We start from the raw sequence: 57,671 nt of genomic DNA on the forward strand, positions 1-57,671 counted from the left end.
TCCGGGCGGCCAAGTTCTTTGAGCCATCCAGCGGCGACAAGCTCACAGCCATACCCAGAACCCCTGGGTCCGCCGATCTTACGAATGACCGGCATGGAACCACGCTTGGAAGGTAGGACAAGCTGAGGAGGGTATCCGTGTCGCCGGCCTCGCAGCGGCCCGGATTCTTCTCGTCCAGGGCCGCGCAGTCGTCCGCGGTGACCGCCGGGGGGGCTGCCCGCCCAGGACCTGGCGTTCGAGGGTGGCACGGGGGCCGGAGCCGGGGTGGCGGCTGATGAGGCGGATCGGGACGTCGTTGCCCTTGACCTGATGCCAGTTGGTGGTCTGCCCGGCAGCATCGTGGGCGGGGTGCGCGGCGGGACGATCAAGAGGGCGGAGTACTCCCCGTTCGCCTCGCGGCCGGTCCAGGTGCTGCTCGCCGTGCTGGTGCTGGTGCTGGTGCTGGTGGGCACGGTCCAGTCGCTCCTCACGTTCACCAGGGGCGACGCCCACACCGCACCGCTGGACTGCGCCAAGGGGACGCTCACGCTCTCCGGCTCCACCGCGTTCGCGCCGGTACTGCGGGAGGCGGCGAAGAAGTACGAGAAGACGTCCTGGAGTTTGCCTGGGACGCGTTCCCGCTCGGGCCCCGCGCGGGAACGGACAGCGGCTCGGTCCTGACGGGCGCGGCGGCGGGCGCGGACGTGGAGTCGGAGGACGGCTGGCACGTGTGGGCCGGGTGCCCGGCTCCGTCAGCTGCGCGTGCTGCCGCACCTGTTCGGGACGCTCCTGCAGATGCCTGTCGTTTTCCAGATGTCAGTCGTTTTCCGCCTCCAGGGTGCGGGGCGGGCGGTAGGTCCACGTGCGATCCGCGTCAGTGATCTTTCGCAGGACGCGTGCGGGTGTTCCGGCGACGACGACCATCGGCGGCACGTTGGCCGTCACGACGCTTCCCGCGCCGATGACCGATCCTTGTCCGATGGTGATGCCCGGCAGGATGATCGCGCCGGCGCCGATCCACACGTCGTCCTCGATACGTACCGGCGCGGAGAACTGGCTGCCGTCCTGGCGCAGTTCCGGGTGGACGGGATGGCCGGTCGTGGTGATCGTCACATGAGGCGCGAACATGACCCGGTCGCCGATAAAGACGTCCGTGTCATCGACGAGGGTGAGCCCGAAGTTCACGTAGACGTCGTCGCCGAGGTGGACATGGTTGCCGTAGGCGACCTGCAGCGGCGGTTCTATCCAGACCCGGTCCCCCAGCGCGCCGAACAGCTTGCGGAGAATGTTCTGACGGGTCTCCGGGTCGCGCGCGCCGGTACGGTTGAACTCGTCCGCCAGTTCCTTGCCGCGGACGCGTTCCTCTTCCAAGCGATCGAGGCCGGGCGCGCTGTCGGTGTAGAGCTCATGCGCCGCCATCCGACGACGCACCTCTCGTTCGCTGTCGTTCAGGGTCACAGGTCCTCCGTGGGCAATGCGGCCCTCCAGTGTGAGCCGCCACGTGCCAGGCGGCAAGGCCCCGACCTGCGGGGCTGCCGGTTGATCTGAGGCTGCGGGCGCCGGCCGCTGCTAGTTCCGTACTTCGCGGCTGACTGAATCGGCTGGTTCGGGGCCTACGGGAGTGTCTGTTGGAGCCGTGGCCGCGTTGGTGGGGTGTGAGGAAGTCTTCCCGGTCCCCGCGGCCACGGACGATGCGTCCGCGCATGGAATGCGTGGTCAGCGCCGTGGTGGAGAAGCGTCTGGGCGCTCTGCCTGTGGCTGCCGAGTTCCTGCGCCGGCTGGATCTGGCCGGGACCGTCGACCGGTTGTGCCCAGGCCATGACATTGCTCACCTGACGCACGGCCAGGTCATCGAGACGCTGGTGGCCAACCGGCTGACCGCGCCCGCCCCGCTGTGGCGGGTGGACGACTGGGCGCGTGAGTGGGCGGTGGAGGAGGTCTTCGGCATCGAGCCGGAGCTGCTCAACGACGACCGGCTGGGCCGGGCCCTGAACGCCATCGCCGGGCACCTGACGGAGCTCACCGACAGCATCGGGGCCCGCGCGATCGGCGAGTTCGGCATCGATGTGTCGACATGCCACTGGGACATGACCTCCATGTCCCTGCATGGCGCCTACCCGGCCGACGACCAGGACGAGGACTATCCCCAGGTCAGGCACGGGCATCCCAAGGACCGCCGATACGATCTCAAGCAGATCCAAACCGGCCTCGCGGTGACCGGCGGCGGCGGTATCCCGCTGCTGTCCCGCGTCATCGACGGCGGGGCTGCGGAGATCTCCCAGATCACCGGCACGATGAAGGCCCTGCGCGATAGCCGGGCCGAAGGAGTTCCTGCTGATCGCGGACTCCAAGCTCGTCTTGCACCACAACGTCACCGCCCTGATCAAGGCCGGGACGCGCTTGATCGCCCCGGCCCCGGCCTCCATGGTCGACGACGCGGTCTATGCCGCCCTCGACCTGGATGCGGCTGCCGTCGTGGACTACACCCCCGCCCGGGACGAGAACACCCCGGCAGAGCGGCGCGAGACCTACCGCGTGCTGGAGGACACCCACGTCCTGTCCGGACCACGCAAGCGCGACCCGCAGGTGGAAGTGCGCCGGATCCTGGTGCCACTCCACCGGCAACGCCAGAGGTCAGCAGCGGGCCCGGGACAAACGCCTGGCCAAGGCCCGAGAAGAGCTCGACAAGCTGCAGCGCGGGGCCAGCGGCCGCTACTACAGCACCGTCCAGAAGATCGCCGCCCGCATCGGCGTGATTGCCAGAACCCGCCGCGTCACCGGCTGCCTGCGTACCTCCATCACCACCGACGACACCGGACGTCCTGCCCTCGACTGGCACTTCGACCGGGACGTCCTCCAGGCCGAAGCGGCCGTCGACGGCTGGTACACGCTGCTGACCACCCTCACCCCCGAACAGGCCGACGCCGCCGAGGTACTACGACGCCACAAGGGACAGGGCACCGTCGAGCGCCGCTACGGCGACTTCAAAGGCCCCCTGGCCGTCACCCCCGTCTTCGTGCAGGACAACAAGAGGATCGCCGCACTGGTGACGGTGATCTGCCTGGCCCTGCTCGTGTTCTGCCTGATCGAGCGCCAGGTCCGCCGGGCCCTCGGAGGCGACCAGAAGATGCCCGGGCTCGATCCCAGCAACCAGCAGACCCGGCCCACCGGCCGGATGATCCTCTACCACCTCTCCGGCCTGCGGCTACGCGTCGGCAGCGCCACCGACCCACCCACGATCGTCATCAGCCGCGGCGTCCAGCTCCATCTCCTCGATCTCCTCGGCCTGGAACCGACGCATCCCCGCTGGCCAGAGACCTGAACGAGCTACCCGCGAAGTACGGAGCTAGCGGGGTGGCTCGGCGGTACTGCCGGGGAGTGCGGTAATCCGCTGCCGGTGGCGATGGCGGCGGAGGCGGCGTTCCGTCTCGTCGGTCGAGCACCTGAGTCGAACTCGCGCAAGGTGACACATACCTGATTGCGCGTCACGCATGCCTGTAGCGGGCGGCCAGGCCACGGATCGAGCAGTTCCCCAGGGCAAACTCGGCGCGCAGGGCAGCCCAGGTGTCCAGCGCAGCAGCCAGCAGCGCCTACCGGCAGTACGGCTCATGCCAGTCAGGATCTGGGGCAGTATCGAGATACGCTGGACACCTGGGCCTGATCCTCTCCTACTCGCAATACTCGAAGCCGCGTTGGACGTGACAGCTGGCGATCCGGTAGCCGTTGCCTTCGAGGAGATCGACCTCGACCTCTGCGGCTCCGCCCGGCACGTCGGCCGTGAGCGGGATCGTCTTGGAGACGGCCCCGTTGCACACCGCAGTCGTGGACCGGTTGTCCAGTGTGGACCCGCTCGAGGCGAACGCCCAGGCCGCGCCCCGTCGACATCCGGTGCTCAGGCCCCGCAGCACGCCGTTGACGGTGACGGACCGGTTGTAGAACTCGATCGTGCCCTTGAAGTAGGTGGCGCCGACTGTGAGGTTGAACGAGGCTCGGTCGTCGGCGGCCGCGCCGGGCGCGCCGGCCAGCGTCAGTCCTGCGACGGCCGTGAGGGCGGCTGCGAATACGGTCATTCTGGATGCTGTCCGTCGGATGCGTGGACGCAAGGCAACTCCTCCAGTCGTGAGAACGCTGTCGCCGGAGACTTCCCCTCGGTGCGAGATGGCACTCCTGGCCGGACACCGAGGCCCGCACAGCCTCCTGGGTCAACAGCGAAGACCACCGCAAGCTCTACGTGGCCCTCACCCGAGCCAAGACCGTCACCGTCCACGGAGACGCACCGTAGCGCTGCACGAGCCCGAGGACCTTCTGACATTGAATACGTGATCGAGTACGACGACTGGCGCCTGCACGTCATCTTGGAGAGCCATGGCCTGACTCCTCCGAAGGCCCCTGAGGCGATCCCGGCCTCGGTGCGGGCCATAGCGCCCTGCTACGGGCCATGGCCCGGACCGGGATGCTGGAGGAGTTCGGCACAGCCACGCGGTGCGCCTGGCTCAGGCCGACCCTGACGCCGTGCTCGCACTCGCCTCCTCGATCGAAGTCCGAGGCCGGAGGAGCCAGTGAGCGCCGCCGCCCACGTGGACGAACTGGGCATACATATCGTGGGACTTGAAAGTGCGTGTCCCTGGATGCCCTGCCGCTCAGTGGTCAGGCTATCGGTCCGTCCCTACCCCGCTCGGCGTCGGTGCGGGCCGGGCTGTTCAGAGAAGGCGCAGGACGCCGACGACCTTGCCGAGGATCCGTGCCTCGTCGCCGGCGATCGGCTCGTACGACGGATTGCGCGGCATGAGCCACACCCGCCCGTCCTGTCGGCGCAGCACCTTGACAGTGGCCTCGTCGTCCAGGAGCGCGGCGACGATGTCACCGTGGTCGGCGCTGTCCTGCCGTTTCACGGTGACGATGTCGCCGTCGCAGATCGCCGCGTCGATCATGCTGTCGCCGGACACGGTCAGGGCGAACAGGTCCCCGTCACCCACGACCTGGCGGGGCAGGGAGTAGACGTCCTCGACCATCTCCTCGGCGAGCAGGGGTGCGCCAGCGGCGATCCGTCCGACGAGCGGTACGTCGACCGGCGCCGCGCTCCGGCCGCCCAGGTCGGGTGCCCACGAGGGCCGGACCTGGTAGGCGCGGGGACGGTGCGGGTCGCGGTAGAGGACGCCCTTGCGCTCCAAGGCCATCAGTTGGTGGGCGACTGAAGACGTGCTGGCGAGCTTCACGGCCTGGCCGATCTCCCGCATCGACGGCGGGTAGCCCTGCCGGTCGACCGACTCCCTGATGTAGCGGACGATGGCCAACTGGCGGCTCGTCAGCTCCCCCTCGGCGGTCCGAGGGCCTGGGGGACGGCCCTGGCGTGCGGGCGCGCTGTTCTCCATCCCGGGCACCTCCGTACAAGATCTCGCAGGTCGCGACCTTAACCCGCGATCTCCCTCAAATGGAACACCCTTTCGGCTCCCGGGGAACGGAGAGGGTATAGGCCGCGTGATCTAGGAATGGGTCGGAGGTCCTCCCAATCGTCCGCGTCCGACCGGTCGGTTGGGGAAGGCTGTTGAGGGCCCGTCATGGACCCGGATTTTCGCACAATGCAAGTCTCAGAAGGGGGTCCGTCCCGCTTTTGAGTGAGAACGGGTTCTGCGAACGAATCTGGGATCGGCGGGGGTCCGGCGGCCCGCTTCTGACCTTGCTCGCGCAAAGGACCGTTTGTGAGAGTGGCGGGTTGAGGGGGATCGCCGGGCGCGACGGACGGTGTCGCGGCCACCCGTTCGAGCTTCGCACTCCGATCCGCACGTCAGTGACGTCGTCGTGAGGGCCGCCGAGCGCCTGGCTCCCTCTGCTGCGGGCTCAGAGGTCTGCGTATCGGGCGCGGCTCGGGGGCCGGGCACCCTGGACGCCGCGGCGGCGAGGGCGAGGTGGGAGTTCATGTCCAGCTCGAACCGGCCGTAGGGGTTCACGTGGGTCCAGAACAGCGGGGACAGGGCCCGCCGGTCGGCGTCGGTGAGTCGCTTCTGCCACTTCTCCTCGCTCAGGATGGCCTGGAGGGGCAGGGTGTTGACGTGCACCAACGCCGACTGGAGCAGGTGCAGGGCGAGCATGGACACCTCCTGGCTCTCCTTGTCGGAGCCGGTCAGGTCGCCGTCCTTGCCGTAGAACAGGTCGTGGTTGGCGGAGTTCCAGTTCTCCACGACCTGGAGGCCGTCGTTGATCTCGCGCCGCAGGTCCGCGTCGGCGAGGTAGTCGCAGATGAACGCCGTACGCACCGCGCGGCCCAGTTCCTCGCCAGCTCATCGACGCCTGGAAACTCATCCGGCCGCCCCAGCCCGACCTGATCGACCGCAAGACCGGGCAGAAGCGGCAGCACCTGTTTTGCCACCGCGGCCAGCTCGTCGGCAAGGAGTACCTCAACCACAACATCCTCCCTGCTCTCTGCCGCAAGTCGGCGTCCCGCAGACCGACTCCCGCAGCGCGCTGACCAGTCACAGGGCCCGCGCCACGATTGCGACCCAACTCCTCAACACCCGCGAGCCATTAACCCTCAACGATCTGCAGCAATGGCTCGGCCACAAGCACCCCGCCAGCACCCGCTACTACGCCGCGATCCTGCAGCGCACCCTCACCGCCGCCTACAGGAAGGCCGACTACTTCGCCCGCAACGTCCGCACCATCCAGGTCCTCATCGACCGCGAGTCCATCCTCACCGGAGCCGCCGCAGGCGGCGAACAGCCCTGGAAGTACTACGACCTGGGCGAGGGCTACTGCAGCTACGACTTCTTCGCCAAGTGCCCCCACCGGCTGGCCTGCGCACGCTGCCCGTTCTACCTCCCCAAGCAGTCCACCCGCGGACAGCTCCTGGCCATGAGAGACGGCATCGACCAGATGCTCGAACAACTCGACCTCACCGACGACGAACGCGAAGCCCTCGAAGGCGACCTCGAAGCCCTCATGGCCCTCGCAGAGCGTCTCGCCGACACACCCACTCCTACCGGTCCGACGCCGAAGGAACTGGGCACCGAACGCGCCTTCATCGCTCTGACCGAGCTGCAAGCCGCCCAACGGCCCGGATTGACCGTCACCACGCGCTCATTGCAACGCGCGTTCCAAAGCACCCTGATGATCGGAAACCCACTGATACGCCCTCTGAACTTCTCTCACCACCCCGGCATCACGAAGCCGGACCATGGCGACGTCACCCGCATCGGCCTCGGTCTCGATGCCCCGCCAGCACCGGTCCTGCCACCACAAGACCGTGGACACAAGTCGTTGCCGCTCCGACAACTGGTAGCTGTCAGCAATCAGCCTCATGCGCCGGGCCGCATCCCCGACGTCGGCCACCGCCGGGCCGAGACCGAGGTATTGCCAGCAAACATGAGCGATGTCATGGATCCGGGCGCCCGGCGCCGCCAGGTCCCAGTCGATGAAGGCCGCCGGCCGAAGCGAGCCACTGACCAGCCGATAGACCGTGTTCTTGGGCGATAGGTCGTTGTGACATACGACCTCGTGCTCTCCAACCAGTGCAGTGCCGGCCGTCAGCTCGTGGAACTCGCGCACCAGCCGGGCGACCGCCACCAGGCTCTCGTCCGACGACACGGCAGCAGGTTGTCGCGGCTCCCACGCCACATGCCCATCAAGGTAACTGAGCATTTCGCGACCCTTGTCGTCCACGCCGAGATACCGCGGAGCTCCGCTCCAGCCACCGGCTTCGAGCAACCTCAGCAGATCACCCACGAACCCCGTCCGAGCAGAGGCTGGACGACGCACCGTGTCCCCGACACGAACGACGGCATTGACGAAACCTCCCGGCAAGGACGACTCAGGCATCCCTCCACCCTGCCCGATTGCTGCCTCAAATTCTCAATAACTTGTCGGTACGCAGGAGCGCTGCGCAGCGGGAACGGGGCTGCGCAACGGCCTGCGCAGTCGGCGTCTGCTCACCGCAGGCCACATGGTGCTCTGCGCAGCGGCACAGCGACGGCTGCGACAACCGAACCGGCATCTGCGCAGGCGAAGCTGCGCATCACCTTCGTTGTCCAGGAGTCCATGAGGCCGATCGCCGCGGCGACGGATCCGGGACCAGCTGGTGGAGGCCGTGGCGCCGGTTCCGCCGGGGGATGTACGGACAGCCCCACGGGGCGGGCGAGGGCGTCCGAACGGCTTTCACCATAGACATCCCCGCCCCCACCACGACACCCCGACCAGGCACATCACTTTCCGCCCCAACCCCCCAACCACGGCCTGCCAGACCCCGACCACAACCCCCACCAGAGCAGGTCAACGCCCTGCCACACCGCTCGCGCCCAGGACCAAAAATTTTCTGTGCACCGTCCGGCTGGTGGTCGGGGTTGCGCGGCTAACAGGCCGGGGTGTAGGGGGCCGCGCTCTGCCCAGACACCCGGCAGGCAACCGACTCCTTGTCGAAAGCGAGCGCAAGAAGATGCAGCTCACAGTCCTTGAATGGGCCCGATCCGGGTGACAACGTCCCCTCCGGCCTGCGGACTTGCGCGGCTAACCCGGCGCCCCACCCCAGTGCTCACCAAGAAGTCTCCCGTCCTGCTGCCACCGCCAGCCCGCGACCACCGAAGGGACGCAGGCCGCTTTCGCTCCACTACGTCAGTGGAAGCCCCGACCCGACTCAGGAGCCCCCTCATGACCGCGCACCGCATCACCGACGCCCCCAGCCGCCTCACCGCGGGAGGCCTGACAGCAATCGGCAATGCCCCGTCCTGGATCGCGGTCCTCATCCTGCTCCCCACTCTGCTCGGGGCGGGAACCCAAAGCTTCACCGCGGTACTCGCCAGCATTTCCCCCTTCCCTCTCGGTATCGCGTCGGCTCAGCTGACGGAGAAGTCCGCAGCGTGGTCCGCAGCCCACACATCGAACCCCAAAGCCGGGCGGCCCAGGATCCCTTCGACCGTGTCCGTCGCGGGCGAATTCCCTGCAGCGGCATCATCGAGAAACCGCAAGACAGCTTCCGCCTCGACCGGTGGCATGAACCGAGCGAACTGCGCCAGAGCAGCCTCGCGAGTGAGCCCGTCGACCGCGATGTCCCGGCCGGTGGCGTCGGCGATAGCGTGGGCCTGGTCGCGCTGGGAGATTCGTGCCGGGCCGGTCAGGAGACCGGTGGTGTCGTCGTCGCCGAGCAGGGCTGCGACAACAACCGCGGCGACGTCACGCTCGTGGACCGGCGCGGTCAGCGCATCCGGCTGATACAGCGGCAGTCGTCCCGAAGTCTTGATCGGATAACCCCACCCGAGCGCGTTCGTCGCGAGCACCAGGGGCCGGATCGGCACCACCATCAGATCCGATGCCGCCCGAAACGCCTCCTCCACCTCCCGGTGCTCTTCGGTTATCGCGTTCCCGCGCGACGAGGGGTGGATCACACTGCCGGACGACATCAAAACGATCCGCTCAACACCAGCGGCACGGGCAGCGGCGATCACACCGTGCACGCCCTCGTGGTTGGCGTACAGGAACACCTGCCCGGCTCCGTCGAATGCGGGCATGAGACTCTTCGGGTCAGTCAGATCCGCAACGAACACCTCAACACCCGCGGGGAACTGCCCCGGCTCCGGACGCCGCGCCGATGCACGGACCGGACTCTGCCGGTCGAGCAGGTCAGCAAGGACACGCCGACCCACGCTGCCTCGAGCACCCATGACCAGGGTGGGCTTAAGGGTTACGGTTGCCATGACGGACTCCAATGCGCGTAGAAACTACGCGCCAACCGAGCCATCCCATGGCAACGGGGCGTTCCGACGCATCACCCCATCAGTGCCAACCTACCGTAGAGCGCCCCGAGTGCAGCACCACGGCCTGGTGTAGTGAGTGGCATCGCAACCAACACCGACCACTGCGAAGACCGGTATACGGAAGCCTTCTGACTCCAGTTGGTGCGGGTGGAGTTCATATCGATGGGTTTTGACTCCGGTGACGGAGTGGTGGTGGGAGTTTCCGGGTGCCAGCCGGCCTGCAGGATGCAGCACAGGAAGCGCGGCTTGGCTTGGCCGCGATGGCTTCGGGGAACAGCTCGCGGGCAGCTCCCGATCCTCCTCACATCCTTGAAGATCCAACGAGCCGTTCATTTATGTCATGTCGGCCTCAGGGACAGGCACTCAGCTTGTCGTTTAACGTCCAGCTTCGAACAGGAAGGCCTGACGATCACCCGTCCGCGCGGCCTGCTTGAGTAAGCGCCGGCCTCGCGTTCGCCCCGCGGCGCGAGGGCAGAGCCGCGACAGTGATGTCGGTCCGCTCGGGCATGATCTACTCCGATCGGACTCAGCGGTGGGGTGGTGTGACGTGGGCGAGTGGCGAACTGATCCGACGTTCGCGATGTGCCGAGCGTTGGCGGACGGGGCGGACCTGTCCTCATTCGTGGGCGGACCGTTCGATGTGCGTACGGTGGTGGCCGCCATGCGGCCCGAGGTCAAGGACGGATTCCTGCTCGACGAAGTCCCCTGGGAGAACTTCCCGCAGGGGAATCACGTCAGGGAGACCATCGACCTGCTCCGTACCGGCAGCTCATCCGTTAGTGCCGGAACGGGTGTTGTGAGCGGTATGTGCGCCAACGACATGCGGGCCGCCGCTGTGCTCGCCGTACCGTTCCTGATCCGGATCGCTGCGGACCCCCGCAACCCATACCGTGCCGACGCGCTCGCTGAAGTCTCCTCCCCGGCCCGCGCCCGCTACTTCGGCGTCGCCTCCCGTGGCGAACTGCTGCTCCACCGCGCCGACACGCAGTACGAGGACCTCTACGACGACTACGGGGTCGAGGTGACCGGCTACCCGGCGGGCTGGTCGGTTGCCGCCGCCCGGGCTGCGGTCACCGCCGACGCCACCCTCCTGAAGCCCCTTCTGCACGACCCCGAGCCTGCGATCCGGATCCGCGCCGCCTTCGCCCTGGCCGCAGCTACCGACCTCGACCGCGCGGGCCGTGCTGCCTTCCGCACCCGGCTCGACGCCGAGCAGGACCCGATTGTGCGCGCCGCGCTGGTCTTCGCCACGGCCGAAGGCACCCGTGCCCACCCCCATCCGCCGACCACCGTGTGGATGCGAGAGCGCTGGCGGGACCGGGCGCAAGCTCCCGAGGACCGGCTGGCCGCCGCGATCGGCTGGCTCTGCCTCACGGACGAACCCGCCCCCGACTACCTGCGCGCCGTTGTCGACGACCTCTCCACCGACGAGCGCGCCCACGCCATGGACGACCTGCCCTGGATGGCCGCCGCCGGCGGGTCGAACGAGACCGGACTGCGGCGCTGCGTCCGAGAAATGCTCCACCCCGAACAGTCTGATCCGACGGAGCACGACGACCCATGGGCCCCGCGATCCTGACGGCGGAAGCAGACCCTCGCGTACGTTCGGCGTCGAACGGGCGGACCCGATGATCACTCGTCCGGGTGTTCCGGGGACGGCGGTACGGCCTTCGGGTGATCCTGAACTCGACCAAGACGTGCAGAACTTGACGCGAAGGCCGTAGCGGTGAGCGTGGTGGAGCAGTGCGAGCCGTTCGTGGAACTGTCACGCGTGGAACTGTCACGCTTCCGGGGGTCTTCTACGACTGCCTGACCGGACGGCGTGACGCGCTGTTCGAGCTCACCGACGCGGTGCTGTGCACCGACGGCCCAGTGAAGACCCTGGTCGGCATGGCGCTGGCTCCCGAGCACCGGCGCGGGCACGGCGCCCTCTACGGCGCGCTGAACCGGGGTCGCTTGGACGTCCACCGGCTGCGGGCCGAGCTGGTCGGCCTGCCGCTGCCCCGTGCCGCCGGCGGCCGCCTGGTGCTGGCGGTGGACGTCTCGCCGTGGCTTCGGCCCGACGCCGACACGAGCGACGCCCGCTCGTTCTGCCACACCTACGGCCGGGGCGACGCCAGGCACCAGATGATCCCGGGCTGGCCGTACTCGTGGGTCGTCGCCCTGGAATCGGGCCGGACCTCGTGGGTTGCCCCGCTGGACGCGGTGCGGCTGCGGCCCGGCGACGACCTGGCCGCCGTCACCGCCGCACAGCTGCGGGACCTGGTCGAGCGCCTGGTCACCGCCGGCCAGTGGAGCCCGGGCGAACCGCCGGTGTTGATCGTGGCCGACGCTGGCTACGACGTGACGCGGCTGGCCTACCTGCTGCGCGACCAGCCCGTCGAGATCCTGGGACGCCTGCGCTCGGACAGGGTGATGCGCCGCCCGGCACCGACCCGTGCGGAGTTCGCCATGGCCAACCCAGCCGGCGGGCGGCCGCCCAAGCACGGCAGCGAGTTCATCTTCAAGGACGCCAGGACCTGGGGCGCCCCGGACGCGGAGACGAAGGCGGAGACCACCCGCTACGGCACCGCCCACGCCCAGAGCTGGGACCGGCTCCATCCCGAGCTGCAAGGGCGCGCCGCTTGGCGGGACCACAGCGGCCAGCTCCCGGTCGTCGAGGGCACCGTCATCCGCCTCCAGGTCGACCACCTGCCCAGCGGCGGCGACCCCAAGCCCCTGTGGCTGTGGTGATCCCGACCCGCAGCCGGCCCAGCGGAGACCGACCTGGCCTGGCAGGTCTTCCTGCGGAGGTTCGACATCGAGCACTTCTTCAGAATGATCAAGCAGACACTCGGCTGGACCGCTCCGAGACTTCGAGATGCCGAAGCGGCGGACCGCTGGACCTGGCTGATCGTCACCGCCCACACTCAGCTTCGCCTCGCCCGCCCCCTGGCCACCGACCTGCGCAGGCCCTGGGAGAAGCCAACAGAACCGAACAAGCTCACCTCAGCCCGAGTCCGTCGCGGGTTCCGACACCTGCACGCCAGGACCTCAACGCCAGCCGCAGTGCCGAAACCCACCCAGCCCGGCCCCGGCCGGCTCGAAGAATCGCCGCCCCGCTAATCGCTACGACGTGGGCCTGCTCCTGGCCACCGGCGAGTCCTACCGCCGACCAACACACCACAAGGTCGGCACTAAACCACGGCGCACCGGATAAATCACAAGCTGAGCCGTGGCGGACGTTCCGCTGGTACATGGGGCAGAAGCACTACTCGGGTTCGTACTGATCGAGTACGCAGTCGGATCACGTCATCTACGAGTCGCGGCTAGAGCTGGCACGGCTGCTCTACGCGGACTTCGACCGGGATGTGACAGCGATCGTGGCCCAGCCCTTCTTGCTGCGGGCCGAAGCGGACGGCGTGCTGCGCCAGCACATCCCAGACTACCTGATGGCAACCACAGCAAGCCCGTTGGTCGTTGACGTCAAGCCACGGCACCGGGCGGCCAAGCCGGAGCACGCGTGCACCTTCGGCTGGACCCGCGAGGCGGTCGAGTCCCGCGGCTGGCGTTACGAGGTGTGGAGCGAACCGCCGGACGCCGAGTTGGCCAACGTCCGGTTCCTCGCGGGCTACCGCCGCGACTGGCTGTTCGAGTCGGACCTGACCGAGGAGATACACGCTCAGGCGGTGGAGGAGGAGTCACCGCCTGAGCGGCTGTTCGACCCGGTCATCCTCGACGAAGTACGCGACCGGGTCGGGGACGGGGACACGCTGGGAGAGGCCTTCGACTGCCTGCCCGGTCGTCCGGCTCTGCTGAGGGAGGCGCGTTCACCGTCGGCGGGCACGAACGGCTCCCCGTCTGCCGGGTGGGCCTGACCGGGAACACCGGGATGAAGGACTTCAACCGGGCAATGCAGGAGTTCTTCGGCCACCCTGGCCGCACCACCGGCACCACCGGGCAGTTCGCCCAGCGAGCCCTGGACTGCGTGCTCTCCTGCGATGTGAAGCTGCTGATCGTGGACGACCTGCACTTCCTGCGCTGGAGGGCGGCCAGCGGTGTTCCTGCTGCCGTGCCAGCCTGCGCGGCACGGCAGCGAGCCGCACGGGCACCCCGTCTTTCCGTCTCCTGCGACATCGCGTCCTCATCGGATGGGATCACGCTCAGCGACCACCGGAAGCCGGAAGTGAGACAGAGGCGGGACCCCCATCCCGGAGGCTCAACCATGTGTGACGAGAGCTGCCTGCGAGGCCAGGAACTGGGCCAGCGGATCGGGTGCCGAGTAGAACGGCGAGTGGTCGCAGTCGAGTTCGACGCGTGTAGTGGCGCGCGCGGCGCAGGCGCGTTGTGCCTTGGGCAGTACGGTCCGGTCCGCGGCGCACACGACGTATGCGCTGGGCACTGTCAGCCACGCCGGGTCGTCGAGGGGCGTGTGCGGCACCCGGCTGCGCATCGGCCGCCAGAGTGTGCTGGCGTGTTCGGCGTACCGCACGGGCGTGGTGGAATACAGCGCCGCGCGAGCGGTCGGCAGCAGCGTCACCGTGCCGTCCGGGCCGGTCTGCACGGACTGGTGGAAGGCGGGATCGTTCCAACGGGGTGTCAGCCGTGCCGCGGACTCGCCGGGCATCGGCATCCGCGCGGCGACGTAGACCAGGCGTGCGGCGGCGTGCCCGCCGGCCGAGACCGGCAGGCCACCGTAGCTGTGTGCGACGAGCAGCACGGGGCCGTGTCGTGCTCCTTCGCGTACGGCTTCCCGCACCGCCTCGGTGTCGTCGGTGAAGGAACTCAGAGGAAGGTCCATGGCGTAGCTGCGGAGGCCGGCCTCACCCAACCGTTCCGTCACCGCCTCCCAGCACCAGGCACCGTGGTGCGCCCCGTGGACGAGCAGGACGAAGGGGCCGCAGGCCGGTGGTCGGCTCATGGGCGTTGTCCCGGGTGCGGGTCTGGGGCCACGGGCCGGTTGTTCAGGTCGACGGAGAGAAAGATGTCGTTACCGACCGGATGCCGCATCTCCTCGGCGAGCTGGCCGATCAGCCCTGCTGTGCGGGCCAGCAGAGCGAAGCCGCGCAGCAGCGGGATGGGCAGGTCGAGGTCGGCCAGGGCGGCCCCGCACACCCCTGCGCCGTTCAGCGGCAGAGTCTTGCCCAGGACCTGCGGGTGCGTCCGGCCGATGGCGGCGAACAGTGACAGGTGGGCGCCGAACTGCTCTTCCTCCGTGGCGATCTCCATGAGCCGCGGAGTGCGCGGATCGCCGTCCTTGTGGACGTGATGGCCCAGGCCCGGCACGAACCGCTCGGCCGCCCGTTGTTCGCGCAGCGTTTCGAGGGCGAGAGCGTCCCATTCCGCCTCGCCGCACGGCAGCGGGCCGGAGTGGCGTTCGAGTACCTCGTGCAGAAAGACCGCGGTGTCTTCGGTGACCCCGAGGAATCGCGAGCCACCGCCCAGCAGCCCGGCGGCGAGTGCGCCCTGCACCGAATCCGGCGCCGACAGATACGTGAGGCGGGTGACGATCGCGGTCGGGGTGAATCCGTGGTCGGCGAGCGCGGCCAGCACGGCCTCGAAGACCCGTACCTGGCCGGGCGTGGGGCGGCGCTGAGTGGCGAGCCAGTAGGCGAGTTCCCCGAAGCCCACCTCGCCCATCACGTCACGGGCGAGGTCCTCGCCGAGCAGGGTGATCGAGGTGCGGGAGGATGCCCCCAGTGCGGTCGGGTAGGTCTTGGGCCGGTCAGCCACGGACATCCTCCTTCGCCGCGTGCGAGGCTCGCGGTGTCGCCAGCCACTTGCGCAGTTCGGGGCCGTGCTCGTCGAGTTCGGGAGGCGGCAGCTCGTAGCGAGCCGGGGTCGTGGAGAAGGTGATCGGGTGGCGTGCCATGGGGACGGCCCGCTCGCCGTCCCCGACCTCGACGACGGGGTCGAGCCCGAAGCGCTCGGCCATGGCGAAGCCTCCGTCGATGGTGTTGATGGGGGCTGCCGGCACCCCGGCCGCTACGAGGGCCTCGAACCACTCGGCCGCGCCGCGGGTGGCCAGTCGCTCCACCAGCAACGGCCGTAGTTCCGCGCGCCGCTCGGTGCGGTCCTTGTTGTGCGCGAACCGCGGGTCATCGGCGGTCCCGGGAATGCCGAGAACCTCGCACAGACGCCGGAACTGCCCGTCATTGGCGGCGGCGACGATGAGGTCGCGGTCGGCGGTGGGGAAGGGCTCGTAGGGGAAGACGCTCGGGTGCGCGTTGCCCATCCGGTAGGGCACCGTACCGCCGGCCACGTAGGCGGAGCTGTGGTTGACCAGGCCGGACAGTGCCGAGGACAGCAGGTTGACCTCGACATGCTGACCGCGGCCGGTCGCGTCGCGATGACGCAGCGCCGCGAGAATGCCGATGGCCGCGTGGTTGCCGGCCATCACGTCGAAGACGGAGATGCCGGCCCGGTAGGGCTCGTCCGTCGGATCGCCGGTGAGGCTCATCAATCCGGAGATCGCCTGCACCATCAGGTCGTAGCCGGGCACGTGGCTGCCGGCCCTGGAGCCGAAGCCACTGATCGAGGCGTAGACCACGGCGGGGTTCTCGGCCGTGACGCTGTCGAAGTCCAGACCGTACTTGGCGAGCGTGCCGGGCATGAAGTTCTCGATCACGACGTCCGCCCGGCGCGCCAGCTCACGGGCTGCGACCGTGCCCGCCTCGGTGCGCAGGTCCAGTGCGATGGAGCGCTTGTTGCGGTTGACCCCCAGGAAGTACGTGGATGTCTCACCACGGGTCGGCGGCATCCACGTCCGGGTCTCGTCACCGCCGGGGGACTCGACCTTGATCACCTCGGCCCCGAGGTCCGCCAGGAGCATGGTCGCGTACGGGCCTGCCAGCACCCGGGAGAAGTCGGCGACCAGCAAGCCGGACAGTGGCCCGCCGCCCTGGCCCGGCACTACCGAGCGTGTGGGCATCTCCATGTAACCACCATCTCTTCGACCGCAGACCGGACACCTGTCCGCTGAGCGGCGATTGTGTCACGCCGAACCGCGCCGCGGCGAGGGACGGGCAGGAATTCTCCGGCCGGCGAGCGCCGGCTCCGCGGGGGACGGGTTCAGGACCGGGAGGCGACCACCGAGTACGGGACGGCGCTCAGCCTGGCGAAGTCGCAGCTGATGTCGCCCGCTGTCTGCAGAAGGGGCGGAAGATGCTCGTCCCGCAGCTTGCGCACCGAGGTCTCGGCGGCATGGGCATTGACGTTGATGGCAGCGATCACCCGGCCCTCGCCGTCGCGCAGCGGCACCGCGATCGAGCGGATGCCCCGGGCCAGGTCCTCGTCGGCCAGCGCCCAGCCGCGGGCCCGCACCTCAAGCAGGGCCGCGTCCCGCTCCTCGCGTCCTGGCTGCCACCGGGGAGTGAGCCCCGAACGGGTCGGCTCCGCCAGCGTCTTTTCCAGCTGCCCCGGCTCCAGCGCAGCCAGCAGCACCTTGCCCAGCGAGGTCTGCAGCGCGGGAAAGCGGGTGCCGATCTGCACCGTGAGCGTCACGATCTTCGGAACGGCGACCCGCGCGACGTAAACGACGTCGCTGTGGTCGAGCTGCGCGATCGAGCAGGATTCGCGCGTTCGGGCCACCAGCCGCTCCATGTGCGGACGTGCGATCTCCCACAGCCCCAGCGAGCCGACGTACGCCGTGCCGAGGTCGAGCACGCGAGGGGTCAGCGCGAAGCCCTTGTCCGAGTTGCGCACGTAGCCGAGTTCTTCGAGCGTCAGCAGGATCCGCCGCACTGTCGGCCGGGCCAGGCCGGTCGCCGCGGCCACCTCGGACAGCGACATCACCGGCCGCTGCGGGACGAAGGCCGTGATCACCTCCAACCCTCGGGCCAGCGCTTCGATGAAATCAGGCCCGGTACCCGTACGCGGCATCTGCCGTACCTCTCAGGTCGCTCCAGTGATGGGTGTCCAGGTTACTGCCGCCTGTCCGCATAGCGGCCCGCCTTCCGGCAGTGAGGCGTCCCTCCGTATCCGGCTCCCCGGAAGGCTTGACGCCGTGCGCCGAAAGGAAGAAGGTAAACGACCAGTGCCCGAACAGCGGACATGTGTCCGAAGTTTTCCCCGGTGACCTCAAGCCAAGGGAACTCACATGAAGGAGAGTCGACGATGACTCAGGCTTCCCCCGTCCCCTCCTCCGGACCCGCCACCGCGGCGCTGCCGTCACGACTGCACCACAACGCCTACGTCACCCGTGACCAGGAGGCGACCCGCGCCTTCTACGAGGACCTCATCGGCTTGCCTCTCATCGCGACCTGGAAGGAGTCCGACGAACTCTTCGGCGCGGTACGCACGTACTGCCACACCTTCTACGGCCTCGGCGACGGCAGCGCCCTTGCCTTCTTCCAGTTCGCCGACCCCGAGGACCAGAAGCAGTTCGGCCCTGAGATGCCGCATTCGCCGTTCCAGCACATCGCTCTCAAGGTCACGGAGGAAGTACAGAACGCGATCGCCGAACGGCTGGAGAAGACCGGCTGGCGGCCGGACGAGACCTATGTCCTGGAGCACGGCTACTGCCGCTCGCTCTACACCAGCGACCCCAACGGCCTGCTCCTCGAATTCACACTGGACGCGCCCGGCATCCACGAGAGCGACTCCGAACGCCGTCGCACCGCACACGCCGAGCTCGCCTCCTGGCTCAAGGGCGAGCACAGCAGCAACAACAACTACCGCTGACCGGCCCCAGCCCCCTGCCGAGGCGGGGCTCCCAACTCGCCGTAAAGCGGTCCTGTCTTCCCGGAACGGCTCTGCGGCCTGGTGCGCCCCATCGGCCCAGGCCCGGACGAGGGGCCGCTGAGGCCAGGGGCTGACCAGAACAACAGTGCCCTGACCGGAAAGGAGCAATGGTCAAGACTTGTGGGTAGCGATGGTTTCCCCTGGTCGTGAATCGCCGTCAGGTAGTACGGCCCGCAATGGTTACGGCCCGCAATGGTCCGGATTCAGTGAGACAGGCTGCCCTGCGGCGCTGCCCGGCATCAGCGAGAGCGGGCGGGTGTAGTGGGTGTACGGCGGGTTGAGGTTGGTGCCGGGCGGGACGATCTCGTCGATTCGGTCCAGGATGTCGTCATCGATCCGGATGTCAGCCGCAGCGAGCTGATCGTCAAGGTGCCCGGCAGTGCCAGGGCCGAGAATCACCGAGGTGACAGCCCGGTGAGAAGCCGCGAACGCGAGTGCCAGGTGGGTCAGGAAGACGCCTGCTTCTTCGGCCACGGCCCTCAGTTGCTCAACGGCGTCGAGCTTTCGCTGGTTGCCGGGCAGGCTGAGGTCGAACTCCCAGGCAACCGCCTTCCGGAATGCGGTGAGCTCGACCGCATCGCCGCGGCGGAAGCGGCCGGTCAGCCAGCCGCTGTTGAGCGGGCTCCAGGTCAGCACGCCGAGCCCGTACTTGCCCGCAACCGGCAGCTCGCCGGCTTCGGCACCACGGACGCACACCGAGTACGGGGGCTGCTCAGTCCGGAACGGGACATGATGGTGCCGGTCCGCGGCGGTGCGCCTGGCGCGGGGCGCGGCTCGTCCAGGGCTTTGATATAGGTGCGGGTGAACGAGTAATCCTCCAGTGGCTTGCGCAGCCAGACCGGCTCAACAGCCGGGTGATCGTGGTCGAGGACGCGTTCCGTCGACGTGAGGCGGTCGAAACCGTCGCCCGCACGACACGGTGCAGGCGTCGCCGGACCGGGCACTGATCCTGGTGTGGCGAGTACGGGAGCGGTGTGGATGATGTGTCGGTACCACGCAACTCCCGGCACTTTGTTCAGCGGACCGGTCCGTCGTCCGAGCGGCGTCCTTGCTGTGATGCGAGCCGGGGTCAGGCTGGCTGCCAGTTGAGGATCGGCTTGTATGCCGGCTCGACACCGCCGGCTGCGATGACGGTCGACGGGATCTGGTCCGGGTCGGTGATGTTGTGGTTGTTCTGGATCAGGACACCCTTCTGGTCGTAGTCGGACGGACCGTCCGGCCAGTAGTCGCCCTCGATGTCGGTCGGGTCGTACGTCCCGTCGTTGAGCGTGTAGTTCCCGTGCTTGCTGCCCCACGGCGAGACGCTGATGTTCCACACCGCGTTGCCGAGGATGGACACGTAGGTGGCGCCGTTGTCGGTGTACAGGACATGGCCGCCGGAGGTGTTGAGCTGGTCGTGGACCACGTTTGCGGTGACGTGCTCACCGGTCGCCATCGACGTGCCGGTGATTCCGTTGGTGTAGACGGCACCGCCGTCGCCGAGCAGCGACATGTGGTCGTAGATCAGGTTGTAGGAGACCGTGTTGTGGTTGGAGTAGTTCGGCTGCGCGGGGAGCTTCACCTTGTCCGGCCAGCCGCCCCAGCCGATGGAGATCGCGGTGTAGGGCACATGGTCGATCTGGTTGTGGGTGATGGTCGACGTCTCCGTGTACCCGGCGTCGATCGCGACCCCGCCGTGGTATTCGGCGGCGATGTCGTAGAAGTGGCTGTCCTTCACGGTGATGCCGCTGGTGTGCTGCGCCGCGCTGCTGGGCTGCGGGACGTCGACACCGCCCAGGTCGAGGCCGTTGCCGGAGACATCGGTGAACACGCACGCGGTGACGGTGTCGCTCTGCGAGCCGTCGCCCAGATCCAGCCCGGCCGCGCCGAGATGGACGAAGTAGTCGTGATCGAAGTGGATGCTCTTGTCGTACGTGAAGCGGACCGCACCGGGCATCTTCTCCCAGTTGCCGTAGGGGCAGGCGCCCCCCGACACGAAGTCGCACAGCCCCTGTGTGGCATAACCGCTTGCCCCGGTGATCTGGTACGTGGCCTGGATCTCGGAGAAGCCCGTGCCGGTGTTGGACGTCGTGTAGTCGGCGTAACTGAACTGGATGCCCTGGAAGCCGATGTGGCTCGGCTCGTCGGACGCCTTGCCGGAACTCGCCACCAGGGTGTCCAGTGACGGTGCCTCGACGTCTGCGGTGGTCAGGTCCTCCCCGGAGCGCGGCATGTAGTAGAACCGGTGCTGGCTCTTGTCCAGGTAGAACTCACCCGCCTTGTCGAGCAGTTCATAGGCGTTCTCCACCGCTGTCGGAGCCTCGGTGATCGACTTGCGGCCGACCAGGTTGACAGTGCGGCCGGAGTCGTCGGTACGCATGACCCGCAGGGTGGAGTTGTTCCAGCAGGGCTGAGCCATGGTGATGGCGCTGCCGGTGACGGAGGCGACCGGGCAGCGAGGCTCGGTCCACGCCCCGAGGCCGCCCCGGTAGACGAACTCGATCGCCGACGGGTTGCGCCACCCGGCCATGGGGTCGCCGGACGCCGTGGTGTATCCCGTCGCCGTCTGGGTGACCTTCACGGAGAGCGCACCTGTCGCGCGGCTGGCCCGTACGCCGTTGACGTACAGCTGTCGGGTGTCCAGGCCGGTCGGGGCCGGGGCGGACCAGATCCCGCCGCTGCCCTTGGTCCATCCGGTGACCCGAACCCCACCGCTGACGACCGGGGACTGTCCGGACGCCGCCTTCCACCAGACGGTTCCGGCCGAGCCGCCGCCGGAGTCCGCGGCGGTGAAGGTCAGTGTCTTGGTGAGCCGGTAGACGCCGCCCGCCAAAGTCACGGTGATCGGGCCAGAGGTCGACTTGTCGATGGCCCGGACCGCGGTCTGTGCCTTGGTGAGCGTGCGGAACGGTTGCGCCGCACTGGTGCCCGGGTTGCTGTCGCTGCCGGTGGGCGAGACGAAGTAGGTGACGGCGGTTGCCGCGTGTGCCTGTTCCGTCAGTCCCCCGGTGGGCAGGAGCACGCAGATGAGGGCCGCAATCACCCGCCAAGGTCCGATGACTAATCGAATCGATCCAGCGCCCCTCATGAACGCACCCCCTGATGTGTGAGAAACATGCAGGGAAAGTAGGGGTGGGCGCGCGTAGGGTCAACACTCTTGACGAAGATACATCGGATCAATAATCCCGTGGCTCGCCCGGCCACACCCCGACCGGGACGAAGACGAGCAGCCGGCCCGGCTCTGCTCCCGCTGCGGAGGCGGCCTCCTGCCGCAGCGGTACGGCCCGCTGATGACCGGCGTCGGGACGGAACTCTGCCCAGGCTGCGACGCCAGTCGTCCGACCGCCCGCGCGTTCATCGGGGGCTTTCCCGGAGATTCCCGATGACCGCGATGGTGTGGAGGACGGAGTTCTGCTGTCGCACAACGCTGGGGCTTCACCACTTCGCCCACCTCCCCGCCGGTTTCACGTGCGGTGGATGTGACGTGGGTCAACGGCTGTCACGTGGGCAGGGGTGTTGTCCATCGTGCGTTCATGATCGCGTGTCGCGAGGTGGGGGCCAGCCTGGTTCTCGGTCCCGGAGACCTGGGTCACGTTATGCATGTTCACTGCCGGTGGTGAATCCCTTCCTGATGTGGTTCACCTTGTGGTGATGAGCGGTGGCGGGGTCAGGTCGGCCGGCAGCAGGCCGACGGTAGCCCCGGTGTCAGACTGCCGCGCCTGCCTCTGCCGGGGGTGTGTCCCAGTTGCCGGTCTCTGAGCTGGACGCGTAGTTCAGCAGGGCGAAGACCGTGACCGGCTGTTGACTCTGTGGTGCTGCCTGAGGTCGACGAGGTCAGGGTCACGACGATGGTCGACAACGCCTTCGAGGCCGTGCTGGCCTCTGCTGAAGGCGTTACCCGGGCGTCGGTGAGTGCCGGGCGGACCACCGCGCGGCAGTTCGCCGGCGGCGAGGCCCTCGCGGGGTTGCGTGCCGAGCATGGCTTCTCCGCCCTGGTCACCGTTCAAAGCGGGGATGCGAGCAGCACGCTGCTGTTCGATACCGGCGCGTCGCCGGACGGGCTGGCGGTGAACGCCGAGCGTCTTGGCATCGGTGTCTGCCGGGTGTTGTCGGCGGCCTGTCTGGTCGGCTGTCGGCGGTCGGTCTGGTCGGCTGTTTGTGGGTGGTTACCTGTGAGCCGGGTTTGTTGGGTGGGTTTTGTCAGGGTGGGGTGGTGTGGTGTTTCCGGGTGATGGCGTCATGTGTGGGGTGGTGGTGTTGTCGTTTGTGGTCGGGTTCGGCTGGTGTCGGTGGTTTGGTCGTGTTCTGTATTGCATCGGTGGTCGCTGGTGGGGCGGGTGTTTTCCGGTCGGCTGGGGGGCTGGTCGGTAGGGGTGTGGGTTTGGTTGCCTGGGGGCTGGTTCGGGGGGCAGCCTGGAGGGGGGCCATGGGTTCGGGTGGGGGGCCCGGGAGGTGAGGTTGGTGATGAGCAGGCTTCAGGAGCATGTTGAAATCGGTGTTCCGGCGCGGAAGGTGTGGGATCAGTTGCACCGTGTTGAGGAGTATCCGTCGTTCATGGGTGGGGTGCGGCGTGCGTATGCGCACGGTGCCCATCGCGCTCATCTTGACATCTGGGCCGGTGGTGGTGAGCGGGCGTTGGAGACGACTTTCTCCGACCGGGGCAACGATCTGGCCTGGCAGACGGAGAGCGGCCCGAAGATGCAGGGCACTCTCACGGTCAGGTCTCTGGATGAGGATCACAGTCGGGTGGAGGTGCGGATGGAATACGATCCGGAGTCCGTCCACGGTACTTTCGGCGGTCCGAAGGGGATGGCGCAGGTCCACGCGGTTGAGCGGACGGTCCGCGGTGATCTTGAGCAGTTCAGGGCTCTGTTGGAGGAGCAGAAGTAGCTCCCGGCGTGCTGGTGTGCTGGTGATCGGCGGGTATTGGCAGCGCGGTTGGTCCAGCTTTCCGGGTCCGGTGTCGGGTGCCGGGTGTGCGGCCGTGCTGTCTGCCGGCGTGTGCGGTGTGTGGTCCGGGCTGGCGCTGCGGCTGTGTTTTCCCGCCGGGTGGCGTCTGCCGGCGTGCGCGTCACGGCGGCTCGCCCGTTGGGGGTCTGCTCGGTCATGGAGCCGGGTTCCGGCGGGCGGGCGGTGATGTCTCGCCGGCGTTCAGCCTCCGGCTGCTGGGCTTTTGTGATCTGTTGCCGGGCCTGGTCGGGGGTGTGGGTGAGCCGGGTCTTCGGGGTGCGGAGCCGGGGCAGGCCGGGCGGGAGGTGTTGCGTCTTTCTGGTCTGCCCTGTGTTCGAAGGCGCGCTCCTGTTTTGGGGTCGTGGCCGGGCCGCGCGTCGGCTGCCTCGCCGGCGCCTGGGAGCGTGTCCTGTGCTGCGTCCGCGGCGCTGTCGCCGGCTGGGGTGGGGTGGCGGCGGTGCGGGAGATCGGGCAGGCGGTCGGTCTGTGCTGCCGTGTTTCGGTCTGCTGTCGGCTGGGCGGGTTGGGGGTGAGGGCGGGGATCGTCCGTGAGCCGGGCCGGGGCCGGGGGATCCGGTTGGTGTGAGCGGCCTGGAGTGCTGCTGTTCCAGGGGTGTCGCTCTTCCGGTCTGTACGGGCTCTGCCGGAACGGGCTCTCGTGCTTCGTGGGGGTTGAATCCGGTCGTCCGGTCGTCTGGTGGGGGGGTGGTGGGGGTTTTGGTCTTGTGAATATACGGACTAGCTGGTTTGGTTTGGGGTGGTTGCAGGGAGCATGTTGTGGGTTGATGGGTGGTGGGGTTGTGGTGCGGCAGGAGCGTGCGGTGCGTACGCGGCGGGCGATTTTGGATGCGGCGGCGTCGGTTTTTGATGAGCGTGGGTATGAGGCGGCGACGATTGGTGAGGTGCTGGCGCGGGCGGGGGTGACGAAGGGGGCTTTGTATTTTCATTTTCCGTCGAAGCGGGCGTTGGCGGAGGGGGTGCTGGGGGAGCAGTTTGCGGGGTTTGTGCTGGCGCCGCGGGTGAGTAAGTTGCAGGAGCTGGTGGATATGGGGCTGGCGTTGGCGTATCGGATGCGGCGTCGTCCGGTGGTGTCTGCGTCGGCGCGGTTGTCGTTGGGGCAGGAGATGGGGGCGGTTTTCGGTACGTGGACGATCCGGACGTGGCTGGATGCGACGGAGAAGGTGTTGCGGGAGGCGCAGGAGCAGGGGGAGCTGTTGCCGCAGGTGGATGTGGCGCAGAGTGCGTGGGTGTTCTCGGCGGCGTGGACGGGGGTGCAGGTGTATTCGCACACGCTGGCGGGGCGGGAGGATCTGGAGGAGCGGGTGTGTGCGTTGTTCGAGCATCTGCTGCCGAGTGTGGCGGTGCCGGCGGTGCTGGGCCGGCTGGTGATTGATCCGGCGCGGGCTGCTGAGGTGGCTGCGGAGGGTGAGCGGCTGGCTGCGGAGGCGGGGGAGCCGGCGGGTCTGGACGGGGTCGGCGCCCCGGCCTGACCCCGGCCTTCTTTCCCCGGCCCGGCCTGCCCGGTCCGCCCGGCCTGCCCGGCCTGTCTCTGCCTGCCCGGCCCGGTCTGCCCGGCCCGGTCTGCCCGGCCTGCCCGGCCCGGCCTGCCTGGTCTGCGGTTCTGTCCGGCCTGTTCGTGTGTGGCCGGTCCTGTTCTGGCCGGCCTGTGTGGGCTCTGTGTGCCTGGCCCCGGCCCTGTTCCTGGCCCCGGTCCTGTTCCTGGCCCCGGTCCTGGCCCCCCGGTCCTGGCCCCCCGGTCCTGGTTCGGGTGCGGGGCTGGCCTGGGGTGGGTGTGGGGTGGGGGGTCTGGCGGGGTGCGAGCGGGTGTCGAGTGGTGGCGCTGATGGTGGGCGGGTCTGCGGGGTGCCCTTCGTGTGGTGTTGGGTGTCTTTCCCGGCTGTGTGCGGGCGGGCTTGTGGTGTGGTCGGCTGCGTGCACGGCCGGGGTGTCGGAGTGTGGGGGGCGGCCGGGCCGGGCGGGTCTCTTCCGGTGGGTGGGGTTTGGTGGTGTGTCCCGGTGGTGTGGTGTCCGGGGTGTGGGTGTGGGCGGGGTTCGCCTGTGTGTTTCTGTGCCGGGTCGGGGGTGGCTGGGTGGGTGGTCCGGGGTGGATTGCGGACCAGTAAACATACCGCGCGTGCGGTTTGGTAGGATGTGTGGTGTGAGTGGTGGTCCCGGTCGGTGTGCCGGGGGTGGCGGTGGGTGCGGGCCGGTGGTGGGCCGGGGAGGAGGGGTGGGGGTGGTCAGGCAGGTGCGGGCGGTGCGGACGCGTCGGGCTTTGGTGCGTGCGGCGGCGGAGGTGTTTGCGGAGGACGGGTATGCGCTTGCTTCGTTGCCGGTGATCAGCAGGCGGGCGGGTGTGAGTACGGGGGCGTTGCATTTTCATTTCCCGAGCAAGGATCTGCTGGCGCGTGAGGTGGAGGCGGCGGCGACGGCTGCGGTGCAGCGGCTGGTGGTGCGGGAGGGTGCGGGGGGTGTGGCGGGGGGTGGGGGGTTGCAGTTGCTGGTGGATGTGAGTGGTGATCTGGTGGCGGCTTGGGCGGTGGATCCGGTGCTGCGGGCGGGGTTCGAGCTGGGGGGTGATCCTTCGCGCAAGAGTGTGCAGGGGCCGGGGCGGTGGTGGAGTGAGTGGGTGTATGCGCTGCTGTGTGAGGCGCAGGGTGCGGGGGAGCTGGCGCGGGGGGTGTCCCCGGAGGCGGCCGCGGTGGCTGTGGTGGCCTCGGTCGCCGGGTTCGGCCGGCTGGCCTGCGGTCACCGTGTGCGTTCCTCGCCTCGTCTGGTGGAGGAGTTCTGGGCGCTGCTGCTGCCCGGCCTCGTGGCGCCCTCGCGCCGGCTGCCGGTGCTGCCCGGTCCCCGGGCTGCCGGGACCGACCGCACCCCCAGGTAAACAGACCGCATGGTCCGGCAATGGGGAAGTCAAACCGCTGGCCGGACGGACGCGGCGACCGGAATCACGCCCGGTTGGTCAGCTTATGTGCTGTAAGCCGGGTTCTCTTGAGGGGGTCTCGAGCACCGGCAGAGAGAAAACAAGACGACCGGTTTGAGATTGACATACCGTCCATGCTGTTTTTTACTCGGTGTGTCGGGTGGATCCCGGACGGCGGGCGCGGCTCACCCGCCGCCGGCCCTCCGGCGGACCAGGGCCCGGCGGTCCGGGGCCTGGCGGCGCCGGGGTCCGGCGGTCCGGGGCTTGGCGGCGTCGGGGCCCTGCGGTCCGGGGTCTGGTTGTGCCGGTGGTCTGGTTGTGCCGGTGGTCTGGTGGTCTGGGAGTTCGGGGCCGGGGCTGTGCGGGTTCCGGGTGGGTCCGGGGCTGGGGTTGGGTCTGGGTCTGGGGTTTTGGGGCCTGGGTGTGGGTGGGGTCCGAGGGGTTGGGCAGGGCGCAGTGGACGGACACAGGGGAGATGGCGTGGATACCGACATACTCGGCACTCTTGCTGTGCGGGAGAAGGGCGTTTCGATTACTCCGACCGCTCCCAAGCCGCGGCAGGTGCTGGCCCTGCTGGTGGTGCAGGCTGATCAGATGGTGCCGGTGGGCATGCTGAGTGAGGAGTTGTGGGGCAGCAGGCCGCCGCGCAGTGCGCGGCCCACGCTGCAGACGTACATTCTGCAGCTGCGGGAGCTGATCACCGCGGCGCTCGGGCCGGATGCGGCTGATGCCCGTACGGCCAAGGACGTGCTGCTGACCGTGCCGGGCGGTTATCTCCTCAAGAGCGGCGGGGGTGGCAGTGATGTGCGGGAGTTCGAGCGGCTGGCCGGGCTGGGCTACCGGGCGATGGACGCCGCCGACTTCCCCGGGGCCGCCCGGCAGTTACGGGCCGCGCTCGCGCTGTGGTCCGGGCCGCCGCTGGCCGATGTGCAGGCCGGGATGCACCTGGTCACCCAGGTCAAACGGCTGGAGGAGAGCCGGCTGTGTGCGCTGGACCAGCGTATCGAGGCCGATCTGCGGCTGGGCCGCCACCGTGAGCTGCTGGCCGAGCTGACCGTGCTGGTCAGCCGCTATCCCACCCACGAGAGCCTGTGCGGGCAGTACATGCTGGCCCTGTACCGTTCCGGGCGCCGGGGCGAGGCCCTGGACGCCTACCAGCGGCTGCGCGCGACCCTGGTGCGCAGTCTGGGCCTGGAACCGTCGGCGGCGCTGAGCAAGCTGCAGCGTTCCATCCTGATGGCCCGGCCGGAGGGCTCACCCGCCACCGCCACCGCCACCGCCACCGCTCCCGGTTCCGCCGGGCCGGGCTCCCCGGGCCCCGGCCCCGCCGGGACCGGCCGCCTCGCCCCGGTCGGCTGACCCCCTCATGTCCCGGCCGGCTGACCTCCTTCTGGCTCCGGCCGGCTGACCTCCTTCTGGCTCCGCTTCTGTCCAGGTCCCGGTCCCGTCCGCCGGGACCTGGCGCCTACCCCGGTCCCGGTCCGCCCCCGCCCCCGCAGGCCCCCATACGCCCGGGGCTGCGGTCGCGGGCCGCTGTCCGGCCAACTCACCCCGCCCGTCCGCCTTGTCCGGCCCGTGCCGCCCGTCCGGCCCCTCGCCCCGCCCGTCCGGCCCGTGCCGCCCGGGCTGCTGGTGCCCTCCGTCCCGCCCGTCCCGCCCGTCTTGCCCGTCTTGCCTGGGCTGCTCATCCCGCCTGTCCCGTCCGTGCGGCCTGTCCCGTCCGTGCCGTCCGGGGTGTGTGTGCCGTCCGAGGTGTGTGTCGTCCGGGGTGTGCGTGGGTGTGCGGGCTGCTGGGGCCGGCTGTGTGGGCCGTGGCGGCTGCGGTGGATGGCGTCCGGGTGGTGTGGGCGCTGTCGCCCGGTCGGCGGGGCGGGGCGGGGGTGCGGGGCCGGGGGTGGCGGGCGGGGTGGGGGTCCGGGCGGGCGCGAGGCGGGCTCGAGTGGTGGGGGGCAGGGTGGGGGTGCGCCTGGAGGAGGAGGGGCCGGCATGTCGTCGCGCGTGCACGCCTGTGAGCACACGGTGGGGGTGGCCGCTCCGGCCGGTGTCGTGTACGGGATGCTGGCCGATGCCGCGCGCTGGCCGGTGTTCTTGCCCTCGGTCGTGCATGTCGAGCGTCTCGATTTCGACGGGGTCCAGGAGCGGCTGCGGATGTGGGAGCTGGCCGATGACACCGCCGCCGATGCCGCCGGTGCCGCCGATGCCGTCGGTGCCGTCGGTGCTGGTGTGGGTGGTGTGCTGGGGGGCCGGGTTGGTTCCTGGTATGCCCGGCGGGTGCTGCATCCCGGTGCCCGGGCGGTCGTGTTCGAGCAGGAGGACGCCGCCTGGCCGGGCAGTGCGGTCTCGGGTGTGTGGAGTGTGCGGCCGGCGGGTGAGGCGGAGTGTGTGCTGGGCCTGCGTCAGGAGCGCGGGCTGCCGGTGGCGGCCGCGGACGGCGCCCGCCGGGAGGCGGAGGCGGATGTGCACCGCCGGCTCGCGGCGGTACGGCGGGCGGCCGGGCGGTGGGAGCAGCTGGACGAGCTGCTGCTGTCGTTCGAGGACCGGGTGCGGATCGAGGGCCCCGCGGAGCTGGTCTACGACTTCCTCTACCGGATCGGCCACTGGCCCGGGCAGCTCCCGCACGTGGAGCGGGCCGGTGTGCGTGAGGACGTGCCGGGGATCCAGGTGGTGTCCCTGGACACCTGCGCTGCGCCGGGCGGGCGGACGGTGAGCACGCGGGCCGTGCGGCTGTGTTTCCCGCACGCCGGGCGGATCGTCTACAAGGAGACGCGCACGCCCGAGCTGATCGCCGCCCACAGCGGCGAGTGGTCACTGCTGCCGGACGCGTCCGGGGTCACGGTCGTCGCGGCCCATCAGGTGATGCTCCGGCAGGAGGCCGTCCCTGCGGTGCTCGGTGCGGGCACCGGCCTGCTCGAGGCCCGTGACCATGTCCGTGCCTGGCTGTCGCGCGCCAGTACCGAAACGCTGGGCCTGGCCAAGTGGCATGCGGAGAGCACCGTGCACCGTCTGCGGTGAACAGATGACCTGCGATGACCAGCCAGCCGACCGGATGAACAGCCGACCAGATGAACAGGAGGCCGGTCATGGCCGTCACCCAGGCCGCCGCGCCCGGCACACCCGCCCCTGCCCTTGCTGTCCCGCCGGCCCGGCCGGCGGCCCCGGCCCCGCCGCCCGCGGCTGTTTTCACCGCCCGGCCGCCCGCCGCGGCGTCCAAGCCGTCGGTGCCGTCGGTGCCGTCGGCGGGGGAGGAGGCGGGGAGCGGGGGCAGGGGCGTTGTCCCTCTGGCCGGGCCGGTCCCGGGAGCACTGGCGCACCGGTATGCCGTGCTCGCGCCGCCGCTCCACGTGGCGCTCGCCGCGCTGCGGCTGGAGGCGCTGCTGGGTGATCCCCTCGACGCGGCCAACCCCTACAGCCTGCCCGCCCTCGCCGCCCCCGCCCTCGCCGCCCCCGCCGGGTCCGCCGCCTCCCTCGCCTCCGCCTCCGCCGCCTGTGTCGGGTCCGCCGCCTCTGCAGGGTCTGCCGGGGCGGGGGAGGGGGAGGGCGGGGCCGGGCGGGCGGGCGCGCTCCTTGCGGCGGCCGGTCTGGGCCAGGTACGCGCCGCCGACCAGCGGGTACGTGCCCTGCGCCCGCTCCTGCGCCGGGATCTGGCCCTGGGACATGCCGCGGGCACGTGGGACGGGCCGGGTATGCCGCCCGCCCGGCGTGCCCGGGGGCAGGCCGGGGAGATGCGGCCCGCGAACCCGGTGTCCTCTTCGGTGCCTGCCGCGCTGCTCGGCCCGGCGGCCCTGGTGGCCGCCGCCGGCAGCGTGCTGCGCCAGGCCGCGCTCACCGTGGCCGGCCGCGCCGGTGAGCCGGCCCTGCGGCAGTGGCAGCCCGTGCTCGCCGCCGCCTTCGCCGACCTGCTGGCCTGCGAGAGTCTGACCTGTGTGGCGCTGCGCCGCCCGGCTGCCCCCGGTCCGGAGGCGGGCCCGGAGGCGGGCCTGGGGGCGAACCCGGGGGCGGACTTGGGGGCGGGGCTGCTGGGTGCGGTGGCCGGCTATGTGGTGCCGACCGTGCTGGCCGACGTACTGGCGCAGCTGGGACTGGTCCTTGCCGAATGCGGCCACGGGCCGGCCAGTACCGGGGGCGGGATGCTCGCGAAACTGACCCGTGACCTTCCCCTGGCCGGGGTGGACGCGGCGGGCGCCGCGTACTGGCAGGCCTGCCTGGTCAGGGCCTTGCCGGCCCTGGCGGCCGAAGAGCCCCGCGCCGCGCACCGCGGCCCGGTCCCCGCCCCCTTCCGGCTCGCCGACCCGCCCGCCCCCGCCCCCGCCCCTGCCGCCGACCCGCTCGCCCCCGCCGCCGGCGTCGCCGCTGCCGCTGCCGGGGAGCAGGGGGACGGGCACACCCCGGACGGGCACGAGTCCGGCCGCTTTACCCCGGGCGGGCATGAGCCGGATGGGCACACCCCGGGCGGGCATGAGCCGGGCGGGTACGGCGTGGGCGGGGACCGTGTGGTGCTGTCCGGTCTGCTGCGCGCCGGTGCCGCCCGTGCGGACGGTGCGGGCGGTGCGGATGCGGGCCGTGCCGCGCTGGGGGCGCTGGCGCGGCGGCTGCTGACCGAGCAGCGCGCGCTGCGCCGGCCGTGCCGTACGGCGGGCGCGGACCCCGGTGCTGTGGCGGCGCGGGCGCTGGCGGACCGGCAGGCCCTGCTGTGGCTGGCCGCCGCCGTGCTCGGTGTCAGGGAGGCCGCCGACGATGGCCGCGGCCTGTTTCTGGGCGGTACGCACTGGGCGCTGCTCGCGCTGTCGGGCATCGCGGGACGGCTGGGCGTGCCGCTGCCCGGCGATGCCCCCGACCCGCGCGGACCCGTCTGGGCGGAACTGGCCGGCCGCGTCCGCCGCGGCGTGGACTGCGACGTGTACGCCACCCGGCTGCTGTGGTGAGCGGGCACAGCCCGGCCGACGGCCCGGGCAGCACCACACCCCCCGGGACCACACCCCCCACCACACCCCCCACCACACCCCCCACCGCATCTCCCGGGACCGCATCTCCCGGGACCGCATCTCCCGGGACCGCGTCTCCCGGGACCGCGTCCGTCGGGACTGTGTCCGTCGGGACTGTGCTCCCGGAGGCCGCATCTCCCGGGGCCGTGCCCCCCGGCGCCGTTCCTGCCGGGTCCGTGTCCGCCGGGGCGGGTTCCGGGTTTTGGGGCTTTGGGGGGCCGGGGCGGGGGAGGGCGGGGGAGGGCAGGGGAGAGCGGGTGCCCGGCCCGCTGCTGCCCGCACTGCCGTCCGGCCCGCCGCCAGGGACCTCGCCTCTTCCGCTGCCCGGTCCGCCGTCCGGTCCGCCGCGCGGTCTGTCGGCCGGTCCGCCACGTGGTCTGTCGGCCGGTCTGTCGGCCGGTCTGCCGTCCGGGCTGTTGTCGGCCGGTGCGCCGTCCAGCGCGCCGGACGGTGTGCCGCCGGGTGTGCTGGACGGTGTGCCGGCCGGGTGGGGGTCCGGGGGGCTGTCGGGGCTGTCGGCGGGGCCGTTGTTGCATGTGGCGGGGCCGGACGGGCCGTGGGAGCAGGTGCATGACCAGCTTGCCGGTCAGGGTCATGCCCTGGTGCACACCACCTGGGGGCAGTGGCTGACGGCGGCGCTGCTGGATCCCGGGCTGCGGTCTCTGCTCGGCCGTGACTGGCCGCGTTACCGGCAGACGGCCGCCCCGGCGGGCCGGCTGCGGTTCGCCGTCTCCCGGATGGTCCTCAAGCACACCGCGGCCGCCGCGCTCCAGGTCCCCGCGGACGCCCTCGATCTCGCCTACCGGCCGGGCGGCCGCCCGCATCTGCGCGGCCTGGCCGAGGCCGAGGTGAGCCTGGCCCACACCGACGAGCTGATCGTGGTCGGCATCAGCCGCCGCGGGCCGATCGGGGTGGACGCCGAGCCCGTCACCCGCCGGCCCTCTTTCGAGCTGCTGCACCCCTACGTGTGCACCCCGGAGGAGGCCGCGGAGCTCGCCGCGCTGGGCGAGGACGAGCGGGCGCTGCGGCTGCTGCACCTGTGGACTCTCAAGGAGGCCTATACCAAGGCGCTCGGGCACGGTATGCGGCGCCGTTTCTCGGCGGTCGGGTTCCGCCGCGACGAGCAGGGCCGTACGGTCCTGGCCGGCGAGCCGGACGACGCGGCGCGGTGGATTCTGGCCACCCATCTCGTCCACGGCCGGTATCTGGTCAGCAGCGCCCGCCGTCCGCCGCGGGAAATCGAGACCGCTTCGCGGCCCGCTCCATACCCGCTCGAGGAAACAGGCCTCCCACCTGCGGCGACGTTAGGCTGGCAGCTGCCGGGCAGCTCCGGCGCACAGCCGACATGACGAGAGGCGGGCGTCGTGAACCACCGTGCAGCCACCCCACCGCACCCGGCCCGGCCCGCCCGGCCTGCCCCCGTGCGGCCTGCCCCTGTGCGGTCTGTTCCCGTGCGGGGCGCCGCCGCGGGCTGTCCCGCGGCGGCGTCCCGCGGTGGCGCGGGCTGTCCCGGCGGCAGCTTTCGCCGCCGCCCGGCCCGTCGCGGGCCGGGCGCCGCGGCCCGCGCCCACCGTCCGGCCGGCCCGTCCGCCGTCACCCCGCCCGGTGCCCTCCCGCCCGCACCCGCCGCTCCCGCTCCCGCAGGGGCCGTGCCCGCCGTGCCTGTCCTTCCCGTGCCCCCCACGCCCCTGCGGCCCTTGCCGGTCCTGCCGGTTTTGCCGGCCGTGCTGGTCCTGCTGGTCCTGCTGGTCGGGTAAGGGGTGCGGGGGGCCCCTCCGCCGTGCCGCGGGGGCGGGTTCCGGGGTCCGGGAGGGCGGATGAGCAGCCAGGATGTGCCGCAGGGCGCTGTTCTTGCCGTGGTCCATGAGCCGGTGGCGCTGTCGCCGGGCGGTCCGCTGGTCCTGGAACTGCGCGGCCCGCTGGGCCCGGCGGACGCCGAGACGGTCGCCGCCCGGCTCGCGCAGCGCCACCGTGCCTTCGGTGTCGCGCTGGACAGTCACCGGCCCGGTCACCACACGCTGCGCCTGACCCCGCCCGCCGCGGGCGGGTGTGCTGCGCTGCCCGCGGACCTGCTGGCCGACCTGCTGGCGCCGCCCCCGCCGGGCGGGGAGATCCTCCCGGTCACCGGACACCAGCAGACCCTGCTGCGCGCCGCCCTCACCCCCGCCGGCACCAGCACCAGCACCGGTAGCAGTGGCGGCGGTGACGGTGGTGGCGGCGGTGACGGTGGTGGTGGCGGCGGCGGTGGCGGCGGTGACGGTGGTGGTGGCGGTGACGGTGGTGGGGTCGAGCAGTTGTACTGGGACTGGTCCGGGCCTCTCGACGTGGCGCGGTTCGCCGCGGCGTGGCAGTCCGTCGTCGACCGGGAGTGTGTGCTGCGGGCCTGTTTCGACTGGGTCGCCGCGCCGCGTCTGGTGCTGCACGCCCGGGCCGAGGCGGACATCGCCGTGTGGTCCCCGGCCGCCGTCACCTGGCCCCAGCTGCTGCGGCGGGACCGGGCGCGGGGGTTCGCGCTGCACCGGCCGGGGCTGCTGCGCCTGACCCTGCTGGCGGCGGAGCCCGGCGGGGGTGCGGGCGCGGCGCCGCCGCGGGTGCTGCTGACCTATCACCCGGCGCTCCTGGACGAGCGGGGTGTGCACCTGCTGCTGCGGGAGTTCTACCGCGCCTACGCCGCCGGCGGTGTCCTGCCGGGCGGGGAACGCCGTCCCGATCTGCGCGACCATGCCCGCTGGCTGGCCGGCCAGGACACCACGGCCGCGCGGCAGTTCTGGGCCCGCGCGGTGCCGCCGCCGCGGGCCGCCACCCGTCCGGGGCGGCCGGGCGGCGCCACCGGGCAGAGCGGGCCCGGTCTGCTGCACACCCGGCTGCGGGCGCCGGAGACCTTCCGGCTGCGTTCCTGGGCCGCGCTGCGCGGCGCCGCCGAGTCCAGCGCGCTGCACCTGGTGTGGGCGCTGCTGCTGTACCGGGCGGCAGGCGCCCGGGGGCCGCTGCCGGTGAGTTTCGGGGTGCAGCTGTCGGGCCGGGACATCGCCCTGCCGGGTGCCGCGGGCATTCCCGGCCTGTTGGACAGCCCGCTGCCGATGACCGTGACCGTCGATCCGGCCGCCCCGCTGGCGGACCTGCTGCACCAGGTCCGCGACACGCTGCTGGACCTGGCCGCCTACCCGTGGGCCAGCACCGAGACGATCCGTGCGTGGGCCCCCCGCCCGCCCGCCGCCCCCGCCCCCGCTGCCGGTCCCGCCCCCGGCCCTGCTGCCGGTCCCGTTGCGGGTCCTGCCGCGGGTGCGGGTCCGCTCTGCGGTGCCGGCAGCACGCTGGTGCGTTTCGACGGCCCGCTGGTGCTGCCGAAGGTCCTGCGCAGCGAACTCGCCGCCCAGGGCGTCCACGCGGACACCCCCCGCAGCGCGGCCGGCAGCGCCGGCGGGCCCCTCACCCTCGCCGCCCGGCACGACACCGCGGGCGGTCTGGTCCTGGGCCTGTTCCACGACCGGGCGCAGCTGGCGGACGAGGACGCCGCCGCCCTGCACTCCCAGTGCGTACGCCTGCTGCGCGCGCTGCCCGAGCACCGGCAGGCCGGGGCCAGTGCCGGCCAGCTGCTGGACCTGCTGGCCCGGGCCGCGATACCACGCATGGCCCGCCCGGTGCCGCCCGCGCCGCACCCCGCCCTGAGCGTGCTGCGGCCCGGGCATCCGCACGCGGACGTGATCTGCCTGGTCACCGCCCCGGGTGTGCCGGCGGGCAGTTACGACCTGTTCGTCCGCGGCCACCACGGCCCGGAGAAGATCGTGGCCGTGCGCGGTGACGGCGTGCCGGGCGCGGTGCCGGCCGTACTGCAGCAGGCACCCGGGCCGGGCCGGCGCCTGGTGCTGTGCGGGTGCGGGCCCGGGGGGAGGGCGGCCTACGAACTCGCCCGGCGCACACCGCATGCTCCCGGCATCGTCCCGGCCGTGGTCATGACCGGCATCGGCGACGCCGCCGCCAGCGCGTCCGCCCTCGCCCGCGGGGTGCGCTCCGTCCTCACCCCGCCCCCCTGAACCCGTCCTCACCCCGCCCCGCCCCGCCCCGCCCCGCCCCGTGCCGGTCCCGCCGGAGCCGGGCATACGTGGTACGTCCGCTCGCCGTGCGTATCCGCCAGGCCGGCTTTGTTCACCCGTGACAGTGACGACAAGTGACGACAGCGGTTGCTCACGGGGTGGGGAGGCACCCGAATCCTGGGGGTGCTGTGCACGAGGTTTTGTTTTGACGGCACTGTGGCGCTTGCCGGGACAGCGTGGGGATGTTTCTCGGTACGGGGGCTGGTCGCACCGTCCCGTCGGGATCAGGGTTCTAATACCGGTCCAGGCGGTGCGCGTACGGGGCCGGCAGAGACTGCGTGCCGCCTCCGGGAAACCAAGCCGTGCAAAGATCCCGGTACCGTTCGGGGACCGTCATGCCGTGCACGTATGCGTCATCGGCCGACCAGTAGCCAAGAAGCAGCCGGATGAGCGCCCTGTCGTCGGGGAACAGATCGCCGCGGCGCAGCGCGTCGAACGCCTTGTCGCAGACCTTGTCCGGCTGCTGCACGGCAGCCCGGCGCAGCAGCTCGGGCTCGAGCTTTTGCACCAGGGACGACCGGTTCAAGACGGCGGCCATCATCCCGCCGCTCGGCGGGAATCTCTGCTGGTAGGTGCAGCCCGTATGGCGAGCCACTCGGCCGGTGAGGCTGTCGGCCGGCTCCCGCACGGTGAATTCGCTCAGACGCCGTTTCCAGCAGAGCCGGGCGAGGGCGATGAGCAGCAGGCGTGCCGCGGCAGCATTCTCGGCCACCAGTTCGTCCACGGTCAGCGAATTTAGGGGGTCGCCGAACGCTCGGCCCTCCAGCACGGCGTAGCCGGCGGCAGCACCATCGGTCTGCAGGACCAGGGTCTGCGACCCGGGCTTCCACGTGGCCTGGGGGATGAGCCGGTTCCAGCCTGCGTGCCGTACGTGGGTCCAGGGCCGCTGGGCGTGCGCGGTGTTGTACAGACGGATCATCGCGGGAAGATCGGCCGGAGAGCTGCTGCGGATGCCCGGGACGTCCCTGCCCAGATCGTCTCCCGCCGCCTGTTCGACGTGGCGCACGGGGATGACCAGATGCCCTTCGGCGACGGCTCCGACGAAACCGAACCGCTCGTACACCCCCTCGATACCGTCGGACACGAAGGCGACGTCCACCCGCTGTGCCATGCCGGCCAGCGCCTGTCGCAGGAGTCGACCCATGTGCCCCTGACGTCGGAACCCGGGCTGGGTTTCCACGCCGCCGATGCCTTCTGCGGCAACGGCCACCGCACCGAATCGCAAGGGGAAGGAGAGCACCTCCAGCTCGGCGACCGGTTCGCCCCCAGCGGTCCGCAACCGGCAGTAACGCACTCGCAGACTGCGCACTTCCTGATCCGCGCGTTCGGTGTAGGCGGCTCTTGGCTCATGATCCGGCACGCAAGGTCCTCGGCCTCCTGATCGCACGGCGGCGCCGTCATTTCCCGTGGACATCAGCGATGTCCTTACCTGCCCCCTGCTGCTGAAACCCGTCAGCAAACGCTGCCACCCAGAGCGGACAGAGCCAGTCAGGCCGGTGGTGACGCTTTCCCCTTCCCCGGCGGGCTCTTCCCGGATACCTCGCCCGTCCGGCAGGCGGCGTGCGCGAGAAGTTCCCCGCGCACCCGTACGCCGGTGAGGCGTCCGGCCATGCCGGCGGTCCTGGCCGCCGGCCACTCGAAGGCGGTGCGCAGTCCCCGTTCTCCTGCCAGGGGAAAGAAGCCGCGGGTTTTCCTCCGCTGCTCGCGTGCGCGAGGGCACGCGTTCCGGCGCAGAGGGCCTCCAAGAAGCGCGGCCGCATCCTCAGATCGCCGCCGGACCCGAGGGCGAGGGACCACTGCCCCGCCCCGCCCCGGACGCTGAACGCTCCCGCGAGGAAGGACTCGGGCCAGTCGCCGAACGCGTACACGAGCTCCTGGACTCCAGCACGAGCTCCTGCTGCTGCTCGATCAGCTCGCCGAGTCCCTCACCCCCGCCCCGCGGCTCGGCCCCCGCCGTCCCGGGCAGCCCGGCGGCCGGGACTCCTCCTACGGCAGGGTGTATCCGGCCAGGCCGGCCTGCGCGGCGGCGCTGGGGCGAACCCGGCGCCCAGCAACGGGCGTCCACGAGTGTTCGGGCCGTCCGGTGCCGTGCATGCCTGCGGCCGTGCGATCACCCCGGATACCGCAGTGGCCGGCAGCCGCGGCCTGACGGCTTGACGGCTTGACGGCGACGGCTGACGGCGTGACGGCGTGACGGTCTGATGTGCCGCATCGGCGCGGGCGGCCTCGGCAACGGCTGCCGGCGTCGCCCTCCCCGGGCCGGCCCGGGGACGGGCCCGGCCCGGGCGGCCGCCCGGGATTCACCGGGGAGGAATGCATCAGGCACCCGAAGGGCCCGCGGCCACGGCGGCGGACAGGCGGAGAGGCCGACGGGCAGCCCCGGCGGGGTCCGCCGTCCAGTCCGCTGCGCCCGCCGCCCGCCTGTGCGTCCCCGGTGCAGCCGTTGTGCCCGCCCGTACGTCCCCGCTGTGCCCGTCCGCCGCCGGCCCGCAGCATCCCTCCCGCCCCTGCCCGTTGCCCGCCGTGCCTCGCGGCGGGCAACGGGCAGGGGCGGGGGCTGTCAGGCTGTGAACAGGTCGTAGGTGGAGCTGTGGCGTGGGCCTGCGAGGACGTCCAGCTGGGGGTCGACGGTCAGGACGGCCTGGTGGAGGCGTTGCAGCTGGGGGGAGGGTTCCACGCCCAGGTCCTCGATCAGCCGTACCCGCAGCCGGCGGTAGACCTCCAGCGCGGAGGCCTGCCGGCCGGAGCGGTAGAGCGCCACCATGGCCTGGGAGTGCAGTCCCTCGTGCTGGGGGTGACGGGCGGTCAGCTCGATGAGTTCGGCGATGAGTTCGGCGTGCCGGCCCAGCCGCAGGTCGGCGTCGATGCGCCGTTCCACGGTGACCAGCCGGCTCTCCTCCAGCCGTACCACCTCGATCTCCAGGACCGGCCCCAGCCGTACGTCGACCAGGGCGGGGCCCTGCCACAGGCCCAGGGCCGCCTTGAAGCGGGCGGCGGAGACCTCGTCGTCGCCGCTCTCGAAGGCGCTCTGGCCCTCCCTGGTCAGCCGGTCGTACTGGTGCACGTCGACGCAGTCGGGCGGGATCTGCAGCAGATAGCCGCCGTGCCGGGTGGCCAGCACCTCCTTGGCGCCGCCCGGCGCACCGGGCCCCATCGCGGTGCCCAGCCGCCGGCGCAGCTGCAGGATGTAGGTCTGCAGCGTGGTCAGCGCGCTCTGCGGCGGCTGTGTCGCCCAGATCTCCTCCATGAGGGTCGGGACGGGCATCACCCGCCCGGGATACAACGCCAGCAGCGACAGGATCTGCCGCGGCTTGCCCGCGCTCGGAACGATGGATCCCCCGTTGACCTCGGCACTCAACGGACCCAGAACCTGAATCCTCACGGTCTCCTCCGTATTCCGCATTCCGTATGTCGTCGAGCTCCTTGTCCCGTTCCACTTTGTTGGCCGGAAATCCGCGCCGCCGCTCACGCTAGCCGCGGCCGTCCCCGTCCAGCGTTTTCCTGGATCCGTTCTCGAGCGGACTTCCAAGTCCGGTGCCGCGTACGGCGTCCGGTGCGCTGGAGAACGTGTGTACGGCCGCTCGAGGAGAACTCCTGGTTCCGCTGTCGCCGCACTCCACACGGCTACCGTCGTCCCCTTTTCCGCCCGCCGGCGCGGGGGCCGGCCGGATCCGTAATCACCGCCACCGGCGCAGTCAAGACACCATGTGCCGGGCCCCGCCGGGTACGCGCCGCACCGTGCGCCGCCCGCGCCGCCGCCCGGCCCCCGCCACCCCGCCGGCCGTCCGCCCGCACGGGCAGCGGGTGGCCGAAGCGTTTCCCCCGCCCCGCGGCACACCCCTTCGCCGCGCCCGCTCCGCCCCTGGGTGCGGCGTCCTTCGAGCGCAGTGAGAGCGGTTCTTGAGCCGGGTGGCCGACGGTGTCCCCACGACCGAAGGAGGGGTATGGGCACGCCGGAGCACCACGAGCCCGTCCTGCGCGTGGAGCGCGGGCAGGCCAGCGACGAGGAACTGGCCGCACTGACCGCGTGGTGCTGCTCGCGCTGCGCGCGGGCGGCGCGTTCCCCCGCCGGGGCAGGCCGGTCAACGGCTCCCGCTGGTGGCGGCCCCGCACCCGCCGGGCCCCGCGCAGCTGGCAGTGACACCGGCCCCGCACCCGCCGGGCCCGGCGCGGCCGGCCGTGATGCGGAACTCCCCGCCCCAGAAAGGGACCTGACATGGCATTGACCACCGCCCCCGCCCCCGTTCCCGCCCAGGGCCCCGTTCCCGCCCAGGGCCCGGCTCCCGCCCAGGGCCCCACTCCCGCCCGGGGCCCGGCCCCGGCCGCGGGCCCCGCTTCCGACGGGCCGGGGCCGGCCGGTGTCCGCGGACGCGTGGCCGAGCTGCACGCGATCCGCGAGGCGGCCCGGCTGGGCCCGGGGGAGAAGGCGACCGCCGCGCAGCACGCCAAGGGCAAGCTGACCGCCCGGGAACGCATCGCCCTGCTGCTGGACGACGGCAGCTTCCAGGAGGTCGAGCAGCTGCGCCGGCACCGGGCGAGTGGGTTCGGCCTGGAGGCCAAGAGGCCGTACACCGACGGTGTCGTCACCGGCTGGGGCACGGTGGAGGGCCGTACGGTCTTCGTCTACGCGCACGACTTCCGTATCTTCGGCGGCGCGCTGGGCGAGGCCCACGCCACGAAGATCCACAAGATCATGGACATGGCCATCGCGGCCGGTTCGCCGCTGGTCTCCCTCAACGACGGCGCGGGCGCCCGCATCCAGGAGGGCGTGAGCGCGCTCGCCGGCTACGGCGGCATCTTCCAGCGCAACACCAAGGCGTCCGGCGTCATCCCGCAGATCTCGGTGATGCTCGGCCCGTGCGCGGGCGGCGCCGCCTACAGCCCCGCGCTGACGGACTTCGTGTTCATGGTCCGCGAGACCTCGCAGATGTTCATCACCGGCCCCGACGTCGTCAAGACGGTCACCGGTGAAGAGATCACCCAGAACGGGCTCGGCGGCGCCGACGTCCACGCGGAGACCTCCGGTGTCTGTCACTTCGCCTACGACGACGAGGAGACCTGCCTCGCCGAGGTGCGCTACCTCCTGTCGATGCTCCCGCAGAACAACCGCGAGAACCCCCCGCACACCACCCCCCACGACCCGCCCGGACGGCGCGGCGAGAGTCTCCTGGACCTGGTCCCCGCGGACGGCAACCGCCCCTACGACATGGCGAAGGTCATCGAGGAGATCGTCGACGACGGCGACTGCCTGGAGGTCCACGAGCGCTGGGCCCGCAACATCATCTGCGCGCTGGCCCGTCTGGACGGCCAGGTGGTGGGCATCGTCGCCAACCAGCCGCAGACCCTGGCCGGCGTGCTGGACATCGAGGCCTCCGAGAAGGCCGCCCGGTTCGTGCAGATGTGCGACGCCTTCAACATCCCGATCGTCACCCTGCTGGACGTGCCCGGATTCCTGCCCGGGGTGGACCAGGAGCACGGCGGGATCATCCGGCACGGCGCCAAGCTGCTGTACGCGTACTGCAACGCGACCGTGCCGCGGATCTCGCTCATCCTGCGCAAGGCCTACGGCGGCGCCTACATCGTCATGGACTCCCAGTCCATCGGCGCCGACCTCACCTACGCCTGGCCCACCAACGAGATCGCCGTGATGGGCGCGGAAGGCGCGGCAGGCGTCATCTTCCGCCGGCAGATCGCCGCGGCCGCCGACCCCGAGGCCATGCGCGCCCGCATGGTCAAGGAGTACAAGGCCGAACTCATGCACCCCTACTACGCCGCCGAACGCGGCCTGGTCGACGACGTCATCGACCCCGCCGCCACCCGCGAGGTCCTCATCCGCTCCCTGGCCATGCTGCACGCCAAACACGCCGACCTGCCCTCCCGCAAACACGGCAACCCCCCGCAGTAACCCCCGCCCCGCCGCCCTCCCCGGCACCTCTCCTTCCCGCCCCTTCCCGCCCCTTCCTGTGCCGGGAGCAGACCCGGCGGTCTGCTTTGCGGGCCGCCGGCCGCGGCGGGCGGGGCCGGGGCCCGGCCTCCCCCCGGAGGGTGCGGACCGGGGAATTCCGGCACCCCGGCGGCCTGTTCCCCGTCTGCCGCCGGTCTGCCGCCGGCCCGTCACCCGATAGAAACAGCATGAACGGTCTAGTATTGACAGACCGGACGTGCTGTTTTGTAATCGTGGGTGCGGCACGGCACACCGACCAGGGGAGACGGCGTGGACATCGACGTACTGGGCGCACTGGCGGTGCGGGAGAACGGGGTGTCCATCACCCCGACCGCGCCGAAACCGCGGCAGGTCCTGGCTCTGCTGGCGCTCCACGCCGACCAGGTGGTGCCGGTCGCGGCCCTCACCGAGGAGCTGTGGGGCACAGCCCCGCCGCGCAGCGCCCGCACCACGCTGCAGACGTACGTGCTGCAGCTGCGCGAGCTCATCGCGCAGGCGCTGGGGGACGACCGGGCCGCCGCCAAGGACGTCCTGATGACCCTGCCGGGCGGCTATCTGCTCGCCTCCGGCGGCGGCAGCAGCGACGTGCGCGCCTTCGAGCGGCTCGCGGGGGAGGGCTACCGGGCCATGGACCAGGGCGCCTTCGCCGAGGCGGCCCGCACCCTGGGCCGGGCGCTGGCGCTGTGGACGGGGACCGCGTTCGCCGACGTCCAGGCGGGGGCGCAGCTGGCGATGGAGGCCCGGCGGCTGGAGGAGAGCCGGCTGTGCGCGCTGGACCAGCGCATCGAGGCCGATCTGCGGCTGGGCCGCCACCGCGAACTGCTGCCCGAGCTGACCGTGCTGACCAGCCGTTACCGCACCCACGAGAATCTGCACGCGCAGTTCATGCTGGCCCTGCACCGCTCGGGGCGGCGCAGCGAGTCGCTCAGCGTCTACCACCAGCTGCGCGCCACCCTCGACACGGACCTGGGCCTGGAGCCCTCGCCGCGGCTGCGGCGGCTGCAGCACTCGATCCAGACCGCGGCGCCGGAGGCGGCACCGGCGCCCGCCCCCGCCGACGGCGCGGGCCCGCCCGCACCCGCGCGGGTCCGCTGACACGGCGCGGACCCGCGCGGGCCGGCACGCCACGGCACGCGACGGCAGGGCGGTGCGGCGGTGCGGCGTGCGCGGGGCGGTGCGGCAGGGCGGCTCACTCTTTGGGCGGAGGGCCGCGGCGGCGGCTGGTTCCCGGGAGCCAGTCACTGCCGGCGGGGATCACCACGGCCGGGGATGTGGCGGGGTGCCGGCGGCGCCCACAATGCCACAACGGCCACCCGGGATACGACCCTTGGAGACGCCCACCATGACATCCGTCCCTCAGCCGCCCGCCGTCTCGCCGACGCCCGTGGCCGACGTGCTCGCGGAGCTCACCGCGGTGCTGGCGGGCATGATGCGTATCGAGCCGCAGACGCTCGACGCGCAGGAGCCCTTCCGGCTGCTGGGCCTGGACTCGATGCTGTCGGTCGAGTTCGTCGCGGCGCTCAACGCCCGCTACGGCACCCGGATCGCGGCCACCGCACTGTATGAGCACCCGACGCCCCAGGCCCTGGCCCGGCACGTGGCGGCCGAACTCGCCGCTCCCCGCCCCGCCGCACCCGCGGAGGCGGATGCGGATGTGGCTGTGGAGGCGGTCACGGACACGCTGCGGGAGCAGCTCGCCGGGATCCTGCACTGCGGGCCGGGCGACATCGACGTGAGCGCGCCGTTCGCGGCGCTGGGGCTGGACTCGATCCTGGCCGCGGAGTTCCTGGCCGGCATCAACCGCACCTACAACCTCAGCGAGCAGGCCGACCTGCTCTACGACCAGCCCGACCTCACGGCCATGGCGGCGTACGTCAGCGGGCGGGCGGCGCACCGCACGCACCGCACGCCCGCGTCCGGCCGCCTGGGCGCGGCTTTTGCCGTCCCGGCCGGGCAGGCGGGGCCGTTCCCGGCGGGCCCGGCGCCGGGCGGCGCCCAGGCTGTGCCGGCGGCGGGGGTCGATCTGGACGCGCTGCTCGACGCGGTACGTGACGAGGTGCTCAGCATCGACGAGGCGGCCGCCCTGCTGGCGGCCCGCTCCGCCTGACGGACCGTCCGAGACGAGGGGCGCACGGTGATGGACACCCGGGAGATCCTGACGCGGTTCAAGGGCGGCACCCTGCGGCGTGAGCACGCCGTGGCCCTGCTGGCCGGCACTTCACCGGCCGTGGCCCCGCCGGTCGTGGCCCTGCCGGTGACGGCCCTGCCGGTGGCGGCGGACCGTGAGCCGCTGCCCGTCCCCGTCCCCGTCCCCGGCCCTGTCCCCGGCCCGGTTCCCGGTGTGGGTGACGGGGCCGGGACCGGTGCGGGCATGCCGTGTGCGGTCGTGGGGATCCAGGGACGTTTCCCGCAGGCGGGGGATGTGGAGGCGTTCTGGCGCAACGGGCTGCAGGGGCGGATCGCCGCGGCCGCGCTCCCGGACGGCCGGCGGTCGGCGTGTGCGGGCTGGCGGGGGCATTTCCTGGACGGCGTGGAGGAGTTCGACCCGGACCTGTTCGGGCTCGGTGCCCGCCAGGCGGCGGGGCTGGACCTGCGCGAGCGGCTGCTGGCGCAGAGCGCGTGGCAGACGCTGGAGAGCGCCGGATACGCCGGAGCGCGCCTGGAACGGCTCACCGCCCCCGACGGCACGGCACGCAGCGTGGGCGTGTATGCCGCTCTCGGCCCGGCCGGCGGTGCGCTGCCGGGCACCGGGCACCGGCACACCGCCCCTCCGCCTTCCCGGCCCGGGCCGGCCGCGCGGCTGTCGCACCTGCTCGACCTGCGCGGGCCCAGCCTGAGCGTGGACAGCGGTGACTCCTCCTTCCTGACCGCGCTGCACCTCGCGCTCGGTGCGCTGCGCGCGGGCGAGTGCGCCGCGGCGCTGGTCGGCGCGGTCGAGCTGCGCCTGCATCCGGCGTGCCAGCGGCCCGGCGCCGGTGAGGGGGTGGCGGCCGTGCTGCTCAAGCCGCTGGCCGCGGCCCGTGCCGACGGCGACCGCGTGCACGCCGTGATCCGCTCCAGCGCGGTCGGCCACCCGGGCCGCGCCGCCGCCGGCCCGCAGCACGGCCGGCTGGTCGGCCGGGCGCTGGCCGCGGCCGGCCTGCGGCCCCCGGACACCGGCCCGCAGGGCCCGGACGCCGGCGCGCAGTCGGAGGTGCCGGACGCCGGCCTGCAGGCTGCGGGGGTCGCTCTGGAGGAGAGTTCCCGGACGGTGGCGGCGCTGGTGGGCGATGCCGGGGCGGTGACCGGGGCGGCGGCCCTGGTCCGCGCCGTGGGGCAGCTGCGCCACGCCGTGCTGCTGGCCGGCCCGGACCGCCCCGCGCCCGCCGCCTGGGAGCCGGTCCGCCGCGACGACGGCACCGTGCTGCCCCGCAGGGCGCTGGTCAGCGTGCCCGGACCCGCAGCCCCCGCAGCCCCCACGGATGCCGTAGACGCCGTAGGCCCCGCAGACACAGGGGACGCGGCAGACGCTGCGGACGGCGCGGACGGCGCGGACGGCGCGGACGGCGCGGACGGCGCGGACGGCGCGGACGGCGCGGACGGCGCGGAGGGTGGGGAGGGTGCGGGTGTGGTGCTGGTCGTGGAGGAGGCGCCTGCCGTCCCGCGCGCCCCGGCCCGCACGAACCCGCCGCCGGGCACGCGTCCCGCGGAACTGGTGCTGCTGTCCGCCGCCACGCCCGCGCACCTGGCGGCCACCGCCGGCCGGCTCGCGGCCCGCCTGTCCGGCGGCGGCCCGGCGGTCCCGGATCTCGCCGCGGTCGCACACGAACTGCGCCTGGGGCGGGCGGTGTTGCGCTGCCGTCTGGCGGTGACCGTCCGCACGGTCGCCGAACTGGCCGACGCGCTGGCCGGCTTCGCCGCGCACCCCGGCCCGGGCACCGGGCCGGCGGGCGTGCGCAGCGCCGACCTGCGTACCGCCGCGGGCCCGCCGCTGATCGAGGGACTCGAGGAGACCCGCGCCTACGTGGCCGCCCTGTGGCAGGGCGGCCGCCTGGAGCAGCTGACACGGCTGTGGCTGGCCGGGGTCGACGTCTGCGCCGTACTGCCCGCGCATCCCGGCCCGGCCGCCGTCGAGCTGCCCGCCACCGTGCTGCGGCCCCGCCCGCTGGAGCCCGGCCCCGGCACGGACGGAGCACCGCAGTGACCACCCGCCCCGCACCCCCCGCCACCCCCACCCCCGAACCCGGGGCCGCCCCCGCTCCCGCTCCTGCTCCGGGTGCGGGGGGCGGGGAGCCGGTCAAGCTGTGGCTGTGTCCCAACGACGGCCTGCCGCCCGAGGTCGCGCTCCTGCTCGCCACGCACTGGCTGGACGCGCAGGAGCAGAAGACCGCGAGCCGTTTCCTGTTCGAACGCGACCGGCGCCAGTACCTCCTGGCCCACACCCTGGTGCGGCGCGCGCTGGCGCTGGAGGCGGGCCTGGCCGAGGCGGAGCTGGTCATCTGGCGTTCCGCGCGGGGACGGCCCTTCTTGCGGCCCGCCGCCGCGGGAGGGCCGCGCGGCGGGTCCCAGCTGGACTTCAACCTCTCCCACGCGGGCGGCTACAGCCTGCTGGGCATCGTGCGCCGGCACCGTATCGGCGTGGACGTGGAACGGCTGGAGGACCGGGACGAGCGGGCCATCACCACCATCGTGCGGACCTTCGCCGCCCCGGAGCGGGAATGGGTCGCACAGGCCGCCGACGGGCCGGCCCGCGACCGGCGCGCGCTGCGCGTGTGGACCCTCAAGGAGGCCTACTCCAAGGCCCGCGGCCTCGGCCTCGGGCTGCCCTTCGACACGTTCGCCTTCACGCTGGACGACGAACGCGGCGTACACGCCTTCACCCCGCCGGCCGACGACACCGCCCGCCCGTGGCGGTTCGTCGAACTGGAGCCGGTGCCCGACGTGCTGGTCGCCGTCGCCGTGCCCGCCGACGAGGCGCAGGATTCGGTCCTGCACCTGGGCTACGGCTTCCCCTGGAGCCGCGCGGCACTGCGCAGCTTCCCCCTGCCCCACCCGGTGGGCGGACACCTGGCAGCACTCCCCGCATAAGACATGAGGCGGCACGCGCTGCGCCTGCGGCACGAGCAGGAAGCGGCTTTGGCTCTCCCCGGTCCCGGTCCCGGTCCCGGCGCCGGCCCCGGTCCTCGTGGCAGGCCCGCCCTGGCCGCCGTACGCCCGGGACCGGTCCGTGCCGGGGCTCCGGCTGCCCGAGGACCTGCCCGCGTCCCCGGTCCGCACCACCCTCTGCACGGGCTGCACCACCTGCACGGGCTGCACCCTCTGCACCCTCTGCACGGGCTGCACCACCTGCACGGGCTGCACCCTCTGCACCCTCTGCACGGGCTGCACCACCTGTACGGGCGGAGGCGGCTGCACCGGGCCGTTCCCGCCGTTGGCCCCGGTCCTCGGTCCGCGACGCGGGCCGGTGCGGTGGCGGGGATCTCCAGCGGGTTTCCAAGGGGTCTCGAGCCCGGCCGCCGACCGTGGGGCATCCGGACATCCGCTGTTTTTGTCTGTCTGCCGCCGGGAGGTCGTGCCGTGCCCATCCTCAGGTATCTGGAGAGCCCGCTGGACGACCTGCTGCGGCGAGCCGCGGCCCGTGACGCGGACGCCCCGGCCGTCACCGTGGCGGGGGCGGGGGCCGGGGTGTCGTTCGCGGCCCTGGACCGGGAGGCGGACCGTATCGCCCACTACGTGCGGCGCGCCGCGGGCCGGGCCGGCGCGGTCGTCGCCGCGGCCGCCACCCTCGATGCGGTCTTCCCCGCCGTGTACTACGGCACCGTCCGCAGCGGTCACCCGCTCGCCCTGCTCGACCCGCTGATGGGGCCGGCCGCCCTGTACGAGGTGTGCTCGGCGGCCGGGGCCGAGATCGCCTTCGTCCCCGCCGCGCTGGCCGGGCTGCTCGCCGGGCTCGGTGACCGGCTGCCCCTGCTGCACACCGTCGTCCTCACGGACGCCCCGGCGGACGCGGCAACAGACACGCCGGCGGGTGCGGGCGGGGGTGTGCCGATGGCGCGGGCGCTGGCGCCGGTGCCCGCCGGCGTGCCCGCGCGGACACCGGCGCCGGGCGTGGACACGGTGGCGTGCCTGCAGTTCGCCCCGGACGGTGCGGGACGGCTGAACGGGGTGCGGCTGACGCACCGCAACCTTCTCGCGGGCGCCGCCCAGACCGCCCTCGCCCACCGTCTGGGCCCCTCCTCCGTCGTCCTCAACCACCTGCCGCGGTACCACGCCGTGCACCTCAACTCGGCCGTCCACGCCGGGGCCCGGCAGGTGCTGTGCCCGGACCCGGATCCCTTCGGAGCACTGGAAGCAGCCGCGCGGGCGGATGCCACCCACTTCTACGCCCCGCCCGCCCGGCTGCACCGCCTTGCCGGCGACACCCGGCTGGGCGGGGCCGGTGCCCGGACGGGCGCCCGCCGGCTGAGCGCCCTCCACGTCAGCGGCGGCGCGCTGGAGCCCGGCCGCGCCCGCCGGCTGCGCGACGCGCTGCGCGTACCGGTCCTGCAGGGCTACGGCCTCACCGAGGTGGGTGCCCTCTCCCACCACCAGCCGCCCGGCTCGCGGCCCGGTCTCGGCGCGGTCGGGGTGCCGCTGCCGGGCACCGAGTGCCGGGTCGTCCTGCCGGGCGGCGCCCGGCCCGCGCCGGTGTGGTCGACCGGCCAGGTCCAGATCCGCGGACCGCAGCTGAGCCCCGGCCCGGCCGGTGCGGCGCAGGACGCGGACGGCTGGCTGTCCACCGGCGATGCGGGCTATCTCGACGCGGACGGCGGACTGCACCTGGTGGATGCGCCCGGTTCCGTATTCACCTGCGACGACGCCCTGGTCGCCCCGGCCGTGGTGGAACGGGTCATCGGCCAGGACCCGCGGGTGGCCGACTGCATCGTCGCGGACTGGCCCGACCCGGCGCGCGGCGCCCTGGTCTGGGCCGGCGTGGTCCTGCGCGAGATGCCCCCCGGCGACGGCTGCGGCCTGCTCGACGTCCTCGACTCGGTCGCCGCACAGGCCAACGCCCGGCTCGGCCCCGGCGAGCAGATCCGCCGCCTGGAGGCCCTCGACGCCGTCCCCCGCCGGCCGGGCGGCCGGCCCGCCCGCCGTGAACTGCGCCGCCGGCTGCACGCCCTGGCCGCCGTGGAGGCCGCCGCCTGACCCCGCGTCCCCCGGCGACGGACTCCTTCCGGGAGGAAATGCCTGCCCGGACCCGGACCCGGAATGCCGAGAGCCGCTGAGGCTCTGAGCAACGGATATCTGAGCAACGGATAGCGGACGGGTCGTGGCCCGCTGGAGCGCACCGGACACGGCCGCGCCCGCCGCCTACGGTGAACAGGGCGGGACATCCCAGGACCCGACAGGACAACCCAGGACCGGCGGGACAACCCAGGACCGGCGGGACAACCCGGGACCGGCGGGACATCCCGGGAGACAGGGAGGAGAGCGCCATGGACGAGCGGCACGCCACACTCCGCGTGCTCCCCGCACCGGCCCCCGCCCCCGGCGAGGCGGCCGGCCCGGCCCCGACCCCGGCCCCGGCCCCGCGCCCGGGCGCGGGGCCGGGCGTGCGCGTGCACGTGATCGGCGAGGACCCGCTCGCCCGCCGCGGTATCACCGCCCTCCTCGAGGGCCACCCCGACATCCGCGTCACCGGCGAGAGCGAACCGGGGCCGCCGCTGCTGCGCGCGCTGGCCGCCCGGCCCCCGCACGTCCTGGTCGCCCACGGCGCGCCCGGCGGCGGACAGGCCGCCGCGCCGGCCTTCGGCGGCGGGGACCTGCCGCTGCTGACCCTCGGCGGCCCGGGCCGCACCGACGCCGCCGGCCGGGCGGCCGGCGGCCACCTGCCGGCCACCGCCACCGCCGGGCAGTTGGCCTCCGCGGTCGTCCTGGCCGCCGCCGGATACACCCTGGTGCACGGCCCCACCCCGTCCCCGCCCGGGCGCAGGCCTGCCGCCGGGCCGGCGGCGCCCCTCTCGCCCGTCAGCCCCGACCGGCTCACCGACCGCGAGTGCCAGGTCCTGGACCTGCTGGCCCGCGGCCTGTCCAACGGCGAGATAGCCCGGGCGCTGACCCTGTCCGAGCACACCGTGAAGACCCACGTGCAGAACCTGCTGCACAAGCTGCGGCTGCGCAACCGGGTCCACGCCGCGATCTACGCCTTCGAATCCGGCCTGCGCGCCCCGGCCGCCCCCCTGCGCCCGGCCGCCCCCGCGGCCGACGCCCCCTCCGGCTGACCGCCCCGCCCACCGCAGCGGCCTCCCGCACCCGCCCGCCGCCGAAGTTCTGCGGGAGCGGTACGCGTGTCGCCTGCCCGCCTCGCTCGACGAGCTTTCCGGACCCGTGCAGGGCCGGATTGAACTGCCGCTGCACGTCGCCTGGTCCGGGCTTCGCGCCTACGGCCTGGACCGGCCGCGCCAGCGCATGAGCCTGTACCGCACTGTCCTTGCCGAGGGGCAGTGTGACGACCTGATCACCCTGCTCGGCGGGGACCTGCTGGTCGCCCGGTGGCCCGTGCTGCGCACCTTGGTCAGCAGGCACATCCGCCTGGTGGGGGAGGACGCTTTTCCCGCGCTCGCCAGGCGGACGCCGACCGCCGCGTGAACCTCAGCGAGCTCCACCGGCGGCTCTTGGCCGGTGTCCTCGCGATCGGCACGCCGTACCCCTTGATCATCACGGGTGGATACGCGGTCCAGGCCCATGGGCTGGTCGACCGGCTGAGTCAGGACCTTGACGTCGCCACCGAGAATCCGGCCCCCCTGACGGACATCGTCCACGCTGTGGAGCACGGTCTGGTCCGGCGTGGCCGGGCCGTCACGGTAGTCGGCGTGGACCCGCTCTCCGCACGCCTTGTGGCCGCCGTCCCCGCAACCGGCGAGGACGGCGAAGTGGACATCCTCAAAGAGAACCTCTGGGCACCGCCCGTGGAAACGGAGTACGGCCTGGTCCTCGCTCTTCCTGACGTCATCGGCACCAAGGTCCGCGCCCCGCCCCGCCCCCCTGGCTGGCCGGGGCGCGGTGAGAGATCTCATCGATGTGCACGCCGCCGCCGAGAACCACACCGAGAACCACACCGCGAACGACCTCGAACGGCTCGGCGGGCGGCACGGCCGCGACGAGTTCCGCCTCCGGGACCTCCATGGCTGTCTCGCCGGCGCCGAGTGGTACGACGACGAGGAATTCGCCGCCCACGGACTCACCGAGGACGAGACCTCGCGCCTGCGGGCCCGGGCCCGGCATCGGGCGAGCGACCTCAGCCAGCGGCTCGGCGCAGACGACCACGGGGTCTGATGCCGCGGCTGCTCGTGTGCGGGTCGACAGCCCGCAACTCGGCGCCGAAAGCCAGTCACGGACCGGCAGGGTCTGCTGGATCAGAACGTGCCAGTGGCCGGGGGCAGTTGAGGGAGCAGGGCCCCTGGTCGCGGAAGGGCGCGGGCGTCTGGCCCCGTGTCTTTCATTGCACGGGGCGCCGTCCCAGCCCCCAGGGCGCGGCTCCGGCAAGGACGGTGACACAGGTCCATCACCCGGCGCAGCGGGGTTAGGTGGGTTACGGGGCGGGCGGCGTGCACCGTCTGGGCCAGCCGATGTCCTCGTCAGAGGGGGTGTCCGGCGCCGACGGGGCCCGGTGGCCGGTGTCCGCCGCCGGGGAGGGGCCGCTGCCGTGTCCCGTGGTGGCCGTCCACGCCGCCCACCGTGGTGCGCACACCGATGGCCTCATCGTCGACTCCCGGGCGTTGACCTGCGGAGGGGCTCCGCACCCGGCCGGGTGCGCCGGCCGGGTCCTGCCGAGCGTGCCCCGCCGCGCTGGAGGAACGCTGGAGGAGTCCACGAGAGACGCGTGAGAGGCGCGTGAGAGCGGCACGAGATTCCCGGCGGGGGCCTGGCAAAGGTTTGCCCGCGTGTTGCCCGGCGCCCTACGCTCGGGGCGGCTCCCGGTGAAACTTTCTTGCCCGCTCACCCCAGGGGATTCGGTCATGCTGCGACAGCCCGCGTTCGGACACCGCCTGAAAAAGCTCCGGACGGCCCAGGGGCTGTCGCAGACGGCGCTGGCCGGCGAGGGCATGTCCACCGGTTATCTCTCCCGTCTGGAATCGGGGGCGCGCCAGCCCACCGACCGGGCCGTGGGCTATCTGGCGGGCCGGCTGGGCCTGGACGCCGCCGACTTCGAGGAGCCGGTCACCGGTTCCCTGGCACACGCGCTGACGCTGGCGTCCTCCACCGGTTCCGCGGACGCCATCGGGGCGCTGCGCGCGGCGCTGGCCGCCGAGGGCCACGAGAGCGCGGTGCTGCGCTGGCAGGCGCTGTGGCTGCTGGCGCGGGCCGCCCGGCTGCAGGGCGACCACGCCGCCGAGCGCGCGGACCTCGGCCGGCTGGTGGCGCTCGGCGACGAGGTGGGATCGGCCGAGCTGCGGGTGCGCGGCCTGACCCGGCTGGCCCGCTGCCTGCGCTCGCTCGGTGAGATCACCCCCGCCCTGGACGCGGCCGTCGCCGCCCACCGGCTCGCCCTGGGCGAGGACCTGGGCGTGGAGGACCGGGCCGCCGCGCTGCTGGCGCTGGTGTCGGTGCAGGCGGAGGCCGGGCAGGTGCCGGAGGCGCGGGTGCACGCCGACGAACTGGCCGCGCTGGTCGCCGGCCGCACCGACGCGCTGTGGGCCGAGGCCATGTGGACGGCCGCCGCCGTCCGGGTGCGCCAGGGCGACCACACCGGGGCGCAGGCCTTCTTGGATGCGGCCCTGGAGCGTTTCAGCAGCCAGGAGGACCTGGTGCTGTGGCTCAGGCTGCGGCTGGCCGCGGGCCGGCTGCACCTGCAGACCCTGCCCCCCGACCCCGCGCGGGCCGCGGCCTGCGCCGCTCAGGCCGAGGCCGCCCTCGCCTTCGTCGGCACGCCCGCCCTGCGCCAGGACCTGACCGCGCTGAAGGCCGATCTGGCGTTCGCCACCGGCCGCTACGACGATGCCCGCGCCCTGCTGGGCGACCTGGCCGGGGACGAGCCGAGGATGACCTACCGCGACCGGGTGCGGCTGGAGATCCTGCGCCAGCGGCTGCTGATCCTGGGCGGCGACGCCTCCGGCGTGGAGGGGCTGCGCACCCTGGCGCAGCAGGCCCAGGAGGACGCCAACATCGACCTCGCCGCGGAGATCTGGCGGACCCTCGCGGACGCCCTCGCCCAGTCCCGGCCCGCCCCGGCCGGACCGGCGTGACCCGCCGCCCGCGCCCGGCCAGACCGCCGCGGGAGGAACCGCGGGAGGAACCGCGGGAGGAAAGGGAAGGAGCAGGGAAGGGGCGGGGGAGGGGAGTGGGGGGAATTCGGGCGGGCGGGGCGGCGCGCTGATTCCCGCCGGCCGCGGGGGAGTGCGGTGTGCGGAATGCGTATTTCTTTTACCGGATTTCTCGAGGGCGCCTCGCGTTCCGGTGGACGCGGCGCAATGCGCCTTGACGCGCGGTGCGGCCCTTCGTGAATCTCAGTACGGTATTGGCCGCTCACGCCCGAAGGGACACCACCGTGGTCAGCAAGAAGAAGAATCCCGCAGGAAACGAGCCGGAGCTCGGCCCCGCATTCGGCAGTGAGATCGCCGACGGCCCGGACGAGGACACCGAGACGTCCGTCCTGGGCAGCATCGCCCTGCAGTAATCGCCCTGCGGCAGGGGCCGCCGCGGACGGGAAGCGGGAAGCGGGAAGAAGGAAGCGGGAGGCGGGAAGGGGGTGGGGCAGGGAGACCCGCGGGTTTCCCTGCCCCACCCCTCGCCCGTCTGCGCGGCGGCGGCCTTCCGCGGTGTCAGGACGCCACGAGTGCCACGCACATCGCGCCCAGCGCCACCGCCTGCAGCACGACCCGGGCGTTGATGACGCTGTCCCAGGTGCGCTGCAGGCCCCGCGCGTCGGGCGCGGTGCGGCAGTCGAGGGCCGCGTCGGTCAGCTCCTTGTTCACCGGCGCGCTCACCTTGTTGTAGACGGCCAGCCACACCACCAGGGCCGCCGCCGCGACGGCGGCCGCGACGGCCGCGCTCACGCGGCCGCCGAACCCGGCCGCGACGGCCGTGGCCACCGTGGCGAGCAGGCCGAAGACGCCCGGGACGGGCATCCGGCGGTCCCCGAAACGGTGGATCTGCCCCATGGTGCTGGTCAGCACCGCGTCGTCGACGTGCGCGAGGGCCGGCCGCTGGACGATCGCGGAGAAGACATCGGTGCCGTAGACCACCGCGTTGGCCATCGTGGCCACCACGGCCAGGGTCTGTACGAGGGTTTCCATCACAACCACCCTTGTCCGTCTGCCGGTTGCCACATGGCCTGCCGCCACGTGGATTTATCAACGCTAGATGTACTGCCGACACTATCAAGTTCAGTGCTTCGAATGCTAGCGTTGACAACTCCAGTGGTCCGCAGGGGATTCCGCAAGAACGACGAGGGAGCACCCCGGGCCGCAGCGGAGTGCCGTCCCCGCCCTACGGGGACATCCGCCCGGACAGCCACGAGGAGACAGACCCATGGCCCTTGGACGTGCCCGTCGCGTACTCATCGCCGGCGGAGGGATCGGCGGCCTGGCCGCTGCCCTCGCGCTCCAGCGCGCCGGTCTTGAGCCCGTCGTCTTCGAACGGGCCGAGGCACTGCGCGACGGCGGCGCGGGCCTGCACATCTGGACCAACGGCGTGCTCGCGCTGGACTGCCTGGGCGTGGCCGGGCAGGTCCTCGAGACGGCCCCGGCCCAGCAGGTCGCGCACTTCAGCACCCACCGCGGCGAGGTGCTGGGCGCCTGGCCGGTCGGCGACTTCGTCGAGCGCTACGGCGCGCCCACGATCGCCGTCGAGCGCTCCGTCCTGCACGGCGTGCTGCGCGAGGCCCTGCACGGCTCCCCGGTGCGCACCGGGGCCCACGTGACCGGCTTCGAGCAGGACGAGGACGGGGTCACCGTACGGTTCGCGGACGGCGGCAGCGAACGGGGCGACCTGCTGATCGGCGCCGACGGCATCCACGGCACGGTCCGCGACGCTCTCTTCGGTCCCGCCCGCAACCGCTACAGCGGCTACATCGCCTGGCGCGGCCGCTCCCCCCTGCAGCACCCGGACATCCCGCCGGGCACCTTCAACGCGATGTTCGGGCCCGGCACCCGCTTCACCTACTACGACGTGGCACCCGGCCTGGTCCACTGGATGAGCGTGGCCAACGGGCCCGCGGGCGGCCGGGACACGCCCGGCGTGCGGGAGATGCTGCTGCGCCGCCACCGCGGCTGGGGCGGCCCGGTGGCCGACATCCTCGCCGCCACCCCCGAGGAGGACATCATCCGCGGCGACGTCGAGGGCCGCAGCCCCGAACGCCGGTGGGGCCAGGGCCGCGTCACCCTGCTCGGCGACGCCGCGCACCCCATCACCTTCAACATCGGCCAGGGCGCCTGCCAGGCCCTGGAGGACGCCCTGGTCCTCGCCGAGCACCTGGAGCACGCCGACGACCCCATCGCCGCGCTGCGCCGCTACGAGCGCGAACGCCGCGCCCGTACCGCGCCGCTGCAGCGCATCGCCTGGCGGATCGGGCGGATGGGCGCGGTACAGAATCCGCTGCTGATCCGGGCGCGCGAGGCGTTCATGCGCAAGAACTGGAACACGAAGGCCTTCGCCGCCGCGGAGAAGGGCCAGGTCGCCTACGGCACCCGCTGGGCCCCGGCCCGCCGCCCGGCCCCCGCCCCGGCCGCCACCGTGGACTGACGCCCGCCCCGGAGCCCCCCGTTCCAGGCCCGGTCGCGGGCCCCGGCTCCGGCCGTCGTACCCGTGGGCCGGGGCCCCGCGCACGGACTGGGCCCACGGCCCCTGAGCCACGGGCCACGGACGGACCGGGACCCGGTCCCGGACCGGAGATCCAGCCCCGGACGTCCTCCCCGCGGCCCCCGGCCCCCGGCCCCCGGCCCCCGGCTCACGGGCCGCGGGCGGTCCGGGTTCCGGGTCCGGCCGACCGGCCCCGGTCCCGTACCCGCCGCCTCTGGCTCACGGGCCACGGGGTTACGAGCCACGGCTCACGGGTCAAGAGCACGGACCGCGGGCCTGGGCCCCCGGCCCTGGGCTTCGGCGTCCCGGCCGCACCCCGCGGCCCCAGCCCGGATCCGGCCCTCGGTTTTCGGCCCAGCCCAGTCCAGCCCGGCCGCGTACCGCCCCGCCGGTCCCACCGGTCCCGCCCGCCCGGCGGACGGCGGCCGTCAGCCGGCTGCCGGCCGCCGCTGCAGGGCGCCCGGCTGCCGCGCCCCGGCCCGCGCCGCCGGATACAGCCCGTCCCAGAGCGGGTCCCCGGGCGGAAACCCCAGGCAGAGCAGGACGTTGACCAGCATCCCGTACGCCATGAACGTGGTGGTCTGGCCGGTGTCCGCGCCGAGCGGCCGGTGGACGGTGTCCCACAGCCGCCGCCACTCGGCCCGCACCGCCTCCCCGAACGCCGCGTCACCGTCCGCCTCGCCCGCCGCCACCGCGACATACACCTGCATCTGCATCAGCAGCCGCTCCGGCTCCTTGACGATGACGCGGGTGTAGGCGTTGGCCATGGCGCGCAGTGCCTCCTCGCCCGCCAGGCCCTCGGTGGCCTCGGTGAACAGCCGGGCGGTGTCGGCCAGGCAGCACCGCGCCGCCGCGAGGAAGAGCGCCCGCTTGCCCGCGAAGAGCCGGAAGAGGTACGGCTGCGACACCCCCGCACGCCGGGCGATGGCCTCGGTGGACGTGCCGTCGTACCCGCCCCGGGCGAATTCGCTCACGGCCGCGCGGATGACGCTCCGGCGCCGCTCGTCTGCACTCATCCTCACCATGCCAGCACGTTAGTGGCTGATTGCCGGGCGCCGTAGTGCCGGTCCAGACGCATTCAAGGAATGCGCCAGAACCCCGTGGCAGATTCACAGGACCAAGTACCGCCCGCCGACCGCCCGATGACCTTTCTCCGGCTCTGGAAACAGCTCTCCCGGACCGCTCTCCCGGACCCTTCCGCGGACCGTTCTTCCAGATCTTCGGACAGCTCTTCCGGCAGCTCTTCCGGTAGTTCTTCCGGTAGTTCTTCCGAATTTTTCCGACGGTTCTTCCGACAACTCAGTGAGGCAGGAACGGGGATGATCGACAATCTCTTCACGATGTTTCCCGGGCAGGGCTCGCAGCGCGCGGGCATGGCCGGGCATCTGCTGCGTGAACACCCCCGCACCGCCGGACGCGTCCTGGCCCGCGCCGAGGACGCGACCGGCCTGCCGCTGACCGCGCTGTGCAGCACCGCGCCGGAGGAGGAGCTGGCCCCGACCGAGATCGCCCAGCCCGCCATCGTCGCCACCAGCCTCGCGGTCCTTGAGGTACTGCGCGATCAGGCGGGTTTCGTGCCCGCCGTGGTGGCCGGGCACAGCCTGGGGGAGTACCCCGCGCTGGTGGCCGCCGGGGTGCTGGAGGCCGAGGCGGCGCTGCGGCTGGTGCGCCGCCGGGGCGAGCTGATGGCGGGGGTCTCCCGGCAGGTCGGCGGCGCGATGACGGCCGTACTGGGCCTTGCCGCCGCCCGGATCGAGGAGATCTGCGCGGACTGCGCCCCCCTGGGCGTGGTGGAGGTCGCCAACTACAACGAGCCGGGCCAGACCGTGATCTCCGGACAGCGTCCCGCGGTCGAGGAGGCCGCCCGCCGGGCACTGGCCGCGGGCGCCGAGCGGGCGGTGGCGCTGAAGGTCTCGGCGCCCTTCCACTGCTCGCTGATGCGGGCGGTCGAGGACGAGTTCGCCGCCGAACTGGAGCGCGTGCGCTTCCATGCGCCCCAGCTGCCCGTGATCAGCTCGGTGACCGGCACCCTGGTGCGCGACGGCGGCCACGCCCGCGATCTGCTGCGCCGTCAGCTGGCCGGGCCGGTGCGGTGGGCGGACGTGCTGGGCGCGGTGGCCGCGCACGCCGTCGACGGCTGCCTGGAGGTCGGTCCCGGCCGGGTGCTCAGCGGCTTCGCCAACCGCACCGGCGTCCACTCCGTGGTGCGCAGCACCCACGACGCGCGCCGGATCTCCGCACTGCTGCGCGAGCTCGGGCAGGAGCCCGCCCCTGGCGCCGCCGCCTGACCCGGCCCGCCCTCACCGTCCCCGCCGCCCGCTCCCTCCGCCCCTCTACCTCCAGCTCCGCCTCTTCTCTCCCCTTCCTTCTCTTCCTCTTCTTTTTCCTCTCCCGTCCGTCCGTGTGCGGGCCCCCGGGCCGGTACCGGCGGAACGACCCATCCGAAAGGCAGCCAACGGTGTCCGAAACCCTGACCCCCACCTCGACCGACTACTTCTGCGCGGTCCAGGCCGCCATCGCCGACGCCCTGGGCATCGACGAGGCCGAGGCCGTGCCCGAGGCGACCCTGCTCGGGCAGCTGGGTGCCGAGTCGATCGA

46 protein-coding genes and 4 pseudogenes (1 of these 50 running past the window's edge) are annotated in these 57,671 nt (G+C 72.4%); 32 read left to right on the forward strand and 18 right to left on the reverse strand.

What is annotated here, in order from left to right; all coding sequences use genetic code 11:
- The first annotated feature begins 309 nt into the window (after positions 1-309).
- The gene (locus ACIRA5_RS48530; protein WP_403703580.1) at positions 310-660 is read left to right on the forward strand and encodes a hypothetical protein; all 351 of its coding nucleotides are present in this window, start codon (positions 310-312) and stop codon (positions 658-660) included.
- Positions 661-795: 135 nt separating this feature from the next.
- On the opposite strand, the gene ACIRA5_RS48535 is transcribed toward ACIRA5_RS48530, so the two are convergent.
- Complete coding sequence (locus tag ACIRA5_RS48535; RefSeq protein ID WP_403703581.1) at positions 796-1,437, reverse strand: sugar O-acetyltransferase; 642 nt, start codon at positions 1,435-1,437, stop codon at positions 796-798.
- Between the two features lie 245 nt (positions 1,438-1,682).
- Here ACIRA5_RS48535 and ACIRA5_RS48540 point away from each other — a divergent pair, with 245 nt between their 5' ends.
- Together ACIRA5_RS48540 and ACIRA5_RS48545 are read left to right on the forward strand one after the other, a co-directional pair.
- Positions 1,683-2,735, forward strand: a complete 1,053-nt coding sequence (locus tag ACIRA5_RS48540) for an IS1634 family transposase (protein WP_403703584.1) — start codon at positions 1,683-1,685, stop codon at positions 2,733-2,735.
- Entirely contained in the window at positions 2,732-3,301 is a 570-nt protein-coding gene (locus tag ACIRA5_RS48545) for a hypothetical protein (RefSeq protein WP_403703587.1), read from the forward strand. Before ACIRA5_RS48540 ends, ACIRA5_RS48545 begins: the two co-directional genes overlap by 4 nt.
- 346 nt (positions 3,302-3,647) lie before the next feature.
- Here the strand turns inward: ACIRA5_RS48545 and ACIRA5_RS48550 are convergent, their stop codons facing one another.
- From ACIRA5_RS48550 to ACIRA5_RS48575, 6 genes are all read right to left on the reverse strand, one after another.
- Entirely contained in the window at positions 3,648-4,049 is a 402-nt protein-coding gene (locus ACIRA5_RS48550; RefSeq protein ID WP_403703590.1) for a hypothetical protein, read from the reverse strand.
- A gap of 630 nt (positions 4,050-4,679) precedes the next feature.
- Complete coding sequence (gene lexA / locus ACIRA5_RS48555; protein ID WP_403703593.1) at positions 4,680-5,351, reverse strand: transcriptional repressor LexA; 672 nt, start codon at positions 5,349-5,351, stop codon at positions 4,680-4,682.
- Positions 5,352-5,567: 216 nt separating this feature from the next.
- On the reverse strand, positions 5,568-6,233 hold the full coding sequence (locus tag ACIRA5_RS48560; RefSeq protein WP_403703596.1) for a Tn3 family transposase: 666 nt from the start codon (positions 6,231-6,233) through the stop codon (positions 5,568-5,570).
- A gap of 268 nt (positions 6,234-6,501) precedes the next feature.
- Positions 6,502-7,017: a hypothetical protein gene (locus ACIRA5_RS48565; RefSeq protein ID WP_403703599.1), complete on the reverse strand. Its 516-nt coding sequence runs from the start codon at positions 7,015-7,017 to the stop codon at positions 6,502-6,504.
- 36 nt (positions 7,018-7,053) lie between these two features.
- A complete protein-coding gene (locus tag ACIRA5_RS48570; RefSeq protein ID WP_403703601.1) occupies positions 7,054-7,791 on the reverse strand; it encodes a phosphotransferase in 738 nt (245 codons plus the stop codon).
- Positions 7,792-8,801: 1,010 nt separating this feature from the next.
- The gene (locus ACIRA5_RS48575) at positions 8,802-9,659 is read right to left on the reverse strand and encodes an SDR family oxidoreductase (RefSeq protein WP_403703604.1); all 858 of its coding nucleotides are present in this window, start codon (positions 9,657-9,659) and stop codon (positions 8,802-8,804) included.
- 607 nt (positions 9,660-10,266) lie between these two features.
- Between ACIRA5_RS48575 and ACIRA5_RS48580 the strand changes: the two genes are divergently transcribed.
- The 3 genes and pseudogenes from ACIRA5_RS48580 to ACIRA5_RS48590 form a co-directional block, all read left to right on the forward strand.
- Positions 10,267-11,298: a hypothetical protein gene (locus tag ACIRA5_RS48580; RefSeq protein WP_403703607.1), complete on the forward strand. Its 1,032-nt coding sequence runs from the start codon at positions 10,267-10,269 to the stop codon at positions 11,296-11,298.
- A gap of 177 nt (positions 11,299-11,475) precedes the next feature.
- Positions 11,476-12,918, forward strand: a pseudogene (locus ACIRA5_RS48585) (NF041680 family putative transposase).
- An 82-nt stretch (positions 12,919-13,000) separates the two neighbouring features.
- A pseudogene (locus tag ACIRA5_RS48590) lies at positions 13,001-13,576 on the forward strand (TnsA-like heteromeric transposase endonuclease subunit); the annotation flags it as partial.
- A gap of 341 nt (positions 13,577-13,917) precedes the next feature.
- Here the strand turns inward: ACIRA5_RS48590 and ACIRA5_RS48595 are convergent.
- The 4 genes from ACIRA5_RS48595 to ACIRA5_RS48610 all read right to left on the reverse strand — a co-directional run bounded on the left by ACIRA5_RS48595 (position 13,918) and on the right by ACIRA5_RS48610 (position 17,579).
- Complete coding sequence (locus ACIRA5_RS48595; RefSeq protein ID WP_403703610.1) at positions 13,918-14,619, reverse strand: alpha/beta fold hydrolase; 702 nt, start codon at positions 14,617-14,619, stop codon at positions 13,918-13,920.
- On the reverse strand, positions 14,616-15,431 hold the full coding sequence (locus ACIRA5_RS48600) for a citryl-CoA lyase (RefSeq protein ID WP_403703613.1): 816 nt from the start codon (positions 15,429-15,431) through the stop codon (positions 14,616-14,618). The genes ACIRA5_RS48595 and ACIRA5_RS48600 overlap by 4 nt, the downstream gene beginning before the upstream one ends.
- Positions 15,424-16,635 (reverse strand): CaiB/BaiF CoA transferase family protein, encoded by a 1,212-nt coding sequence (locus ACIRA5_RS48605; protein WP_403703616.1) that lies wholly within the window; start codon positions 16,633-16,635, stop codon positions 15,424-15,426. Before ACIRA5_RS48605 ends, ACIRA5_RS48600 begins: the two co-directional genes overlap by 8 nt.
- Before the next feature lie 134 nt (positions 16,636-16,769).
- Positions 16,770-17,579, reverse strand: a complete 810-nt coding sequence (locus ACIRA5_RS48610; protein ID WP_403703618.1) for an IclR family transcriptional regulator C-terminal domain-containing protein — start codon at positions 17,577-17,579, stop codon at positions 16,770-16,772.
- A 234-nt stretch (positions 17,580-17,813) separates the two neighbouring features.
- Here ACIRA5_RS48610 and ACIRA5_RS48615 point away from each other — a divergent pair, with 234 nt between their 5' ends.
- A complete protein-coding gene (locus ACIRA5_RS48615) occupies positions 17,814-18,380 on the forward strand; it encodes a VOC family protein (RefSeq protein ID WP_403703621.1) in 567 nt (188 codons plus the stop codon).
- Between the two features lie 240 nt (positions 18,381-18,620).
- Here the strand turns inward: ACIRA5_RS48615 and ACIRA5_RS48620 are convergent, their stop codons facing one another.
- Positions 18,621-19,136 (reverse strand): aldo/keto reductase, encoded by a 516-nt coding sequence (locus ACIRA5_RS48620; protein ID WP_403703624.1) that lies wholly within the window; start codon positions 19,134-19,136, stop codon positions 18,621-18,623.
- A 373-nt stretch (positions 19,137-19,509) separates the two neighbouring features.
- Entirely contained in the window at positions 19,510-21,462 is a 1,953-nt protein-coding gene (locus ACIRA5_RS48625; RefSeq protein WP_403703627.1) for a right-handed parallel beta-helix repeat-containing protein, read from the reverse strand.
- Positions 21,463-21,601: 139 nt separating this feature from the next.
- On the opposite strand from ACIRA5_RS48625, the gene ACIRA5_RS48630 reads away from it, so the two are divergent.
- The 10 genes from ACIRA5_RS48630 (at position 21,602) to ACIRA5_RS48675 (ending at position 35,308) form a co-directional block, all read left to right on the forward strand.
- Positions 21,602-21,805, forward strand: a complete 204-nt coding sequence (locus ACIRA5_RS48630) for a DUF6300 family protein (RefSeq protein ID WP_403703772.1) — start codon at positions 21,602-21,604, stop codon at positions 21,803-21,805.
- Between the two features lie 462 nt (positions 21,806-22,267).
- Positions 22,268-22,651 carry a hypothetical protein gene (locus ACIRA5_RS48635; RefSeq protein ID WP_403703630.1) on the forward strand — a complete coding sequence of 128 codons (384 nt, stop codon included), beginning with the start codon at positions 22,268-22,270 and terminating at the stop codon, positions 22,649-22,651.
- A gap of 232 nt (positions 22,652-22,883) precedes the next feature.
- Entirely contained in the window at positions 22,884-23,309 is a 426-nt protein-coding gene (locus ACIRA5_RS48640) for an SRPBCC family protein (protein WP_403703632.1), read from the forward strand.
- Between the two features lie 881 nt (positions 23,310-24,190).
- Positions 24,191-24,859 carry a ScbR family autoregulator-binding transcription factor gene (locus tag ACIRA5_RS48645; protein WP_403703636.1) on the forward strand — a complete coding sequence of 223 codons (669 nt, stop codon included), beginning with the start codon at positions 24,191-24,193 and terminating at the stop codon, positions 24,857-24,859.
- Between the two features lie 746 nt (positions 24,860-25,605).
- Positions 25,606-26,253, forward strand: coding sequence for a ScbR family autoregulator-binding transcription factor (locus ACIRA5_RS48650; RefSeq protein WP_403703639.1), 648 nt, complete (start codon positions 25,606-25,608; stop codon positions 26,251-26,253).
- 519 nt (positions 26,254-26,772) lie between these two features.
- On the forward strand, positions 26,773-27,651 hold the full coding sequence (locus ACIRA5_RS48655) for a BTAD domain-containing putative transcriptional regulator (RefSeq protein ID WP_403703642.1): 879 nt from the start codon (positions 26,773-26,775) through the stop codon (positions 27,649-27,651).
- A 627-nt stretch (positions 27,652-28,278) separates the two neighbouring features.
- A complete protein-coding gene (locus tag ACIRA5_RS48660) occupies positions 28,279-29,304 on the forward strand; it encodes an SRPBCC family protein (protein ID WP_403703644.1) in 1,026 nt (341 codons plus the stop codon).
- Positions 29,305-29,372: 68 nt separating this feature from the next.
- Entirely contained in the window at positions 29,373-31,214 is a 1,842-nt protein-coding gene (locus ACIRA5_RS48665) for a hypothetical protein (RefSeq protein WP_403703647.1), read from the forward strand.
- A 317-nt stretch (positions 31,215-31,531) separates the two neighbouring features.
- On the forward strand, positions 31,532-32,623 hold the full coding sequence (locus tag ACIRA5_RS48670) for a 4'-phosphopantetheinyl transferase family protein (protein WP_403703650.1): 1,092 nt from the start codon (positions 31,532-31,534) through the stop codon (positions 32,621-32,623).
- Between the two features lie 468 nt (positions 32,624-33,091).
- Entirely contained in the window at positions 33,092-35,308 is a 2,217-nt protein-coding gene (locus tag ACIRA5_RS48675) for a condensation domain-containing protein (protein WP_403703653.1), read from the forward strand.
- Positions 35,309-35,600: 292 nt separating this feature from the next.
- Here ACIRA5_RS48675 and ACIRA5_RS48680 read toward each other — a convergent pair whose 3' ends face one another.
- The 3 genes from ACIRA5_RS48680 to ACIRA5_RS48690 form a co-directional block, all read right to left on the reverse strand.
- Positions 35,601-36,827 carry a GNAT family N-acetyltransferase gene (locus ACIRA5_RS48680; RefSeq protein WP_403703656.1) on the reverse strand — a complete coding sequence of 409 codons (1,227 nt, stop codon included), beginning with the start codon at positions 36,825-36,827 and terminating at the stop codon, positions 35,601-35,603.
- A complete protein-coding gene (locus ACIRA5_RS48685) occupies positions 36,766-37,236 on the reverse strand; it encodes a DUF6461 domain-containing protein (RefSeq protein ID WP_403703659.1) in 471 nt (156 codons plus the stop codon). The genes ACIRA5_RS48680 and ACIRA5_RS48685 overlap by 62 nt, the downstream gene beginning before the upstream one ends.
- A 692-nt stretch (positions 37,237-37,928) precedes the next feature.
- Complete coding sequence (locus ACIRA5_RS48690; protein WP_351313756.1) at positions 37,929-38,750, reverse strand: AfsR/SARP family transcriptional regulator; 822 nt, start codon at positions 38,748-38,750, stop codon at positions 37,929-37,931.
- 562 nt (positions 38,751-39,312) lie between these two features.
- Here ACIRA5_RS48690 and ACIRA5_RS48695 point away from each other — a divergent pair.
- From ACIRA5_RS48695 to ACIRA5_RS48750, 12 genes and pseudogenes are all read left to right on the forward strand, one after another.
- Positions 39,313-39,402: pseudogene (locus ACIRA5_RS48695) on the forward strand (acyl-CoA carboxylase subunit epsilon); the annotation flags it as partial.
- 182 nt (positions 39,403-39,584) lie between these two features.
- A complete protein-coding gene (locus ACIRA5_RS48700; RefSeq protein WP_403703662.1) occupies positions 39,585-41,273 on the forward strand; it encodes a carboxyl transferase domain-containing protein in 1,689 nt (562 codons plus the stop codon).
- A gap of 309 nt (positions 41,274-41,582) precedes the next feature.
- Positions 41,583-42,407, forward strand: a complete 825-nt coding sequence (locus ACIRA5_RS48705) for a BTAD domain-containing putative transcriptional regulator (RefSeq protein ID WP_403703665.1) — start codon at positions 41,583-41,585, stop codon at positions 42,405-42,407.
- A gap of 247 nt (positions 42,408-42,654) precedes the next feature.
- Positions 42,655-43,419 (forward strand): phosphopantetheine-binding protein, encoded by a 765-nt coding sequence (locus ACIRA5_RS48710; RefSeq protein WP_403703668.1) that lies wholly within the window; start codon positions 42,655-42,657, stop codon positions 43,417-43,419.
- A 30-nt stretch (positions 43,420-43,449) separates the two neighbouring features.
- Positions 43,450-45,495, forward strand: a complete 2,046-nt coding sequence (locus tag ACIRA5_RS48715; protein WP_403703775.1) for a beta-ketoacyl synthase N-terminal-like domain-containing protein — start codon at positions 43,450-43,452, stop codon at positions 45,493-45,495.
- Positions 45,492-46,379 (forward strand): 4'-phosphopantetheinyl transferase family protein, encoded by an 888-nt coding sequence (locus ACIRA5_RS48720; RefSeq protein ID WP_403703671.1) that lies wholly within the window; start codon positions 45,492-45,494, stop codon positions 46,377-46,379. Before ACIRA5_RS48715 ends, ACIRA5_RS48720 begins: the two co-directional genes overlap by 4 nt.
- Before the next feature lie 489 nt (positions 46,380-46,868).
- A complete protein-coding gene (locus ACIRA5_RS48725) occupies positions 46,869-48,479 on the forward strand; it encodes a fatty acid--CoA ligase family protein (RefSeq protein ID WP_403703674.1) in 1,611 nt (536 codons plus the stop codon).
- 290 nt (positions 48,480-48,769) lie between these two features.
- Entirely contained in the window at positions 48,770-49,555 is a 786-nt protein-coding gene (locus ACIRA5_RS48730; protein ID WP_403703677.1) for a response regulator transcription factor, read from the forward strand.
- A gap of 106 nt (positions 49,556-49,661) precedes the next feature.
- Positions 49,662-49,922, forward strand: a complete 261-nt coding sequence (locus ACIRA5_RS48735; RefSeq protein WP_403703680.1) for a transcriptional regulator — start codon at positions 49,662-49,664, stop codon at positions 49,920-49,922.
- Positions 49,919-50,609, forward strand: a pseudogene (locus ACIRA5_RS48740) (nucleotidyl transferase AbiEii/AbiGii toxin family protein). The gene ACIRA5_RS48735 and the pseudogene ACIRA5_RS48740 overlap by 4 nt, the downstream one beginning before the upstream one ends.
- A 683-nt stretch (positions 50,610-51,292) precedes the next feature.
- Positions 51,293-52,519 (forward strand): helix-turn-helix domain-containing protein, encoded by a 1,227-nt coding sequence (locus ACIRA5_RS48745; RefSeq protein WP_403703683.1) that lies wholly within the window; start codon positions 51,293-51,295, stop codon positions 52,517-52,519.
- 302 nt (positions 52,520-52,821) lie between these two features.
- Positions 52,822-52,950 (forward strand): hypothetical protein, encoded by a 129-nt coding sequence (locus ACIRA5_RS48750; RefSeq protein WP_403703686.1) that lies wholly within the window; start codon positions 52,822-52,824, stop codon positions 52,948-52,950.
- Positions 52,951-53,095: 145 nt separating this feature from the next.
- Here the strand turns inward: ACIRA5_RS48750 and ACIRA5_RS48755 are convergent, their stop codons facing one another.
- Positions 53,096-53,569, reverse strand: coding sequence for a DUF1772 domain-containing protein (locus tag ACIRA5_RS48755; protein ID WP_403703689.1), 474 nt, complete (start codon positions 53,567-53,569; stop codon positions 53,096-53,098).
- 235 nt (positions 53,570-53,804) lie between these two features.
- Here ACIRA5_RS48755 and ACIRA5_RS48760 point away from each other — a divergent pair, with 235 nt between their 5' ends.
- Entirely contained in the window at positions 53,805-55,016 is a 1,212-nt protein-coding gene (locus tag ACIRA5_RS48760; RefSeq protein WP_403703693.1) for an FAD-dependent monooxygenase, read from the forward strand.
- 485 nt (positions 55,017-55,501) lie between these two features.
- On the opposite strand, the gene ACIRA5_RS48765 is transcribed toward ACIRA5_RS48760, so the two are convergent.
- Positions 55,502-56,098 carry a TetR/AcrR family transcriptional regulator gene (locus tag ACIRA5_RS48765; protein ID WP_403703696.1) on the reverse strand — a complete coding sequence of 199 codons (597 nt, stop codon included), beginning with the start codon at positions 56,096-56,098 and terminating at the stop codon, positions 55,502-55,504.
- Between the two features lie 294 nt (positions 56,099-56,392).
- Between ACIRA5_RS48765 and fabD the strand changes: the two genes are divergently transcribed.
- Together fabD and ACIRA5_RS48775 are read left to right on the forward strand one after the other, a co-directional pair.
- Positions 56,393-57,361 (forward strand): ACP S-malonyltransferase, encoded by a 969-nt coding sequence (fabD, locus tag ACIRA5_RS48770; protein WP_403703699.1) that lies wholly within the window; start codon positions 56,393-56,395, stop codon positions 57,359-57,361.
- A gap of 170 nt (positions 57,362-57,531) precedes the next feature.
- On the forward strand, positions 57,532-57,671 hold the beginning of the coding sequence (locus ACIRA5_RS48775) for an acyl carrier protein (protein ID WP_257016084.1). It continues 283 nt past the right edge of the window; 140 of the gene's 423 nt are visible here — the first part of the coding sequence; it begins with the start codon at positions 57,532-57,534; its stop codon lies off the right edge, out of view.

This window comes from Streptomyces sp. NPDC096311 (assembly GCF_044763085.1).
Lineage (GTDB): Bacteria > Actinomycetota > Actinomycetes > Streptomycetales > Streptomycetaceae > Streptomyces.

Excerpts from the sequence above, each read along its gene's own strand:
- ACIRA5_RS48530 (WP_403703580.1), top strand. The coding sequence starts at position 310 with ATGCCAGTTGGTGGTCTGCCCGGCAGCATCGTGGGCGGGGTGCGCGGC.
- ACIRA5_RS48540 (WP_403703584.1), top strand. The coding sequence starts at position 1,683 with ATGGAATGCGTGGTCAGCGCCGTGGTGGAGAAGCGTCTGGGCGCTCTG.
- ACIRA5_RS48550 (WP_403703590.1), bottom strand. The coding sequence starts at position 4,049 with ATGACCGTATTCGCAGCCGCCCTCACGGCCGTCGCAGGACTGACGCTG.
- lexA (WP_403703593.1), bottom strand. The coding sequence starts at position 5,351 with ATGGAGAACAGCGCGCCCGCACGCCAGGGCCGTCCCCCAGGCCCTCGG.
- ACIRA5_RS48570 (WP_403703601.1), bottom strand. The coding sequence starts at position 7,791 with ATGCCTGAGTCGTCCTTGCCGGGAGGTTTCGTCAATGCCGTCGTTCGT.
- ACIRA5_RS48575 (WP_403703604.1), bottom strand. The coding sequence starts at position 9,659 with ATGGCAACCGTAACCCTTAAGCCCACCCTGGTCATGGGTGCTCGAGGC.
- ACIRA5_RS48595 (WP_403703610.1), bottom strand. The coding sequence starts at position 14,619 with ATGAGCCGACCACCGGCCTGCGGCCCCTTCGTCCTGCTCGTCCACGGG.
- ACIRA5_RS48605 (WP_403703616.1), bottom strand. The coding sequence starts at position 16,635 with ATGGAGATGCCCACACGCTCGGTAGTGCCGGGCCAGGGCGGCGGGCCA.
- ACIRA5_RS48610 (WP_403703618.1), bottom strand. The coding sequence starts at position 17,579 with ATGCCGCGTACGGGTACCGGGCCTGATTTCATCGAAGCGCTGGCCCGA.
- ACIRA5_RS48615 (WP_403703621.1), top strand. The coding sequence starts at position 17,814 with ATGACTCAGGCTTCCCCCGTCCCCTCCTCCGGACCCGCCACCGCGGCG.
- ACIRA5_RS48635 (WP_403703630.1), top strand. The coding sequence starts at position 22,268 with ATGGTCGACAACGCCTTCGAGGCCGTGCTGGCCTCTGCTGAAGGCGTT.
- ACIRA5_RS48640 (WP_403703632.1), top strand. The coding sequence starts at position 22,884 with ATGAGCAGGCTTCAGGAGCATGTTGAAATCGGTGTTCCGGCGCGGAAG.
- ACIRA5_RS48660 (WP_403703644.1), top strand. The coding sequence starts at position 28,279 with ATGTCGTCGCGCGTGCACGCCTGTGAGCACACGGTGGGGGTGGCCGCT.
- ACIRA5_RS48665 (WP_403703647.1), top strand. The coding sequence starts at position 29,373 with ATGGCCGTCACCCAGGCCGCCGCGCCCGGCACACCCGCCCCTGCCCTT.
- ACIRA5_RS48675 (WP_403703653.1), top strand. The coding sequence starts at position 33,092 with ATGAGCAGCCAGGATGTGCCGCAGGGCGCTGTTCTTGCCGTGGTCCAT.
- ACIRA5_RS48700 (WP_403703662.1), top strand. The coding sequence starts at position 39,585 with ATGGCATTGACCACCGCCCCCGCCCCCGTTCCCGCCCAGGGCCCCGTT.
- ACIRA5_RS48710 (WP_403703668.1), top strand. The coding sequence starts at position 42,655 with ATGACATCCGTCCCTCAGCCGCCCGCCGTCTCGCCGACGCCCGTGGCC.
- ACIRA5_RS48715 (WP_403703775.1), top strand. The coding sequence starts at position 43,450 with ATGGACACCCGGGAGATCCTGACGCGGTTCAAGGGCGGCACCCTGCGG.
- ACIRA5_RS48730 (WP_403703677.1), top strand. The coding sequence starts at position 48,770 with ATGGACGAGCGGCACGCCACACTCCGCGTGCTCCCCGCACCGGCCCCC.
- ACIRA5_RS48745 (WP_403703683.1), top strand. The coding sequence starts at position 51,293 with ATGCTGCGACAGCCCGCGTTCGGACACCGCCTGAAAAAGCTCCGGACG.
- ACIRA5_RS48755 (WP_403703689.1), bottom strand. The coding sequence starts at position 53,569 with ATGGAAACCCTCGTACAGACCCTGGCCGTGGTGGCCACGATGGCCAAC.
- ACIRA5_RS48760 (WP_403703693.1), top strand. The coding sequence starts at position 53,805 with ATGGCCCTTGGACGTGCCCGTCGCGTACTCATCGCCGGCGGAGGGATC.
- ACIRA5_RS48765 (WP_403703696.1), bottom strand. The coding sequence starts at position 56,098 with ATGGTGAGGATGAGTGCAGACGAGCGGCGCCGGAGCGTCATCCGCGCG.
- fabD (WP_403703699.1), top strand. The coding sequence starts at position 56,393 with ATGATCGACAATCTCTTCACGATGTTTCCCGGGCAGGGCTCGCAGCGC.